The following is a 56,536-nucleotide window of genomic DNA, read 5'->3' on the forward strand; positions in this document are numbered from 1 at the left end:
ACTTCAGGTCCTCGGCCGTCGCCGGGCCGAACGCACGCAGCCACCGCCGCGCCAGCTCGGCCCTGGCCTCCTCCGGCGGCAGGGCGGGAATCCCGTCCGGGAGCCAGGATTCGGCGGTCGCCCACGAGTACTGCGTGGACAGCCAGGACCCGCGCGGCCGGCCGCGCACGATCCGGCCCTCGGCGGCGAGCAGGAACAACACGCGGTTCGTGATGTACCCGCGTGCTTCGTACGGTTTCCCTTGCGCCACCACGATTTCCGTGCGCAGCCGGGGCTCGGCGTCGGCGATCTGCTGGGCGTGGGCCGCGCCGAGTTCCCGCAGCGCGGCGTACGCGCCCTCCTCGACCTCCGCGAGCCACGCGTCGAGGTCGGTGCCCAGCTCCGCGGTCTCCAGGTGCTGCAGCAGCAGTTTCCGCTGTTTGCGCGCGATGTCGTCGGCGCACGCCGCCTGCACGACGGGCGCGAGCGCGGCCGGGACCACGAACATCGTGCGCCGCATGCCGAGCATGCGCAGCAGTGACCGCTCCTCGTACAGCGCGTGCTCCGCGGTGCCGGGCTCGCGGAGCCGCACGGCGGCCGACAGGTGGACCGTCGCGGGGTCGGTGGCGTGCAGCGCGACCAGGCTTTCGGCCACCTCGGTCACGTGGTCCGCGGGGGCGGCGAGGTGGTGCCGGGCCACGAGGCGTGCGCGGCGCTGGGCCGTTCCGATGCTGTGCACGTGCTCTTCGTACCAGCAGCCACCGACGATTCCGGCGAAAAATCCCTCGGCGGCCCACGGCGGCGTGGCTAGGGTCGGCGCATGGTGTCCCCTGGTTCCTTCGCGGCGTTCGCCGCGCTGGTGTTCCTGATGGTGGTCGTGCCGGGTCCGAGCGTGCTGTTCACCGTCAGCCGCGCGCTGACCGTGGGGCGGCGCGACGCGCTGCTCACGGTGGTGGGCAACGCCGTCGGCGTGTACGCGCAGGTGGTGGCGGTCGCGTTCGGGCTCGGGGTGCTCGTGCAGGCCTCGGCCACGGTGTTCACCGTGATCAAGCTGGCCGGCGCCGCGTACCTGGTCTACCTGGGTGTGCAGGCGTTCCGGCACCGGCGGCGGCTGAGCGACGCGCTCGCCGGGGCGGTGCGCACCACGCCGGGCCGGACGCTGCGCGTCCTGCGGGACGGGTTCGTGGTCGGCTTCGCCAACCCGAAGTCCATCGTGTTCCTGGCCGCGGTGCTGCCGCAGTTCGTCGTCACCGGGGCCGGGCACGTGCCGCTGCAGATGCTCGTGCTGGGCGTGTGCCTGCCGGTGATCGCGGTGCTGTCGGACAGCGCGTGGGCACTGGCCGCGGGCGCGGCGCGCACGTGGTTCGCGCGCTCGCCCCGGCGGCTCGAACTGATCGGCGGCACGGGCGGGCTCGTGATGATCGGCCTCGGCGTCGGCGTCGCGGTGACGGGCCGCAAGGACTGAGTTCGCGTTTCCTGAGCGGTGGAGCCACCGCGTTCACCAGACCAGGCTGCCGCCCGGAACGCGCCCGCTGAGGGTGGCGGCGGGCGAGGGGTGGGCCGCCAGCCACACCGCGAGGCATCCGGCCGCAAGGACTAGAACCGGAACAGGCCCTTGGGGCTGCCGAGGCCGGTCGGCCCGTCCCAGCCCGGTGCGGCGCCGCACAGGCGGCCGTCGAACGTCGCGCCGCCGCCGCTGCCCGGGGCGAGGCAGCGGCCGTTGCTGATGCCGCCGTTCGTGCCCGAGATGATGTCGTTGAACGCGGGCGGCCCGGCCTGGTACAGCAGGTTCGGCCCGTCCACGGCGCCGAGGTTGCCGCTCGCCGCGTACACGCCCGCGATGAACGGCGCCGACGCGCTCGTGCCGGCGACCACCGTCCAGCCGAGCGGGTGGTTGCTGGCCGGGCTGTACGTCGTGTAGATCGCGAGGTTGTCCGCCACCGCCGAAACGTCCACGGCCGTCCGCGCGCCGTTGCATGGGGCGGTGACCTCCCCCGGCTGCCCCGGCGGCGGGGTGGCGCCGGGCACGCAGCTGGACCCGGCCCCGCTCCAGGCGCCTTCGCTGTAGGTGCTGCCCTGCTTCACCAGCTCGGTGCCGCCGACGGCCGTCACCGTCGGCAGCGCCTGCGGCCACAGGAACCGGGTCGCCTGGAAACCGCTGTCCCCGCTGGACGCCACGATCGCGACGCCGCGGTGGGCGAACTGCTGGGCCACCGGCCCCCGGATCATGCCGTCGTTGCCCGGCAGCCCGTAGCTGATGCTGATCGCGGTGGCCCCGTTGGCGATCGAGGTCTGCACCGCCGTGCCGAACGCCGACGCGTAGCGGTCGTAGTTGACGTTGCCCGAGTCGTCCGTCGTCGGCACCTCCGACAGCGGGATCTGCACCTCCAGGATCTTGCAGTTCGGGCAGGCGGCCGAGGCCATGTCGACGTCGAGCGAGGTTTCGACGGCGATCTGCTCGTCGACGGTCGCCCCGTCGGCACCGGGGCTCGGCGGCAGCGGCGGGCCGCCGCGGAAGTCCATCTGCCGGAAGCAGCCGGTGGCGCTCGCGCACGGCGGCAGGCCGTACTGCTGCCGGTAGGTGGCCAGGTCGCTTTCCAGGTTCGGGTAGGCCCCGACGTCGATGATCGCGACCGTGCCCGAGCCCGGCGAGTTCGCCGGGATGCCGTGGGAGACCTGGAGATCGGTCGCGCCCCAGCCCATCGGCGCCTGGTACGAGCTGCCGACGAGCTTCTGGACCTGGCAGGCCAGTCGCGCGTATTTCCCCCCGCACACCGGTTCGAATCTCGAGGCACGGGCCTCGTCCGCCGCCGAGGGCGCCACCGCGAGCGCCAGGGTGAGGACGATTCCGGTGAACACCGCGAGACCGGACCGGAACATCGTGCTCCTTCTCAGTTCGATTTCGGACGGGAAAAGAAGCCCGGTCGCAGGCCCGTGCCGGCACGGGCCTGCGACCGGGGTGGGGGCGGTCAGCCCAGCAGGCCGGCCAGCAGCGCGGACAGGCTCAGCAGCACGCGCTGCAGGAGCGCGTCGAGCAGCGTCGCCACGGACGGCACGTCCTGGCGGGCCGCCTGGTCCGCCGGCAGCTGCGCGATCTTGTTCGCGGCGTCGACCGCCTCGTCGTGCGCCGTCGCGGCGGTCTGCCGCGTGTCGGCCTGGATGGAGTAGCGGTCGCTGGTGGCCAGGTCCGACAGGAGCGGCTCGAGCTGGGTCAGCTCGGACCGCGCGGCCGGGGCGTTGCCCGCCTTCGCGTCCTGGACGAGGTTGTCGTGCGCGGTCTGGACCTGTGCCGCGGCGCTCTCGGTGCTCGACGTGCCGCTGCCGGCGGGGGCCGACGTCGACGCCACCGCCATGCCGGCGCCGGTCAGGCTCAGCACGGTGCCGGCGACGAGGACCGAGATGAGTCGCGCGAATCGGTTCTTCATTGTGGGCTCCTCGAAAGAGTGGGCTGTCTGCCTGCAACTCCTTACCCAATAGAGCAGAAATTCACGCAGCCTCCATCCGGTCGGGTTAACGCGAAATACCCGAGGCGCATTCACGAATCGCACACACCCCCTTTCCGGCTGAATCCCCTTCGAGTGGATCTCCTCCGGAGCCGGCGGCGGCCGTGACGCGGGGTTCCGGGCCGCGAACCCGTACGGGCGACGGCAGTAACCCACCTCAGTGGGTATAGCGGATGTCGTATCCGTTACGGGGGTAGTCACTCCATAGAGGTGACATCAGGTCGAGCCCACCGCGGCGCGCCTCCGCCCCCACGGCGCCCGCCGGTGCTATTCGGCCGCGCCCTCATGAGCCGCGGCGGCCTCCTGGAACTCCACGATCTCGCCACCGTGCTTCCGCGCCCAGTCGGTCAGGGCCTCGATGGGCTCGACCAGGGTCCGGCCGAGGTCGGTGAGGTCGTACTCGACCCGCCGCGACGTCTCGGCACGGCGTTCGACCAGCCCGTACTGCTGGAGCCGGCGCAGCGTCTGGGTGAGGACCTTGCGGGAGACGCCGCCGATCAGGTCGACGAGCTCGCCGTGGCGGCGGGGCCCGCGGCTGAGCCCGAAGAGCACGAGCACCGCCCACTTGTCCGAGATGATCTCGACCGTGAGCCGGGTCGGGCAGTCGGCGAGGAAGACCGGATCGGCCGCGTTCCGCATGAAAACCAAAGGTACCAGTAGGTAACCCATCGACCCGTAACGTCCGGGATGAGGAACGAAACCACCGGATGCGGAGGAGTCACCATGTCGAGAGCCGTCGTGTTCGACGAGTTCGGCGGGCCGGAAGTGCTGCACGTCGTCGAGGAACCCGTCGTCGAGCCCGGGCCGGGCGAGGTGCGGGTCAGGATCGAGGCGTTCGCCGTCAACCCGCTCGACCTGATGATGCGCTCGGGCACGTCACCGGCGCCCGTCCCCCTGCCGCACGCGCGCCTGGGCATCGAGGGGACCGGGGTCGTCGAGGCGCTGGGCGAGGGGACCACCGGGCTGGAGACCGGGGATCCGGTCATCATCGCGGCCATCCCCGACGCGAACGCCAGGGGCAGCTACGCCGAGCACACGACGCTCCCCGCGAGCCAGCTCATCCCCCGGCCTGCCGGGCTCACGGTCCCGGAGGCCGCGGCCATCTGGGTCAGCTTCTCCACGGCCTACGGCGCGCTCGTCGAGAAGGCGGGGATGCGGCCCGGCGACCACGTCCTGATCACGGCCGCGTCCTCCGGCGTCGGCCGCGCGGCGATCCAGGTCGCGCGCCACCTCGGGGCCGTCCCGCTCGCGGTGACGCGGACCAGCGCGCGGACGGACGAGCTGCTCGCCGCCGGCGCCGAAGCGGTCGTCGCCACCGACCGGGAGGACGTCGCCGAAGCCGTCCGCGCCCACACCGGCGGGACCGGTGCCGACCTCGTCCTCGACCTCGTGCGGGGACCCGGCCAGCAGGAGCTCCTGCGAGCGACGCGGCCCGGCGGGACGCTCCTCGCGGCGGGCTTCCTGGACCCCCGGCCCACGCCCTCGCCGGAAGGGACCGACGTCACGGTCATCGGCTACCGCGGCTTCGAGCACACGCTCGACCCCGTGGTCGTCGGGCGCATGGCGGCGTTCCTGGACGCCGGGGTGCGCCTCGGCACGCTGCGCCCGGCCCTGGACGAGGTGTTCTCGTTCGACCACGTCGCCGAGGCGCACCGCCGTGTCGAAAAGGGCCTCCACGGCGGCAAGAAGGTCGTGGTGACCGTCTAGCCCCCCGGCTCGTCGGCGGCCCGGCTGAACAGGCGGGTCGCCGACAGGTGGGAGGTGCCGTCCGGCTCCGGCAGGTCGTCCAGGTGGCTGCGGATCGTCGCGTCCACCGACAGGTACTTCCGCCCCGCCCGCAGGTCCGCGTCGTTGCGCAGCCGGATGATCAGCGGGAACTCCGACAGCGCACCGGCGTCGAACAGGCCCGTGGTGTAGATCAGCTGCACGCCCAGCGCCTCGGCGACGACCCGTTGCAGCTCCAGCAGGTACCCCGCCGACGCGCGGCCGATCGGGTTGTCCAGGAACAGCACGCCCGAATGCCGGTTCCGCAGCTTGCCGCGGTTGTTGGCCCGCAGCGCGGCGAGCGTGCAGTACAGGATGATCGCCGCGGTGAGCTGCTGGCCGCCGGAGAACACGTCCCGGATCTCCGACACCCGCTGCCGCTCGGTGCGCAGGACCGAGTCCGGTTTGAGCATGTCCACCCGGAACCCCTTGGGCACCGCCGCCCGGACGCCGCGCAGCACGAGCGTCATACCGTCCCGTTTGACGTCGCGGCCGTCGCTCGTCTTGCCCGCCGCCGCTTCGTCGACGACCTGCCCGAGCGCCTCGACCAGTTCGGGCTCCTCGGGGTCGGCGAAGCGGATGCGCAGGAACTCCTGCCCCGACCAGTCGCCGAGGCCCTCCGGCAGCCGGGAAAGCCGTTGTGCGGAGCGGAGCATCCGCAGCGCACCCTCGACCATGCCCTGCAGCCGCGCGACGATGCCCGAGCGGTGCCGGTCGATCTGCGCGAGGTCGTCGGTGAGCGTCCGCAGCCGCGGCCGCAGCGCCTTGGCCCACTCGGCCGCGCTCGCGGGCAGGCTGTCCCGCCGGACCGAGATGATCTGCTGCCGCACCGGGCTCGACAGGCTCTCGAACCGCTTGTCCGTGGCGTACTGGGCGAGCGCGTCGGCGGCGGCCCGGACCCGCTTCTCTGCCTGGTCCACCGCGGTTTCGGCGTCCGTGAGCGCGGCCGTCAGCTTGCGGTGGCGGGCCTGCGCCGCCTCGACGTCACCGTCGAACACGGACTCCGGCTCACCCTCGGGAGCCAGGTGCGCGAGGGATTCGGCGAGCAGCCGGAAGCCCGCGGCGGAGGTGTTCGCCGTTTCGGCGGCGTGCTCGGCCTCGGCACGCCGCGCCTGCGCCTCCTCCCACGCGCGGGCGGCGGCACTGGCCTCCTCGGCGGCCTCGTCGATCAGCTCACGGCCGTGCTCGACGTCGCGCGGCCGGGTGTCCAGCGTGACGTTCTGGCGGGGCAGCTGGTCCAGCTCGGCCTTACACGTCGCGACCGCGCCGATCGCCTCGCTGTGCTCGGCCTCCAGCGCCGCCACCGCGCGCCCGGCCCTGGCCAGCGCCGCCGCCCGCGTCGCGGCGTCGGCGCCGTCCGCGGTCTCCAGCAGGCGGCCCGCCTGCTCGCGCACCGCCGGGTCGAGCGCCTCCAGCGCCGCGCGGGCGGCGGATTCGGCCGACTCGGCCTGGTCCAGTTCCGCGCGCAGGTCGCTGCCCACCTCCACCTTGGCGTAGGCGTCGCTCGCGGCCGCGAACGCGCGCCGCAGGGCGTCGACCGGTTCCTTCGGGGCGGGGTCCTCTTCGGACACCGAGCCGCCGCCGGGCACCTCGGCGAGTTCGGCGCGGGCGCTGCTGACGGTCCGGCGGTGACCGTCGGCCGTGCGTTGTTCCTCGGCCCCTTCCTCGCGCGCACGGGTGGCCCTCGCGGTCGCCTGCTCCGCTTCGGCCTCGGCCCGCGTCACGATCTCGCGGGCACGCTCCACTTCGTCCGTCCACTGTGGAATCCGCGCGACGCGCTCGGCCAGTTCGCCGAGACGGCGGGCCCGCTCCTCACCCGAGCGCGCTTCGGCGCGCAACGCCGGCACGGCTTCCCGCAGGCGGGCCCGGCGCGCGGCCAGCTCGGCCAGCTCACGTTCGGCCACCGCCACGGCTTCCTGGCACTCGGCGAATTCGCTCGCCGCGGCCTCCGCCTCCTCGGCGAGCGTGGCCAGCGCGCCGGGCGGGTAGTCCTCACGCCAGGTCGTGAGCTTCCATTCGAGCGCGGCGTCGTCACCGATGGCGGTGGCCAGCGCCTCCAGCTGCTTCTGCCGCCGCGAATGCCGGGCGAGGATCGCCTGGCGTTCGGTGTCGGCGGCCTCCTCGTCGTACATCGCGGGGTTGGGCGACACCAGGAACTCCACCCCGGGTGTACCGCCTTCGCGGCGGACCGCCTCGGTCGTCCCGACCGGCAGCACCGCATTGGGCAGCAGCTTGGCCTCCGCCAGCGCCGTGCGGGCCCTCGGCAGCTGAGCGGCGTCGTTGACCAGGATGCCGCCGACCAGGTGCGGCAGCTCCGCCAGCACCCGCTCGCGCTCCTTGGCGTCCATTGTGGACAGGTAACGCCAGCCCGACCGCGCGGGCACCCCGGCGGACTCCAGCACCTCCAGCGCCGCCTGCACCTCGGGCGGCTCGGGCAGGAGGCCGCCGTCGCCGAGCGCCGCGAGCGCCCGCTCGTCGACCGACTCCTCCATGCGCAACGCGGTCTGCTCGCGTTCCGCGCTCGCGCGGGCCTCCCGCAGGCGCTTGAGCAACGCGGGCGTGTCGGTCTCCAGCTGGACGTTGTCGCCGCCGAGCAGCTCCAGCAGACGCGGGTGCGCCGCGAGGCTGTCGGTGCGGCGGTTGGCCTTCGCCAGCTCGGAGGCCGCCCGGTCGGCACGGGTCTGCGCCGCGGCGGCACGCTGCTGGGCGGTGTGCAGGGCCTGCTGCGCGTCCGCGTGTTCCTCGGCCACGCGTTCCAGCTCGGCTTCACGGGACGCCAGCTCGTTCGCCGCGTTCTCGCCACGGGCACGGGCTTCCTGCGCCGCGCTCGCGACCTGCGTGCCGTCGGTGAGCAGCCCGTCCCGCACGGCCTGCTGCACCTGGGCGCGGACCTCCTCGATCCGCGCGCTCAGCTGGGCTTCCTCGGCGCGGTGCTGAGCCGCCCGGCCGGTCGCCTCGTCCCGCTCCCGCTGTGCCGCGGCGGCGGCGTCCTGGGCAGCGGCGGCGCGTTCCTCGGCCGCCTGCGCCTGTTCCCCCGCCTCGCGGGCGAGGGCGAGCAGGCCGCGGGCGAGCGCGTTCGCGGCGGCGTTTTTGGCTTCCAGCGCGGGTTTCGCGGTCTGCTCGCGCTCCCCCACCAGCTGCCGGATGCCGTCGGCCTTGCGCACGGCGTTGACGTGGGCGAGCACGGTTCCCGTCTCGCGCCAGGCTTCGGCCGCGCGGCGGGCGTCGGCCAGTTCGCTGTCGAGGCGCTGCTTGTCCTCGGTGGCGCGGGCGAGCCGCAACTCGGCGACGACGCGGCGCAGTTCCGTTACGACGGCCGACAACCGGCGGTGGTCACCTTCGGCGAGCTTCTCCGCGTCCCGCGTTTCGTCCACGTACGCGGCCAGCCCGGCGAGGCGGTCCGACTCCAGCTTGTGCCGCGCCAGCACCGATCCGGCGAACGCCTGGGCGTCGGAACGGGCGGCCACGGCGAGCTTGCGGGACGCGGCCGCGAGCGACTCCTCGTCGACCAGCGGCGTGAGCAGGTCGAGCGCACCGGCGACGAAGTCCCGTTCGGCGATGAGCTCGCCGCGCTGCCCCAGGTTGTGCGCATAGGTCTGGACCACGTCGGCGAGGTCGCGCGGGTCGTCCTCGGGGATCACGGCCTTGAGCAGGAACTCGACGAACGCCTCGTCGGAGGTGAAGGCGAACGCGTCGGCCGCCTCGCCCTCCCCCGCGTTCATCGCCCGCTGGTAGCGGAACAGCTCGGTGTCCAGGCCCAGCGCGTCGAGGCGCTCGGTCCACTCGTGGTGGCGGCGGGTCCACGACAGCTCCAGCTCGGGTTCGGCGCGGTGCGCCTCGTCGAGCCGCTCCTGGAAGGCCGACATCGTCAGCAGGCGCCCGTCGGCGGTGAACGGCAGCGTGTCCAGGCCCGTGGTGGCGCTGGGCCGGAAGCAGAACCAGGCGTCGACGAGGTTCGCCGGGTCGTTGGACACGACGTGCCCGCGCCACTCCGACACCTTGCCGGTGATGACGCGCTGCCCGGTCTCGGTGTGCTGCCACTCCAGCACGACGTGCGAAACGTCCTTGGCGGAGACGAACTTCTCCAGCACGCGGGTGTTCGTGGTGCCGACGACCTGGCGGCGGCCGGGCAGCATGACGGAGAAGATCAGCTTGATCAGCACGGACTTGCCGCCGCCGTTCTCGAGGAACAGCACGCTCGCCGGGGACGGGCGCCGGGGCAGCCCCTGCTCGGCGGAGTGGATCCCGGCGGTGAACAACGCGTCCTGCGCCGGCGCCTTGACCAGCGGCCCGACGCCGCTGAAGTCGAGCAGCACGTCCTGGTACCGCGCGCCCGCCGGACCCACCGAGTGCAGCCGCACCCGCGAAAGCTCGTACATGCTCCCCCTACAGAGTGTCCGAAATGGACGGACGGAGGGTGCCTGCGGAATCCCCCACCGCGACGACACCCAGTTCCAGCAACTCCTCGAAAGCGCTGTCCGCCGCGAGTTCCCTGACCTGCACCTGGTAACGCGGCGTCGTGCGGTAGGTGCCGCCCTGCTCGCCGCTCACCTGCACCAGGAACCCTTGGTCGGCGAGGAACCGCAGCGCCCGCGACACCATGCCGCGCGTCGTGTCCGACGCCAGGCGCCCGTCCTTCGTCGCCGCGGCCGCGGGGCGGCGGGCGTACGCGCGCCACGCCTGCTCCAGCTCCGGCGCGTCCGACAGCGGGTCGTTGTTGCGTTCCGCCTTCGCCGCGCGCTCGTCGAGGATCCGGCACGCCTCGCGGACCACGCTGTCCACCTGCTCGACGCTCACCCGGCCGATGTAGGTGTCGTTGGCCAGGTCGTCCGGCCTCGGGTAGCCCAGCGCGGCGGTCGCCAGGTGCACCAGCCCGTGCAGCACCTTCTCGGTGTCCCGGCGCTCGCGGATCTTGCTCTGCCGCGCGTAGGAGTCCATCTTGATCTCGAACACCGACTCGTCGGTGGCCGCGAGCACCGCACCGGCCTGCGTGCTGACGTCCAGCACCAGCAGCCCGAGCCCCGCCGCGACCGAGTTCGCCAGCTGCTTGAAAGCGCTGTCCTCCCGGTACCGGCGGACGAGGTCGGCGTACACCACGTCGCGGCCGGGCAGCTGCTTCGGCCGCATGCCGTACGACACCAGCCGCGCCGCGGCCTCCACGTCAGCCGTGTTCACGTTCTTCGTCCCCTCGCTCGATGCGCGCCGTCGCGAGCAGCAGGTCCGCGCCCCCGAACTCCTCGTCGTCGAGCGGCGTGCCGTCGTCGACCGCCAGCAGCGCGCGGTCGTCCCCCTGCCGGATCGCCGCGCCGACCTCCGGACTGTACGAGTGCAGCGCCCGCAGCGCGACCAGACGGGCCAGCCGCGGATCGAGCTCACGGGCCTCCGCCAGCAGCCCGGACAACCGCCGGGGCACCTCCGGCAGGTCGAGCAGCTCGTCGGCGCGCCGCCACTGCTCGTCACTGTAGTAGTCGGCCGCCTCGGCGGGGACCAGCTCCGGTTCCGGCACCTCGCCCACCAGCTCTTCGCGTTCGGGTGCGGGCCGCAGCAGCAGCGACACCAGCGACGGGAGCGACGGCACGGTCGGCACGTCGAACCCGGCCGCGGCGGAGAAGAACCGCTCGACCGGGGCCACGGCGTCCGCGATCGGCAGCTCCAGCGTCGGCACCAGCAGCTGCCCGAACAGGTCGATCGTGGCGCGCTGCGGCGGCCCGGAGAACTGCTGGCGGTCCTGCTCGGCGCGGAAGATCGCGCCCGCGGCCTGCAGCCGCGCCTGGAGCTGGGTGTGCCTGCTGATGCAGTCGCTGACGATGTCGACCAGCTCGGCGGCCCGGCGCTTGTGGTCGGGATCCTCCGCCTCGTCACGCGCACGGGTGATGTTGCGGAGGATGGCGTTCTCGGCGCGGAAGCGGGCCTCGATGTGGGACAGCGCGGAGTCCAGCAGCTCCGGCATCTCCTCCGCCCAGTCGACCGCCCGCACGTCACGCCGGGTCGCGTCGAGCTTCGCGCGCAGCGTCTCGCCGTACTGGACCGTGCGGTAGCGGGCCTGCTCGGCGGCCAGCTTCGCGTCCGCCAGGCGGCCGCGGCTGATCAGGTTCTCCAGCTTCACCTCGGCCGCGATCTGGGCGGACTCGACGTCGGTGTCCAGCGCCCCGACGAGCACGTTGATCGCCTCGTCGCTGGCGCGCAGGTACACCTCGCCGTCGGGCGCGGCCAGCTCGACCAGCAGCTTGAAGTCGAACGCCCGGCGCCGGTACACGCCGTGCTCGTCGACGCTGCCGTACACCCGGCGGAACCCGCGGTCGGCGGTGCCGACGTTGATCAGGTTGTCCAGCACCCAGCGCGCCACCCGCAGGTGCTCCTCGGCGCCGCGGCCGGGCGCCTGCGCGGCGATGAACGGCTGCAGGCGGCGCACGATGTCCTCGTGGTCGGCGCCGGTGTCGAAGTCCATCGCGATCGTGACCTGGTCGATCGTGTGCAGCGCGATCTCGGCCATCTGGTAGACCGTCGCGTCGGCCCAGTCCAGCTTCGCCTTGCGCGCGTCCAGGTCGTGCAGGGGCGCGGTGCACGCGAGCGCCTTGAGCCGGCGGGCCAGGCCCTCGTCCACCAGCCCACCGCTGATCAGCTCGCCTTGTTGCACGAGGAGTCAGTGTAGGTTCGGTAGCCATGTACGAGATGAGCAGGGACCAGTGGTGGAAGTTCGCGAGCGAGGGCACGCGCACGGGCAAGGCGGCGGTCGTCCGCGCCGACGGCTCCCCGCACGTCACGCCCATCTGGTTCGTCCTCAACGAGACCGGGGACGGCGACGAGCTGATCTTCAACACCGGCGCCGAGTCCGTGAAGGGCCGCGCACTGCGCCGGGAACCGCGCCTGTCGGTGACGGTGGACGACCAGGAGCCGCCCTACTCGTACGTGCAGTTCACGGCGGTCGCGACGCTGAGCGAGGACCTCGACGAGATGCTGCCGTGGTCGATCGCGATCGGCGCCCGCTACATGGGCCAGGACCGCGGGGAGGAGTTCGGCAGGCGCAACGCCGTGCCGGGGGAGCTGCTCGTGCGCGCGAAGATCACCAAGGTCATCGCGCACGCCGATCTGGCCGGCTGATTTCCGCCAGCGCACCCCGCCCCGGGGTGCGCACACTGGCGGTCGTGAAGCCCGACGAACTGGACTGGGCCGCGCTCGCGGCCGAACTCGACGAATACGGGTGCGCGCTGACGCCGCGCCTGCTCACCCCTGACCAATGCCGCGAGCTGGCCGCGCTGTACGACGAACCGCGGCACTTCCGCGCCACGATCGACATGGCGCGGTACCGGTTCGGGGCGGGGCAGTACCGGTACTTCCGCTACCCCCTGCCGGAACCGGTCGCCGCGCTGCGGGCGGCGTTCTACCCGCACCTGCTGCCGATCGCCCGCGACTGGGCGGCCCGGCTGGGTCACCCGGCGCCCTGGCCGGACGACCTGGAGGAGTGGCTCGCCCGCTGCCACGACGCCGGGCAGACCCGGCCCACGCCGATCCTGCTCCGCTACGGCCCCGGCGACTGGAACGCGTTGCACCGGGACCTCTACGGGGACCTTGTCTTCCCGTTGCAGGTGGTGTTCGGGTTGGACACCGACTACACGGGCGGCGAGTTCCTGCTCGTGGAGCAGCGGCCGCGCGCGCAGTCCCGCGGCACGGCCACGGCGCTGAAGCAGGGCCACGCGCTGATCTTCACGACGCGAGACCGGCCGGTGCGTTCAAGCCGGGGGTGGTCGGCGGCCCCGGTCCGGCACGGCGTGAGCACCGTCCGGACCGGCCGCCGCCACACCCTCGGCCTCGTCTTCCACGACGCGACTTAGGCGATCTCACGCACCTCGGCGAGCAGCTCGGCCAGCGGCGGGCGCTGCTGGCACGACACGTCCGTGAGCACCATTTCGCGCTCCACGCCGTGCCCCGACTCGCCCCGGCGGAACTGCGCGAGCAGCGTCGCCGGGGGCTGGGCCGACACGAGGCGGCCGTAGCGCGCCAGCCGGTCGAACATGGTCTGCATGATCTGCCCCGACATCCGGCCCAGCGCCTGCGTGGACTGGTGGCGGTGGGTGCGCTTGCCGAGGTCCACCTGGGCCAGCGCGTCCAGCCCGTGCGCCTCCAGGATGTCGATCAGGTGCCCGACCTCGACGCCGTAGTTCACGACGAACGGGATGCGCTCCAGCACCTCGCGGCGCCCGGCGTACTCCCCCGCCAGCGGCTGCACGAACCCCGCCAGCTCCGGCCAGTACATGTTGAGCAGCGGCCGCGCCACGAGCTCGGTCACGCGGCCGCCGCCGTCGGCGTCCGTGCCGCCCGCGCCGACGAGCGGCCGGTGGTAGAAGCCCTTGACGTAGGCCACCGACTCGTCGGTGAGCAGCGGGCCGAGGAGCCCCGTCACGTAGTCGCTGGTGAAGTCGTACAGGTCGCCGTCCACGAAGACGACCAGGTCGCCCTTCGTCGCGGCCAGGCCCTTCCACAGCGCCTCGCCCTTGCCCGCCATCCCGGGCAGCATCGGCAGCACCGAGTCCTGCGCCACGACCGTCGCGCCGGCCTCCGCCGCGACCCTGGCGGTGTCGTCCTGCGAGCGCGAGTCGACCACCAGCACCTCGTCCACCAGCGGGATCGCCTCGACCAGGTCCCGGCGGATGGTGCGCACGATGTCCCCGACGGTCTCCTCCTCGTCCCGCGCGGGGATGACGACGCTCACCGTCGTCGCCCCCTTGGCGGCCAGGAGGTCCTCGCGCCGCCAGTCGGCGGCGTGGCTGCTGCGCCGGGGGAGCCAGCTGCCCACGTCGGCGGAGACCTTCAGCTCCACCTTCTCGTTCGCCCTCTCGGAACGCACGACCATCCCCTTCCCCGAACCGGACATAGCAAGATCCGCGAGTTCAGAGTCCGTGCCGCGGGTTTCGCCCATCATGCACTGGCGCTACCGGCACGTTACGGCTCCCCGGCGCGGCCTTGCCGCCGGTAACACCAGGGGTACAAACGCCGGTCAGGCCTGTTCCTCCAGCATCTCGGCGGTCACGGCGGACTCGGTGTCGGGGATGTCCAGCTCCTTCGCCCGCTTGTCCGCCATCGCGAGCAGCCTGCGGATGCGGCCGGCCACGGCGTCCTTCGTCATCGGCGGGTCCGACAGCTGGCCCAGCTCCTCCAGCGACGCCTGCCGGTTGGACAGCCGGAGCCTGCCCGCGGCGAGCAGGTGGTCCGGCGCCGTGTCGCCGAGGATCTCCAGCGCGCGCTCGACCCGCGCGGCCGCCGCCACCGCCGCCCGCGCGGAGCGGCGCAGGTTCGCGTCGTCGAAGTTGGCCAGCCGGTTCGCCGTCGCACGCACCTCGCGGCGCATGCGCCGCTCCTCCCACTGCAGCACGCTCGCGTGCGCGCCCAGCCGGGTCAGCAGCGCGCCGATCGCGTCACCGTCCCGCACGACCACGCGGTCCGCGCCGCGGACCTCACGCGACTTGGCCTGGATGCCCAGCCGCCGGGCGGCACCCACGAGCGCGAGCGCGGCCTCCGGGCCGGGGCACGTGACCTCCAGCGAGGACGACCGGCCGGGCTCGGTGAGCGAACCGTGCGCCAGGAACGCGCCCCGCCACGCGGCTTCGGCGTCGGCGATGCCGCCCGAGACGACGGCGGCGGGCAGCCCGCGCACCGGGCGCCCCCGGTTGTCGATCAGCCCCGTCTGGCGCGCCAGCCCCTCGCCGTCCTTGACGACGCGCACCAGGTACCGCGTGGTCTTGCGCAGCCCGCCCGCGGACAGCACGTGCACGTCCGAGTGGTGCCCGTACAGCTCGTGGATCTCGCGGCGCAGCCGCCGCGCCACCGAGCCGGTGTCCAGCTCGGCCTCCACCACGACCTTGCCCCCCACGATGTGCAGCCCGCCCGCGAACCGCAGCATCGATGCGACCTCCGCGCGGCGCGGCCCGATCTTCGTGATCTGCAGCCGGCTCAGCTCGTCCTTCACCGCGGCGGTCATCGCCATGGCCCCTCCCTGCTATCTCTGCCGTCCCGGTCCTCCGCGCCCGCGTGGCGACCGAGAGCTTCCCGCACGCACGCCGCCAGCGCATCCGGATCGTGCAAACCCTGCTCGTTCGGGTCAGCCACGTCCGCGAGCAGCGCCCGCGCCCCCAGCTGTCCCGCCGCGTCCCGCAGCCGGGCCGGTGCCGGCACCGAGCCGCGGTCGGCGATCACCACGTCCACCCTCAGTTCGGGCGCGTGCTGGAAGAGTACGTGCAGGTGCCGTTCCGGCGAGAAGCCCGCCGTCTCCCCCGGCTGCGGGATCAGGTTGAGGATCACCACCTTCCGGGCCCGCGTGCGCAGCAGCGCGTCGTGCAGCCCGGGCACCAGCAGGTGCGGCAGCACGCTGGTGAACCACGACCCCGGCCCCAGGAACACCGCGTCCGCGCCCAGCACGGCGTCCACGGCCTCCGGGCACGCGGCGGGCTCACCCCCCGGCCGCCCCGGCGTGCGCAGTTCGATCCGGCGCACCTGACCGGGGGTGCTGGCGACGGCGACCTGTCCCCTGATCGTGGTGGGCTCGTCGTCGTTGCTCAGGCCCGTCACCTCGGCCTCGATGTCGAGCGGCTCGCACGACATGGGCAGCACGCGCCCGGACACGCCGAGCAGCCGCCGCGCCTCGTCCAGCGCCGCGACGGGATCGCCCAGCACCTCGAACAACCCGGCCAGCACGAGGTTGCCCACCGCGTGCCCGGTCAGCGCGCCGTTGCCGCCGAACCGGTGCTGGAACACCTCCGCCCACAGGCTTTCGCCGTGCTCGGCGTCCGCGAGCGTCGCGAGCGCCTGGCGCAGATCTCCCGGCGGCAGCAGGCCGAGCTCGCGGCGCAGGCGGCCGGACGAGCCGCCGTCGTCGGCGACGGTGACGACGGCGGTGACGTCCGTGGTGACGCGCCGCAGCGCGGTCAGCGTCGCCTGCAGCCCGTGGCCGCCCCCCAGTGCAACCGCTTTCAGGCTCACTCGCGTCCCAGGTCCCGGTGGATCACCTTCACCGCCATTCCGTCCTCATTGGACAACAGGCGCGCCAGCTCCTCCGAGATGGCCACGCTCCGGTGCTTGCCGCCCGTGCAGCCCACGGCGAGCGTGAGGTACCGCTTGCCCTCGCGCTTGTACCCGGCGCCGATCAGCCGCAGGAGCTGGTGGTAGCGGTCGAGGAACTCCTCCGCGCCCTCCTGCGAGAGCACGTAGTTGCGGACCTCGGTGTCCAGCCCGGTGTGGTCGCGCAGCTCCGGGATCCAGAACGGGTTCGGCAGGAACCGCACGTCCATCACCAGGTCCGCGTCCATCGGCAGGCCGTACTTGTAGCCGAAGGACAGCACGGTGACCCGCGTCTGCGTCGCCGACTCGGAACCGAACGCGTCCTCGATCTTGGCCCGCAGGTCGTGCACCGACAGGGCGGAGGTCTCCAGCACCAGGTCGGCCTCCTCGCGCAGCGGCGCCAGCAGCTTGCGCTCGGCGCTGATGCCGTCGACGAGCCTGCCCTCGCCCTGCAGGGGGTGGCTGCGCCGCACCTGCTCGAACCGGCGCACCAGCACCGCGTCCGTGGCCTCCAGGAACAGCACGCGCGGCTTGTAGCCCCGCGCGTCGAGGTCCTTGATCACCGAGGCGAGGTCGTCGGTGAACGCGCGCGAGCGCACGTCCATCACCACCGCGACCCGCGTCACCGCTCCCCTGGCCTGCACCCCCAGCTCGACCATGGTCGCGATCAGCTCGGGGGGCAGGTTGTCCACCACGAACCAGCCCAGGTCCTCCAGGCACTTCGCGGCGGTGCTGCGCCCCGCCCCCGACAACCCGGTGACGACGGCGACCTCGATCCCGGGTTTATGGCCGTCTTCGTTTCCCGTCATGACTCCCTCTCCCCTGCTTGCGCTGCCTGCAGTGCCGCGACCACGGCCTCGGCCGTGCGCCTGCCCACCCCCGGCACCTGCGCGATCTCGTCGACGCCCGCCTGCCGGAGCTTCTTCACCGACCCGAAGTGCTTGATGAGCGCGGCACGCCGAGTCTGCCCCAGCCCGGGCACACCGTCCAAAGCGGACACCTGCAGGCGCTTGGAGCGCTTCTCGCGGTGGTAGCGGATCGCGAAGCGGTGCGCCTCGTCGCGCACCCGCTGCAGCAGGTACAGCGCCTCGGAGGTGCGCGGCAGGATCACCGGGTCCGGGTCGGCGGGCAGCCACACCTCCTCCAGCCGCTTCGCCAGCCCGATCACGGCGACGTCGGTGATGCCGAGCTCGGCCAGCACGTCCGCGGCGGCCGTCGCCTGCGGGCCCGCGCCGTCCACGACGAGGAGGTTGGGCGGGTACGCGAACTTGCGCGGGCGCCCGGTCTCCGGGTCGATGCCCGGCTTCGCCTCCTCGACGGCGGCTTCCTCGTTCTCCTTCAGGTAGCGGTGGAACCGCCGCCGCACGACCTCCGCGATCGAGGCGACATCGCCCTCGGTCGCCGCCTCCCGCAACGCGAACCGCCGGTACTCCGACTTGCGCGGCACGCCGTCCTCGAACACGACGAGCGACGCGACGACGTCACTGCCCTGGATGTGGCTGATGTCCACGCACTCGATGCGCAGCGGCGCGCTGTCCAGCCCGAGCTGCTCCTGCAGTTCGGCGAGCGCCGCGGAGCGGGCCGTGAGGTCACCGGCGCGGCGCAGCTTGTGCTGCTGGAAAGCCTCTTCCGCGTTGCGCTGCACGGTTTCCGCGAGCGCGCGCTTGTCCCCGCGTTGCGGCACCCGCAGCTGCACGCGCGAGCCCCGCAGCCCGGACAGCCACTCGGCGACCGCGTCGGCGTCGGTCGGCAGCTCCGGCACCAGCACCTCGCGCGGCACCGGCGACCCGGTGTCGGCCGTCTGCTCGGCCAGCTCGACCTGCTCGCCGTAGAACTGGGTGAGGAACTGGTCGACGAGGTCGCGCACGTCCATCTCGTCGACCTTGTCGATCACCCAGCCGCGCTGCCCGCGCACCCGGCCGCCGCGGACGTGGAAGACCTGCACCGCGGCCTCCAGCTCGTCGTGCGCGAACGCGACCACGTCGGCGTCCGTGCCGTCGCCGAGCACCACGGCCTGCTTCTCCATCGCGCGGCGCAGCGCGCCGAGGTCGTCACGCAGCCGGGCCGCGCGCTCGAACTCCAGCTGCTCCGACGCCTCCGCCATCTCCTTCTCCAGGCGGCGCATCATGAGATCCGTGCGCCCGGCGAGGAAGTCGCAGAAGTCCTCGACGATCGACCGGTGCTGCTCCTCGGTCACGCGGCCGACGCACGGCGCCGAGCACTTGTCGATGTAGCCGAGCAGGCAGGGCCTGCCGATCTGCGTGTGCCGCCGGAACACGCCGTTGGAGCACGTGCGGGCGGGGAACACGCGCAGCAGCAGGTCGAGCGTCTCGCGGATCGCCCACGCGTGCGCGTACGGGCCGAAGTACCGCACGCCCCGCTTGCGCGGGCCGCGGTAGACGTGCAGGCGCGGGAACTCCTCGTTCATCGTCACCGCGAGCACCGGGTACGACTTGTCGTCCCGGTAGCGGACGTTGAACCGCGGGTCGAACTCCTTGATCCAGTTGTACTCGAGCTGGAGCGCCTCGACCTCGGTGGTGACGACCGTCCACTCCACGCTCGCCGCCGTGGTCACCATCTGGCGCGTGCGCGGGTGCAGGCCCGAGAGGTCGGCGAAGTAGGAGTTCAGCCTGCTGCGGAGGCTCTTGGCCTTCCCGACGTAGATGACCCGCTTCGTCGCGTCACGGAACTTGTACACCCCGGGCTGGTCGGGGATGCTCCCCGGAGCGGGTCGGTAGGTCGAAGGGTCAGCCACATCCCCAGCCTATGGCTCCCCTCCGACACTTCCGCGCACCCCCGGCACTCACGCGGGCGGACCGGCTGTGCGGCGCACCGGCGGGGCGCCCGCGGAACACACCCCGATCCCCCGTCCGGCCGGTGTGCCATTCTCGGGTCATGCGCATCGCCACCTGGAACGTCAACTCGATCGCGGCGCGGCTGCCGCGGCTGCTCGCCTGGCTGGAGTCCGCGAAGCCGGACGTGGTGTGCCTGCAGGAGCTGAAGTGCGCGACGGACGCCTTCCCGCCGGAGGTGCGCGAGCTGGGCTTCGAGGTCGCCGCCTACGGGCTCGGGCGGTGGAACGGCGTGGCGATCCTGTCCCGCGTGGGGCTGGAGGACGTGCGCCGCGGCCTCGTGGACGAGCCGACGTTCGACGACGCCGCCGAGCCCCGCGCGATCGGCGCGACGTGTGGCGGCGTCCGGCTGTGGTCGGTGTACGTGCCCAACGGCCGCGAGCCGGGCCACCCGCACTACGCGTACAAGCTGCGGTGGCTGGAAGCGTTGCGGAGGACGGCGGTGGCGGAATCGGCGGCGGACCGGCCGTTCGCGGTGCTCGGTGACTTCAACATCGCCCCCACCGACGAGGACGTGTGGGACATCAGCCTGTTCACCGAGTCCACCCACGTGACCGAGCCGGAGCGGGCCGCGCTGGCGGCCCTGCGCGAGGCGGGCCTGACCGACGTCGTGCCGCGTGCGCTGAAGTACGACAAGCCCTACACGTACTGGGACTACCGGCAGCTGGCGTTCCCGAAGAACAACGGCATGCGCATCGATCTGGTGTACGCCAACGCTTCCTTCGCCGGCGCGGTGTCCGATGCGTACGTGGACCGCGAGGAGCGCAAGGGCAAGGGCGCCTCCGACCACGCGCCCGTCGTGGTGGATCTGACGCTGTAGGCGCGGATCACGCGCCCGGGTAGTCGAGACCGGCGGACAACAGGTCGAAGGCCTGCCCGATCAGCTCGGAGTCCGGGGCGTCGCGGCCGGCGGCGCGCCACGCCGTGATCGTCGTCTGCACCGCACACAGCGCGACCGACGCCACCAGGTGCGGCCGCGGGTCCACGGCCGGGTCGACGCCCATCCTCGCGCCCACCAGCCGCGCGACCTCGTCCAGTCGGGCGACGCCCCGCTCGGTCCGGGCGGCCGCCAGCGCCGGGCTGGCCGAGACCAGCTGCCGCATCCGCTGGTGCCGCGCCCGAGCGGAGCCGGCCGCCGCTTCGGAGGCCCGCACCAGTTCGACCGCGGCCTGCCGCAGCCCCGTCAGCACCGGCGTGCCGGCAGGCTGCGCGGCGAACCTGTCCAGCATCGCGGTGATCTGCTCGTCCGCGAACGCGAGCGCCACGTCCTCCTTCGAGGTGAAGTACCGGAAGAAGGTGCGGGGCGAGACGTCGACCGCCGCCGCGATCTCGTCCACCGTCGTGGCCTCGAAACCGTTGGCGCAGAACAACTCCTGCGCCGCGTCGATCAGCATCTCGCGGGTGCGGTGCTTCTTCCGCTCACGCAGGCCGGGTTCGGGCATGCCCGCAGTCTAGGCCCGTCTGGCATGAGGTGAAATTTGTCAGTTGATGACAGTTGTCAGTCTGTGCCAGAATCGCGGTATGCCGAAAGCTCCCGCGCCGACGTCCCCGTACTGGAAGCTCCAGCGCCAGATGACGCGCTTCAACACCTGGCTGTTCCGCACGACCGGCGGCAAGGCCGGCAGCACGTTCCGCAAGGCGCCCGTGTTGCTGCTCAACCACGTCGGCCGCAAGTCCGGCCAGGCCCGCACCAGCCCGCTGATCTACCTCGACGACGCACCCAGGCTGGTCATCGTCGCTTCGAAGGGCGGTACGGACGCGCACCCGGCGTGGTTCCACAACCTGATGGCGATGGAGTCCGCGGAGGTCGAACTCCCGGGCGGGGAACGCCGCCGGGTCCGTCCGCGCGTCGCCGAGGGGGACGAGCGGGCGGCGCTGTGGGAACGGTTGGTCGCGATCTACCGGCCGTACGCGGCCTACGCCACCTACACCCAGCGTCAGATCCCGGTGGTCGTGCTCGAACCCGCCGGCTGAAGCGTCAGTGCATGTGCAGGCCGCCGTCGACGTTGTACGTCGCGCCGGTGATGAAACCCGCGTCCTCGCTCAGCAGGAACGCGATGGCGGCCGCCACGTCCTCCGGGGTGCCGACCCGGCCGGCGGGCAGGTCACGCACCAGCTCCCGCTTGCGTTCCTCGCTCAGCGTGCCGCCCATGATGTCGGTGTCGATCGGGCCCGGCGAGACGGCGTTGACCGTCACCCCGTGCTCGCCGATCTCCCGCGCCAGCGCCCTCGTGAAGCCCAGGACCGCCGCCTTCGCCGCCGAGTACGACACCCTGCTGTAGGTGCCGCCCCCGCGTTGCGCCGACACCGAAGACACGCTCACGATGCGGCCGATCCCGTGGGCCACCATCGTGCGGGCGACCCGCTGCGTCAGCACGAACACCCCGCGGATGTCGATCGCGAACACGCGGTCCCACTCCGCCAGGTCCAGCTCGAAGAACGGGACCGGCGACGCGACTCCCGCGATGTTCGCCAGCCCCACGACCTGCGGCAGCTCCGCTTCGACGCGGTCGACGGCCGCGAAGACCTCCTCCGGCTCCGCCACGTCCACGCCGACACCGATCGCCCGCACCCCGTGCCGCCGCACCAGCTCGGCCGCGACCTCCTCGGCGCCCTCGGCGTCGACGTCCAGCACGGCCACGTGCCAGCCCTGCGCGGCGAGCCGGTCCGCGGTGACCCGGCCGATCCCCCGCCGGGACGCGCCACCGGTGACGATGGCGGTCCGCTCGGCGGGGAACGCGGTCACGGCTGGTCGGCCCAGGCCTGCTTGTGCAGCCGCCGCAGCGCCCGCACGGCTTCGACGGCGTGCTCGCGGTCCACCGCCTGGATGGCGAGCACCCCCAGGTACTCGTCCTCCGGCAGCTCCAGCCGCGCGAACGACGCGCCGTCGGGGAAGCTGACTGCGAGGACGTCCAGCCAGTCGAAGCGCCGCTTCAGCAGGATGACGTTGCGCACCTCGATCCCGCGGGCGTCGGCGCGCACGCGCGGCGTCGCGAACAGCAGCGCCCCTCCGGCGAGCACGATGCCGACGCCGACCATCGCGATCTGGTCGGAGACCTCGAAGATCACGCCGGTGTTCGACGAGCGCAGCAGCAGCGCGACCACGACGAACGCGACGAGCAGGCACGCCGCCAGCACCACCGAAACCCACGTGGCCCGCCTCGGGCGGATGACGACGGCGCTGTCCTCGGTCACGACGCTCACTGGAACTTCCGATCGGTCCACGGCTGCCGCAGCGAGCGCAGCTGGTACGCCGCGTCCAGCGCGGCCTGCGTCGCCTCGCGGCCCTTGTCCTCCTTCGACCCCGGCAGCCCGGCGCGGTCCAGCGCCTGCTCCTCGGTGTCGCACGTGAGCACGCCGTTGCCCACCGGGGTGCCCTCGTCGAGCGCCACCCGCGTCAGGCCCGCCGTCACGGCGTCGCACACGTACTCGAAGTGCGGGGTGCCGCCCCGGATCACGACGCCGAGCGCGACCACCGCGTCGTGCTGGCGGGCCAGCGCCTGCGCCACGACCGGCAGCTCGACGGCCCCCGCCACGCGCACGACCGTCGGCTCCTCCTTGAGGTGCGCCTCGCGCGCCGCGGCGACCGCCCGCTCCAGCAGGCTGTCGGTGATCTTCGCGTGCCAGCGCGTCGCGACGATCGCCAGGCGCAGGTTCTCGCACTCGCTCAGGTCGAGTTCGACGTCCGGGCGTCCCTCACCGCTCATGAACCGTTCCCGTTCTTCGCCACGTCGGCACCCACCTGGTCGAACTGCTCGAGGTTCGCCAGGTCGTGCCCCATCCGGTCACGCTTGGTGCGCAGGTACCGCAGGTTCTCCGGGTTCGGCGAGATCGGCAGCGGCACGCGGCCGGTCACCTTCAGCCCGTAGCCCTCCAGGCCCACCCGCTTCGCCGGGTTGTTCGTCAGCAGCCGCATCGAGCGCACGCCCAGGTCGCACAGGATCTGCGCCCCGGTGCCGTAGTCACGGGCGTCGGCGGGCACGCCGAGCGCCAGGTTCGCGTCCACCGTGTCGGCACCCAGGTCCTGCAGCTGGTAGGCCTGCAGCTTGTGCAGCAGGCCGATGCCCCGGCCCTCGTGCCCGCGGATGTACAGCACCACACCACGGCCCTCGTCGGCGACGGCCTGCAGCGCCGCCTCCAGCTGCGGGCCGCAGTCGCAGCGCAGCGAGCCGAACACGTCGCCGGTCAGGCACTCGGAGTGCACGCGGACCAGGATGTCCTCGCCGTCGCCGATCTCGCCGTAGACGAACGCGACGTGCTCGATGCCGTCCAGCAGGCTGTCGTACCCGACCGCGCGGAACGTGCCGGCGGCCAGCGGGATGCGCGCCTCGGCGACCCGCTCGACCTGCTTCTCGTGGCGGCGCCGGTAGGCGATGAGGTCCGCGATCGTGATGACCTGGAGGTCGTGGTCGGAGGCGAACACCTGCAGCTCGTCGCGCCGCGCCATGTCCCCCTCGTCCTTCTGGGAGACGATCTCGCACAGCACGCCCGCCGGGTGCAGCCCCGCCATCCTGGCGAGGTCCACCGCCGCCTCGGTGTGCCCCGGCCGGCGCAGCACGCCGCCCTCCTTCGCCCGCAGCGGCACGACGTGGCCGGGGCGGCGGAAGTCGGCGGGCTTGGAGTCGGGGTCGGCGAGCAGGCGCACCGTGTGCGCCCGGTCGGCGGCCGAGATCCCCGTCGAGATGCCCGACGCGGCGTCCACCGTGACGGCGTACGCGGTGCCGCGGGCGTCCTGGTTCGTGTGGTACATCGGCGGCAGGTCGAGCCGGTCGCAGTCCGCCTCGGTGAGGGCGGCGCAGACGTAACCAGACGTGTAGCGCACCATGAAGGCCATCAGCTCCGGCGTCGCCTTCTCGGCGGCGAAGATCAGGTCGCCCTCGTTCTCCCGGTCCTCGTCGTCGACGACGACCACCGGGCGCCCGGCCGCGATGTCCGCGATCGCCCGCTCGATCCCGGCGGCGTCCACCGGCACCCCGGCGCCACACGGCGTTCCTGCTGTCACGCGTCCTCCTCGGCCCTGACTCCATTGTGCGCCGCGGGACCGGACAGGTGCGGCATGGCCAGCTTCTCGACGTACTTCGCGACTACGTCGACCTCGAGGTTGACCAGGTCGCCCGGTTCGGCGTGCCCGAGCGTCGTCAACTCCAGTGTGGTGGGGATCAGCGCCACCGTGAACTCGTCGTTCGTCACACCCGCCACCGTGAGCGAGATGCCGTCGACCGCGATCGAGCCCTTCTCCACCACGTAACGCGCCAGGTGCGAGGGCAGCGAGAAGCGGGTCAGCCCGTTGGCGTCACGGGACAGGAACACGCCGGTGCCGTCCACGTGGCCCTGCATGATGTGCCCGCCGAGCCGGTCGCCGACCGCCGTCGCGCGCTCCAGGTTGACCCGGTCGCCGGGAGCGATCTTCGCCAGGCGTGAACGCTCCAGCGTCTCCTGCACGACGTCGACGGTGAACTCCTGGGCGGACACCTCGACGACGGTCAGGCACACCCCGCTGACGGCGATCGAGTCGCCGTGCTTGGCGTCGGAGGTGACCACCGGCCCGCGCACGGTGAGCCGGGCGGCGTTGGGCAGCTGCTCCACCGCCGTGATCTCGCCGAGCTCCTCGACGATGCCGGTGAACACTGGGGTGCCTCCAAGGTCTCTAGTTCTGGGCGTGGGCGGCGAGGTCGCGCAGTGCGGCGACGGCCTTGCCCGGGTCTTCGGCGCCGTAGACGGCGGAGCCCGCGACGAAGCAGTCCACCCCGGCCTCGGCGGCCTGCCCGATGGTGTCGGCGTTGATCCCGCCGTCGATCTCGACCAGCACCTTCAGGTGCCCGGTGTCGACCAGCCGCCGCGCGGTGCGGACCTTGTCCAGCACCTCGGGGATGAACGACTGGCCGCCGAAGCCCGGCTCCACCGACATCACCAGCAGCGTGTCGTAGTGCTTGAGCGTGTCGAGGTGGTCCTCCAGCGGCGTGCCCGGCTTGACCGACAGCCCGGCCTTCGCCCCGGCGGCCCGCAGGTCCTTCGCGATCTTCACCGGGTCCTTCGCGGCCTCGACGTGCACGGTGACGTTGTACGCCCCGGCCTCGGCGTACCCGATCGCCCAGCGGTCCGGGTCCTCGATCATGAGGTGGCAGTCCAGCGGCAGGTCGGTGGCCTCGCGCAGGGACTGCACGACCGGCAGGCCCAGCGTCAGGTTCGGCACGAAGTGCGCGTCCATCACGTCGACGTGCACCCAGTCGGCCCGCGTCTCCCCCGGGCCCGCCACGGCACGGATCTCCTCGCCCAGCCGGGCGAAGTCGGCGGACAGGATGCTCGGTGCGATGAGAGGTCGGGCGGTCATGATTACGCAGTGTAGAAGGTCAATCGGGTAGCGCGGTCAGTGCCGTCGACCACGGTTCCGACAGCTGGGAAAGGCGTACCCCGGCGGAGGTCAGGGCCTCGGTGTGGGCCCGCCAGGCCGGGTGCCGCAGCCGCGCGGGGCTCACCTGGTGAGCCACCGCGACCGTCACCCGCGGGTCGCCCAGCACGTCGCCGAGCACGGTGAGCGCCTGGTTGTCCGCGATGCCCAGCGCCAGCTTGGCGACCGAGTTCGCGCTCGCGGGCGCGAACAGGAACACCTCGGGGTCGGGGTGCGGGCGCGGCTGCCCCGGCAGCCGGGACTCGCTGCGCACCTCCAGGTCGGTCAGCTCCTGCAGCCGCGCCAGCTCGCCGGTGTGCGTGAGCCAGCGCGCGGCGGTCGGCGTCAGGGTGATCGCCAGCCGCCAGCCGCGCGCCGCCGCCGGTTCCGCCAGCTCCGTGCGGAACCGCGTGTCCAGTCCGCCGCACGAGCTGGCGACGAGCCCGAGGACCCTCACGGGCGGCGCAGGACCGCGCAGAACATGGCGTCGGTGCCGTGCCGGTGCGGCCACAGCTGCACGTACGGCCCGTCGCCGAGCTGCGGGACTCCGGGGAAGAACTCGCGCGCGTCGAGCACCTCGGCCTTGGTGCGGCGCGCCGCGTCACCGACGACGCCCTCGGTTTCGGCCAGGTGCGGCGAGCACACGACGTACGCCACAACGCCGCCGGGCCGGACGAGTTCCAGTGCGGAGGCGAGCAGCTGGCCCTGCAGCTTCGTCAGGTCCGCCACGTCCGACGGCTTGCGGCGCCAGCGCGCCTCCGGGCGGCGGCGCAGCGAGCCCAGCCCGCTGCACGGGGCGTCGACGAGCACGCGGTCGAAGCCCGGTTCCAGGCCGGACTCCCGGCCGTCCGCGACGTGCACGGTGACCGGCAGGCCCTCGGTGGCCTTCTCGACCAGGCGCGCGCGGTGCGGCGCCTGCTCGACGGCGTCCACGCGGGCGCCGGACAGCCCGGCGAGCGCGCCGAGCAGCGCGGCCTTGCCGCCGGGTCCGGCACACAAGTCCAGCCAGCGCTCGTCGCTACCCGCCAGCGGCACCTTCGTGAGCGCGACCGCGCACAGCTGGCTGCCCTCGTCCTGCACGGCGGCGAGCCGCTCGCGGACGGGTTCGGCGTCGCCCGGGTCGCCCGCGCCGGGCGGCAGGTGCACGCCGTAGGGCGAGTACGGCGCGACGTCGCCACCCGTGATGGCGGCCAGCTCGTCGGCGCTGATCTCCCCGGGCCGCGCGACGAGGTGCACGGCGGGCCTGGCGTCGTCGGCTTCGAGGGCGGCCTTCAGCTCGGGGCCCTTGTCCCCCAGCGCTTCGGCGAACGCGCGGGCGACCCAGCGCGGGTGCGCGGTGCGCAGCGCCAGGTTGCCGATCGCGTCGGTCTCGGGGTCGGGCGCCAGCTCGTCGAGCCACGCCGCTTCGTCCTTTTCGGACACCTTGCGCAGCACGGCGTTGACGAACCCGGCGACGTGCGAACCGCCTTCCAGCCGGGCCATGTTCACCATCGAGTCCACCGCGGCGTGCTCGGGCACGCGGGTGCGCAGCAGCTGGTAGGCGCCCAGCCGCAGGCAGTCCAGCACCACACCGTCTACTTTGGACAGCGGCCGGTCGAGGTTCGCGGCGATGATCTCGTCGAGCAGGCCCACCGCGCGGCTGGTGCCGTACGCGAGTTCCGTGGCCAGCGCGGCGTCACGCCCGTCCAGGCGGCGCTCGCGCAGCAGCTCGGGCAGGACGAGGTTGGCGTAGGCGTCGCGCTCGCGCACGGCACGCAGCACCTCGAACGCGACGCGGCGGGCGGGGTCCTCGTAGGGCGGCGGGCGGCGCGGACCCTGTTTGCGGGGCGCCGGGCGCCCCCGTGACGGCCGCGACGGCCTGCGCTCACGATCCGGGCTCATGACAGGCGCTCTCCTTGCTCGATCCTCGTTCCGCGCGCCCAGTCGGTGGCCGCCATCCGTTTCTTGCCCTGCGCCTGCACCTCGCCGAGGCGGACGGCCTGGGTGGCCGTGCCCGCGAGGACGCGCTTGCGCTCCACCCGCAGTTCGCCGGGCGCCAGCCCGGTTTCGTCGGTGAGCTCCACCGGGCCGAGCTTGAACCGTTCGCCGCGGAACAGCGTCCAGGCGCCGGGGTCCGGCGTGACCGCGCGGATGAGCCGGTCGACGGCGACGGCGGGGTCGGCGAACGACACGCGTGCGTCGTCCACGGTGACCTTCGGCGCGTACGTCACGCCGTCCTCGGGCTGCGGGACCGCGCGGAGGCTGCCGTCCTCGATACCGTCCATAGTGGACAGCAGGAGCCGTGCGCCGGAGTCGGCCAGCCTCGCCAGGAGCGCGCCCGCCGTGTCGGTGGGGGCGATCGGCTCGGTGACCACGCCGTAGACGGGCCCGGCGTCGAGCTCCTTCACGATGCGGAACGTCGACGCGCCGGTGATCTCGTCACCCGCGCGGATCGCCGCCTGGACGGGAGCCGCGCCCCGCCACGCGGGCAGCAGGGAGAAGTGCAGGTTCACCCAGCCGTGCGGCGGGATGTCCAGGGTCCGCTGCGGCAGGAGCGCCCCGTAGGCGACGACGGGGCAGGCGTCGGGTGCGAGCTCACGCAGGCGGTCGAGGAACTCGGGCGCCCCGGCCTTCTCGGGCGTGAGCACCTCGATGCCGTGCTCGTCGGCGAGCGCCCCAACGGGCGAACGCAGGAGCTTGCGCCCCCGGCCGGCGGGCGCGTCGGGCCTCGTCACGACGGCGACGACCTCGTGGCGCGGGGAGTCGATGAGGGCACGCAGGGAGGGCACCGCGGCCTCCGGCGTGCCGGCGAACACCAGGCGCATCAACAGGCCCGGCGGGAATGCAGGTGGATGAACATCGGGGACCAGTCTATGCGGCGGCCCGGGGCCTGCCGGCGACGGAGGGGTGCACGACCAGTCCTCTAGTTACGGGACCGGGGGTCCATCCGGCTTCCGCATGCTGAGGATCCGCAGGAGCATCTCCCTCACAGCGTGGATCACCGGCACCAGAACGAAGGGGAGGAACACAAGGCCACTGCTCAGCAGAGAAGGTGGCACCCTACCGAACAATGTGAGCAGGATCGTCGAACTCCCGAAGAAGGCCGCAGTCCACGCGCCAACTTGTTCGTAGGGCGACACAAGCGCCCTGGCAATCATCAGAACCGCGAAGGCCACCCGCACGTTTCGATCAGGCGCGGCCACAAGTTGCCTACCCGAGTAGCGACGCAGTGCGAGGTGTTTGAGCGAGCGCGAACGCACGGTCTCCCGAACCTTTTTCTCACGTATCTTCTCCGCACGCTTGGGGCACTGTGGCTCAATACACGCAATGAGGTGCACCATCGCCTCCCGCTGGTAGCGCATAGCCTTCAGATTGAACGGCTGCGCTGAACTCGTTCTTATGGTGAGGTAGTCACGGCGGAACTCCCGCATCCGGGTCGGCGCGCGCACAAGAACAACACCCACTGTCACCGCCGCGAGCACGACCATGACAGAAACGGCTACCACACGGGTCACCCCGCTGATCTCGCTCTCGAAGTACTGAGCCCAGCCTTTGCTGAATGAGAATGCGAAGACGAGGATGCCGAGCCAAGCCGGAGCGTCCAGATCTCGCCACCTCGACTGATGATCAAGCCGGATTCCCATGACTCCAGCAACGAACCCCACGAAACCCAAGACCAGCGTCGACGACGTGACAAGGGCAGAAAAATTGACGTCGACAAGATTTCCGCCCTTCGCGAATCGAACCGCGGCTAGTATGGCAAGAACGACCAAACCACCGATGAGTACCGGCTTGAGGCGTTGCAGCAGCTCAGTCCGCCGTCGACGACGATAACCACAAGTGCATTTCACAAAATTCCGGAAGACCGCCATCGCTCCTCCTCGCCCCTAGATCAGCTCCAGCGGGTCCAGTTGTACGCGGACCGGTGACGGTTCCTTCCGCGCCACCCGCCGCGCCTGCGCCGCCGCCAGTGCGGACGCCAGGGTGCGGCCGTCCGAGCGCGGGACGCGGACCAGTGCCCGCTCGCGCTCCGTGCGGCCTTCCTCGTCCGGTTCGCCCAGGGGCACCGGGCCCAGCACCTCCCCCGACTCCGGCAGCGCCAGCTCCTCCAGCAGCGCCGCCACCGCCTCCGGCGTCCCCTCCAGGCTCGCCATGCGCACGGCCGGCGGGAAGCCCAGTTCGCGCCGCTCGGCCAGTTCGCGCTCCGCGTGCCACGCCGGGTCCCAGCGCATCAGCGCCTGCACCGGCGTCAACGACGCCTCGGCGCCGACCACGATCCGCCCGCCCTCCGACGACGGGCGCACCAGCGCCCCCGCCGCCATCCACCGCCGCAACGTCTCCTCCGCCGCCCGCAGGTCCTGGCGCCCCAGCAACGCCCAGCCGTCCAGCAGCAGCGCCGCCCCGTACCCGCCCTCGGCGACCGGCTCCGCGCCCGGCGTGCACACCACCAGCGCGGGCCGCCCCGGCACCGTCGCGAGCACCTCCTGCGCCCCCGACGTCCGGACCGGCACCCCGGGGAACGCCCGCCCCAGCTCCTCCGCCGTCCGCTTCGAGCCGACGACCATCGCCCGCAACCGCGGCGAACCGCAGGCCACACACCGGAAGTTGCCCTCCGGCGCCCCGCACCACCGGCAGCTCGGCGGATGCCCCGGCCCGCCGCTCAGCGCCAGCGGCCCCGCGCAGTGGCGGCAGTGCGCCGGCGTCCGGCACTGCGCACACGCCAGCGCGGGCACGTACCCGCGGCGCGGCACCTGCACCAGCACGGGCGCCCCGGCGGCCAGCGCCTGACGGGCAGCCTCGAACGCCACAGCGGGCAACCGGGCCGCGCGCGCCGCTTCGTCCCGCGCCACGTCGAAGTCCTCGCCCACCGGGGTCACCCGCGGCGCCGCCTTGCGCAGCTCCTCCCGCGACGCGACCACCGGGTGCGCCCAGCCGGTCTCCACCAGCAGCTGCGCCTCCGCCGTACGCGCGAACCCCGCGACCACGAGCGACGCCCCGTCCGCGTGCGCGCGCAGCGTCAGCACGTCACGGACCTGCGGGTACGGCATGTGCGGGTCCACGTGCAGGTCGTCGCCGTCGTCCCACACCACGTACAGCGCCGGGTCCGCGACGGGCGCGAACATCGTCGCCCGCGTGCCGACGACGATCGGCACGGTGCCGCGTGACACCGCGAGCCACCGCCGGTACCGCTCGGCCGGCCCCAGTTCCGCCGACAGCGCCACGACCGCGTCTTCCCCGGCCAGCGCCGCGCAGGCGGCGTGCACCCGCGTCAGGTCGCGCTGGTCCGGCACGACGAGCACGGCACCACGGCCGTTCGCCGCCACGACCGCCGCCGCTTCGGCGAGCCGGGCGGGCCAGTCCTCCCCCGGCAGTGCCTGCCACACGGCGTGCGCCTGCCTGTTGCTCCGCAGCGCGTCGAGGAACGCCTCACCACGCTGGTAACGCGCCCAGCCGGCGCCGTCGACGGGAGCGGTCACCTGTGCCCGGTCGCTGGGCGGCTCTCCCTCGGCCTTGGCGTGCCGGGGCGGGATGGCCAGGCGCAGCACGTCGATCATCGTGCCGCCGTAGCGCTGCGCCACCGTCCTGGCCAGTGCCGCCAGGCGCGGGCTCAGCACGGGCTCGCTCGACGTGACGCGTTCGAGGAACGCCAGCCGCCCGGTGTGCTCGGTGGTGGCGGCGCGCTCGATCAGGAAACCGTCGACCAGCTGCCCGGCGAAGCGGACCCGCACCCGGCAGCCGGGCACGGCGTCCGCGTCGAGCTTGTCGGGCACCTGGTAGTCGAACGTGCGGTCCAGGTGCGCGAGCGGCACGTCGACGACGATCCGCGCGATGGGGTCGTGCGCGGCGGGCTGCTGCTGCCCCTTGCGGGCGGCTTTCGGCCGCCCCGCCGGACGTTTCGGCTTGGGCAGGTCCCAGAGGGGGGTGGTTTCGGTCCCCTCAGGCACCGGCGGCGCTGCGGAGTGCTTCGGCCCGGTCGGTGTTCTCCCACGGCAGGGTCAGCTCCGGACGCCCGAAGTGGCCGTAGGACGCGGTCTGCGCGTAGATCGGGCGCAGCAGGTCCAGGTCCCGGATGATCGCCGCCGGCCGCAGGTCGAACACCTGCGTGATCGCACCCTGGATCTTCGACGGATCCACCGTCTCCGTCCCGAACGTCTCCACGAAAAGACCCACCGGCGCGGCCTTCCCGATCGCGTACGCGACCTGCACCTCGACCCGCGTGGCCAGCCCCGCCGCCACGACGTTCTTCGCCACCCAGCGCATGGCGTAGGCGGCGGAACGGTCCACCTTCGACGGGTCCTTGCCCGAGAACGCGCCACCACCGTGCCGCGCCATACCGCCGTAGGTGTCCACGATGATCTTCCGGCCCGTCAGCCCGGCATCCCCCATGGGACCACCGATCACGAACCGGCCCGTCGGGTTCACCAGCAGGCGCACATCACTGGTGTCCAGCTCCAGCCCCGCCAGCTCCGGCGCCACGACCTGCTCGCGAATGTCCACGCCCAGCATCGACTCCAGGTCGATGCCCTCCGCGTGCTGGGTGGAGAGCACCACCGTGTCCAGGCGCACCGGCTGATCCCCGGCGTACTCGATCGTCACCTGCGTCTTGCCGTCCGGCCGCAGGTACGGCAGCACGCCGTCCTTGCGCACCCGCGTCAGCCGCTGCGAAAGCCGGTGCGCGAGCGCGATGGGAAGCGGCATGAGTTCCGGGGTGTCCGAGCAGGCGTAACCGAACATCAGGCCCTGGTCACCGGCGCCTTGGCGGTCCAGGTCGTCCATGGCCTGTTCCAGCCGCGCCTCATACGCGGCGTTGACGCCCTGCGCGATGTCCGGGGACTGCGAGCCGATCGCGACGTTCACGCCGCACGAGTTGCCGTCGAACCCCTTGGCCGACGAGTCGTAACCGATCTCGAGGATCTTCTCCCGCACGATCGTCGGGATGTCCGCGTACGCCTCGGTCGTGACCTCACCCGCGACGTGCACCTGACCCGTCGTGATCAGGGTTTCCACGGCCACCCGCGACCGCGGGTCCTTCTCCAGCAGCGCGTCCAGCACCGAATCACTGATCGCGTCGCAGATCTTGTCCGGATGCCCCTCCGTCACGGACTCCGACGTGAACAACCTGCGGGTCGAATCGGTCACGGTGCTCGCCACTTCCCATCTCCGGTCGGACAACGGGGTCCAGCCTACTGAGGGGACCCGCTTCGCTGGATGAAGTGTGCCACCGCGTCCCACACTGTGGCGGCCAGCTGCGATTTCGATCCCAGCGGAATCGGACTTTCCGCACCATCCGCCGCCAGCAGCCAGCCCGCGTTGTCCTCGACCTCGAACGCGCGGCCCTCGCCGACGGCGTTCACGACGAGCAGGTCGCAGCCCTTGCGCTTGAGCTTCGCGCGGGCGTGGTCGAGCACCGATCCGTGGTGGTCACCGGTCTCGGCGGCGAACCCGACGACCGTCTGGCCAGGCCGGCGGTTCGCGACGAGCTCGGCGAGGATGTCGGCGTTGCGCTCCAGCACGACCGTCGGGTCAGGCTGGTCGTCGGACTTCTTGATCTTGTAGTCGGCGCGGTTCGCGGGGCGGAAATCGGCCACCGCGGCAGCCATGACCACCACGTCGGCGTTTTCGGCACTTTCGTGCACCGCGCCACGCAGCTCCTCCGCCGTCGAGACGCGGCGCAGCGTCACGCCGGGCGGATCGGGCAGTGCGACGGTGTGCGCGGCGACGAGCGTGACCTCGGCCCCGCGCTGGGCGGCGACGCGCGCGAGTGCGTAGCCCTGCTTGCCCGACGACCGGTTGCCCAGGTACCGCACCGGGTCCAGCGGCTCCCGCGTGCCGCCCGCGGACACGACGACCCGCAGGCCTGCCAGGTCGCGGGGCAGCGCGTCGGCGCGGGCCAGCAGCAGCTTCGCCAGGTCGACGATGTCGGCGGGGTCGGGCAGCCTGCCCTTGCCGGTGTCGGCGCCGGTCAGCCGCCCCGAGGACGGCTCCGCCACGAACGTGCCGCGCGAACGCAGCAGCGCGACGTTGTCGCGGGTGGCGGGGTGCTCCCACATCTCCGTGTGCATGGCCGGGAAGAACGCGACCGGGCACCGGGCGGTGAGGAGGGTACTGGTGAGCAGGTCGTCCGCCATCCCGTGCGCGGCACGGGCCAGCAGGTCGGCGGTGGCCGGGACGACCAGCACGAGGTCGGCCTCCTTGCCGACCCGGACGTGCTGCACCTGCGGCACCTCGGTGAACACACCCGTGTGCACCGGGTGCCCGGACAGCGCTTCGAAGGTGGCCGCGCCGACGAAGTTCAGCGCGGCCTCGGTGGGCACCACGCGGACGTCGTGACCGGACTCGGTCAGCCCGCGCAGCACCTCACAGGCCTTGTAGGCGGCGATCCCGCCACCCACGCCCAGGACCACGCGGGGCTTGTCACTCACCTTCGGTGTGCTCGAGCAGGCCACCGTGGATCTCGCGCAGGGCGATCGACAGCGGCTTCTCGCGCGGGCCCGGCTCGACGAGCGGGCCGACGTACTCCAGCAGGCCTTCGCCGAGCTGGGCGTAGTAGTCGTTGATCTGGCGGGCGCGCTTGGCGGCGTAGATCACCAGCGCGTACTTGGAGCTGACCTTCGCCAGCAGGTCGTCGATCGGCGGGTTGGTGATGCCCTCGAGCTCTTCACCGTGGATACCCAGCGCTGCGGTCACTCGTGTCGCTCCCGAATCATTCGAAGTCCGTGTTCATCAAGTCTAACAACTCCCGGGCGGCCGTCCTGACGTCGGCGTTGACGACGCGGGCGTCGAACTCGCCCGCGGCCGCCAGTTCGCGCTCCGCCTCGGCCAGCCGGGCCTCGACCGCGGCCTTCTCCTCGGTGCCGCGCCCGGTCAGCCTGCCCACCAGCTCCTCCCAGGAGGGTGGCATCAGCATGACCAGGCGCGCGTCCGGCATGGCCCTGCGGACCTGCCGGGCGCCCTGCAGCTCGATCTCCAGCACCGCCGGGCGGCCCTCCGCGAGCGCCCGCTCCACGGGTTCCCGCGGGGTGCCGTAGCAGTTGCCGGTGAACTCGGCGTGCTCCAGCAGCTCGCCGGCCCGGACCATCTTGTCGAACACGGCCCGGTCGATGAAGTGGTAGTGCTCGCCGTCGACCTCGCCCGGCCTGGGGGGCCGGGTCGTGACCGAGACGCTGAAGTAGATGTCCGGGTCCAGCCGCCGCAGCTCACCGACCACGCTGGACTTGCCGACCCCGGACGGACCCGAGACGACGGTGAGCCGGCGCCGGGGACGACGCCCCTGCTCCGGCTCACCGTGCGTCGTCCGGCCGGTCGGGAGACCGGCCGCTACCACGTGGTCGTCGCCTGTCTTGCTCACTCGCCGCTGAACTCGGCCAGCAGCGCCTTGCGCTGCCGGTCACCAAGGCCGCGAAGCCGCCGGCTCGGGGCGATCTCCAGGCGCTCCATCGTCTGCTGGGCGCGCACCTTGCCGACGCCGGGGAGCGACTCGAGCAGGGAGGAGACCTTCATCTTCCCGAGGACCTCGTCCTCGTCGGCCTGCTTGAGCACCTCGGTCAGGGTGGTGCCGCCCCGCTTGAGGCGTTCCTTGAGCTCGGCACGGGCACGACGAGCGGCAGCGGCCTTCTCCAGCGCCGCCTTGCGCTGTTCCTCGGTCAGCTGGGGAAGTGCCACGTTTTCCTCCGTAGTACTCAAAAATTCCGGGTGGGTGACGCGACGGTACCCACCCCCGGGCACCCGCCACAATGCGGGGGTGGCCGCTGCGTACGCGGTCAGGGGCCTGATATTAACCCTCCCGTCGCCCACCCCCACCCGCTCAAGGAAACGCTTCGCGCTGCTGTGTCACACCTGGTTCATCCAACGATTGCCCGATCAATGCCCGAACTTCCCGGACCCCGGCCCGCAGCGCCGCGGGGTCCGGTCCGCGCCTCAGGAGGTCCCTCGACGATGCCGGGAGCACGCCCCGCAGGTCTGCCCCGAACAGCGCCCGAAGATCGCTCACAGTGGCGCCCTGGGCCCCGAAACCGGGTGCCAGGACGGGCCCGTTGAGCGCGCTCAGGTCCAGCTCGCCGGGGGCCACGGTGGCGCCGACGACCACGCCGACGTCCCCGAGCGGCTCGGCACCGGCGTTGAGCGCGGCCACCTCGTCCACAATGGACTGGGCGACCGTCTTCCCGTTGGGCAGCAAGGCGTTCTGCAGCCCGGCAGCCTCCGGATTGGACGTTCGGGCCAGCACGAACACCCCCCGGCCCTGCTCGCGCGCCGCCGTGACGGCGGGCGCGAGCGAGCCGAACCCGAGGTACGGCGACACGGTCACGGCGTCCGCCGCGAGCGCGCTGTGACCGTCCAGGTACGCAGCGGTGTAGGCGCCCATCGTGGAGCCGATGTCACCCCGCTTGACGTCCAGCAGGACGAGCGCGCCGGCCAGCCTGGCCTCGGTCACCACGCGCTCCAGCACGGCGATCCCCGCGGCCCCGTGGGCCTCGAAGAACGCCGACTGCGGCTTGACCACGGCCACCTCCGCGGCCAGCACCTCGACCGCGGAAAGGGCGAACTTCTCCAGGCCGGCGGGGGTGCGCTCCAGGCCCCAGGCGTCCAGGAGGCCCGGATGCGGGTCGATCCCGGCGCACAGCGGGCCGCGCTCGCGGATTTTCTCCGCCAACCTTCGCCCGAACGGAGCAGCGGGAACTGCCCGTCCGGGCACCGGCGCGGTCACGAGCGGGCCCGCAACGCCGCCTGCAGGTCCTGCAGCGAGCGCACCCCGATGTCGCCGCGGATGAGCGCCTCGATGCCGTGCACCGCCGCCGCGGCGCCCTGCACCGTGGTGATGCACGGGATGTCGCGCGACACCGCGGCGGTGCGGATCTCGTAGCCGTCGATCCGCGGGCCGCTGTTGCCGTAGGGCGTGTTGATGACCATGTCCACGCCGCCGTCGAGGATCACGTCCACGATGTTGGGCTGCTCAGGCGTGGAACCCTCGGAATGCTTGCGCACCTCCGTGCAGGTCACGCCGTTCCGCCGCAGCACCTCGGCGGTGCCGGAGGTGGCGAGGATCTCGAACCCGAGGTCGGCCAGCCGCTTGACCGGGAACACCATCGCCCGCTTGTCGCGGTTGGCGACCGACACGAACACCTTGCCCGACGTCGGCAGCGAGCCGTAGGCCCCGGCCTGGGACTTGGCGAACGCCTCGCCGAACGAGGTGTCCACCCCCATGACCTCGCCCGTGGACTTCATCTCCGGCCCGAGCAGGGAGTCCACGCCCTTGCCCTCCGGCGTGCGGAAGCGGTGGAAGGGCAGCACGGCCTCCTTGACCGCCACCGGCGCGTCGGCGGGCAGGTGCCCCCCGTCGCCCTCGGCGGGCAGGATGCCGCGCGTCCGCAGCTCCTTGATGCTCGTGCCGGTCATGATCAGCGACGCGGCCTTGGCGAGCTGCACTCCGGTCGCCTTGGACACGAACGGCACGGTGCGGGAGGCACGCGGGTTGGCCTCCAGCACGTACAGCACGTCGTCCTTGAGCGCGTACTGGACGTTGAGCAGGCCCCGCACCCCGACACCGCGCGCGATGGCCTCGGTGGAGGCACGCACGGTCTCGACGTCGTGGCGGCCGAGCGTGATGGGCGGCAGGGCGCACGAGGAGTCACCGGAGTGGATGCCGGCCTCCTCGATGTGCTCCATGACCCCGCCCAGGTACAGCTCCTCGCCGTCGAACAGGGCGTCCACGTCGATCTCGATCGCGTCGTCGAGGAAGCGGTCCACGAGCACCGGGTGCTCGGGGGTGACCTCCGTGGCGCGGCGGATGTAGTTCGCCAGCGACGACTCGTCGTAGACGATCTCCATGCCGCGCCCGCCCAGCACGTAGGACGGGCGGACCAGCACGGGGTAGCCGATCTCGTCGGCGACCCGCTTGGCGCCCTCGAACGACGTCGCCGTGCCGTAGCGCGGCGCGGGCAGCCCGGCGTCGCCGAGCACCTCGCCGAACGCGCCCCGGTCCTCGGCCAGGTGGATGGCCTCCGGCGGGGTGCCCACGATCGGCACCCCCGCGTCGCCCAGCCGCTTGGCCAGCCCCAGCGGGGTCTGCCCGCCCAGCTGCACGATCACCCCGGCGACCGTGCCCGACTCGCGCTCGGCGTTGACGACCTCCAGCACGTCCTCGAACGTCAGCGGCTCGAAGTACAGGCGGTCGGAGGTGTCGTAGTCCGTCGAGACGGTCTCCGGGTTGCAGTTGACCATGACGGCCTCGAACCCGGCCTCGCGCAGCGCGACCGCGGCGTGCACGCACGAGTAGTCGAACTCGATGCCCTGGCCGATCCGGTTCGGGCCCGAGCCGAGGATCAGCACCTTCGGCTTGTCGCCCTGCGCCGTCACCTCGGACTCCGCCGCGGGGTCGGACTCGTAGGCCGAGTAGTGGTACGGCGTCTTCGCGGCGAACTCGGCCGCGCAGGTGTCCACGGTCTTGAACACCGGGCGCACGCCGAGGCGGTGCCGCAGCGCCCGCACGCCGTCCTCCCCCGCCAGCTCCGGCCGCAGCGCGGCGATCTGCTGGTCGGACAGCCCGGTGCGCTTGGCCTCGCGCAGCAGGTCCGCGTCGAGCACGGGCGCGTCGCGCACCTGGGCGCCGACCTCGCCGATGAGCGCGATCTGGTCGATGAACCACGGGTCGAGCCCGCTGGCCTCGTGCACCTGCTCGACGGTGGCGCCCAGCCGCAGCGCCCGCTCGACCGCGTAGAGCCGCCCGTCGTGCGGGGTGCGCAGCGCTTCGAGGGTGTTCTCCAGCGTCGCGCCCTCCGGGTCGGGGCGGGTCCAGAAGCCGGCGGCCTTGGTGTCGATCGACCGCATCGCCTTGCCCAGCGCCTCGGGGAAGCTGCGGCCGATCGCCATCGCCTCGCCGACGCTCTTCATCGTCGTGGTGAGCTCCGGGTCGGCGCCCGGGAACTTCTCGAACGCGAAGCGCGGCACCTTCACCACGACGTAGTCCAGCGTCGGCTCGAACGACGCCGGGGTCTCGCCCGTGATGTCGTTGCGGATCTCGTCCAGCGAGTAGCCGATGGCGAGCTTCGCGGCGATCTTGGCGATCGGGAAGCCGGTGGCCTTCGACGCCAGCGCCGAGGAGCGGGACACGCGCGGGTTCATCTCGATGACGACCATGCGGCCGTCGTCGGGGTTGATCGCGAACTGGATGTTGCAGCCGCCGGTGTCCACACCGACCTCGCGCAGCACCGCGATGCCGACGTCCCGCATGCGCTGGTACTCGCGGTCGGTCAGCGTCATCGCGGGCGCGACGGTGATCGAGTCACCGGTGTGCACGCCCATCGCGTCGACGTTCTCGATCGAGCAGATCACCACGACGTTGTCGTGGCGGTCGCGCATCAGCTCGAGCTCGTACTCCTTCCAGCCGAGCACGCTCTCCTCGATGAGCACCTCGGTCACGGGCGACTCGGCCAGCCCGACCGACGCCAGCCGCTCCAGGTCCTCCGGCGTGTGCGCCATGCCCGAGCCCAGCCCGCCCATCGTGAACGACGGGCGGATGACGACCGGCAGGCCCAGCTCGGCGACGGTCTCGCGGACCTCGTCCATGGAGTGGCACACGCGGCTGCGCGGGACGTCGCCGCCGATCGCGCGCACGATGTCCTTGAACTTCTGCCGGTCCTCACCGCGCTGGATCGCGTCGATGTCGGCGCCGATCAGCTCCACGCCGTACTTCTCCAGCACGCCGCGCTCGTGCAGCGCGACCGCGGTGTTGAGCGCCGTCTGCCCGCCGAGGGTGGCGAGCAGGCAGTCGATCGGCCGGCCCAGCGCCTGCTCGTGGGCGATGACCTTCTCCACGAAGTCCGGCGTCACCGGCTCGATGTAGGTGGCGTCGGCGAACTCCGGGTCGGTCATGATCGTCGCCGGGTTGGAGTTGACGAGGCTGACCCGCAGGCCCTCCTGCCGCAGCACGCGGCAGGCCTGCGTGCCCGAGTAGTCGAACTCGGCGGCCTGCCCGATCACGATCGGGCCGGACCCGATGACGAGCACGTGTTCGATGTCTGTGCGTTTGGGCATTGTTAGGACTTCTTCTCCTGTGTCATGCGGGACACCCGCACCCGGTCGGCCCCCGCGGGCTGGGCTGCGCGATTGTGCCTCGCGCGGGCCTCCATCAAGGTCACGAACTCGTCGAACAGCGGGCTGGCGTCGTGCGGGCCCGCCGCCGCCTCGGGGTGGTACTGCACCGAGAACGCGGGCACGTCCGAGCAGCGGACGCCCTCCACCGTGTCGTCGTTGGGGCAGTAGTGGCTGATCTTCGCGGTGCCGAACGGCGAGTCGAAGGTCTGGCCCGGCTCGCCCTCCAGCGCGAACCCGTGGTTCTGCGCGGTGATGGCGACCTTGCCGGTCTCCACGTCGATCACCGGGATGTTGATGCCGCGGTGGCCGTAGCGCATCTTGTACGTGCCCAGCCCCAGCGCGCGGCCGAGGATCTGGTTGCCGAAGCAGATGCCGAACAGCGGGATCTCCCGGCGCAGCGTCTCCTCGGTCAGCGCGATGGCGTGCGCCTGCGTCTCCGGGTCGCCGGGACCGTTGGACAGGAACACCCCGTCCGGCTCGACGGCCAGCAGGTCGTCGATCGTGCTCGCCGCGGGCAGCACGTGCACCTCGATGCCGCGGGCGCTCATCTGCCGCGGGGTGTTGGACTTGATGCCCAGGTCCAGCGCGGCGACGCGGAACCGCCGCTCACCCTGCGCCTGCACGACGTACGGCTGCGGCGTGGTGACCTCGCCCGCGAGGTCCGCGCCCTTCATCGGCGGGCTCGCCAGCACCTGGTCGACCATCGCGGCCTCGTCGGTGAGCGCGTCACCGGAGAACACCCCGGCCCGCATGGCACCGTGCTCCCGCAGGTGGCGGGTCAGGGTGCGGGTGTCGACCCCGGCGATGCCCACCACGCCCTGCCGCGTCAGCTCCTCGTCGAGCGTGCGGCGCGAGCGCCAGTTCGACGGGGTGCGGGCGGGGTCGCGGACTACGTACCCGGAGACCCAGATGCGGGCCGACTCGTCGTCCTCGTCGTTCCAGCCGGTGTTGCCGATCTGCGGCGCGGTCTGCACCACGATCTGCCGGTGGTAGGAGGGGTCGGTCAGGGTCTCCTGGTAGCCGGTCATGCCGGTGCAGAACACCGCTTCGCCGAGCGTCCGTCCCTGCGCCCCGTACGCCGAGCCGCGGAACACCCGGCCGTCCTCCAGTACCAGCGCGGCCGGTGTCTTCCCCGTCACTGCGCCCCTCCTTCGATCTTGTTGCTCAAGCTGTCGATCCACTGGTCGTAGGTGCCGTGGTCGTCGCCGCGGAACCCGGTGTCCAGCTCCACCTCCCCCAGCCGCCAGGTGACGATCAGCAGGCTGTCGCTGCCCATCACCTTCCCGGCGATCGCGCTGCCGCGCCGCACACCGGTGACCGCCTCGTCCGGGATCCAGAAGCCGGGCGCACCGGCCCGGTCCACCTCGATCCCGCCGGCGTAGCGGCGCAGCACCGCCCGGCCGCGCAGGCCCATGCCGCGCGTCACGATGCGGTCCTGCCAGTTGCCCGCCGTCGTCGTGCTGACGTAGAGGCCGGGTGCCTCCAGCAGCGGCTCCCCCGGGTCAGCAGGGACCTGCGGGAACGGCGGGACCAGAACGCTCTGCGAGCGGGCTCGTCGTCGCCAGCCCACCCGCATGCCCCACAGGGCGAGCGCGAAGACGGCCAGCAGGACGAGCACCAGGACGAAACGTTCCATCAGACAATTTTCCCTTCGCGCGCGGTGATCTGCCCGCGCAGCAGCGTGAGGGTCACCACGCCCGGCAGCCGCATGCCCTCGTACGGGGTGTTCGTGGCGAGGCTCGCCAGCTCGGCGCCCCGCACCGTCCACTCCGCGTCGGGGTCGACGAGCGTCAGGTTCGCCGGTTCCCCGGCGACGATCGGGCGGCCGTGGTCGGCCAGCCCCGCGATCTCGGCGGGCCGCTCGCTCATCACGCGGGCGACACCGCGCCAGTCGAGCAGCCCGGTGCGGACCATCGTCTCGGTGACCACCGACAGCGCCGTCTGCAGGCCGAGCATCCCGGGCCGGGCGGCGGCCCACTCGCAGTCCTTGTCCTGCACGGCGTGCGGCGCGTGGTCGGTCGCGACGCAGTCGATGACGCCCTCGGCGAGCGCGGCCCGCAGGTGCGCGGCGTCGCTCGCGGTGCGCAGCGGCGGGTTGACCTTGTTCACCGGGTCGTACGTGCTCAGCCGTTCGTCGGTGAGCAGCAGGTGGTGCGGCGTGACCTCGGCCGAGATGACCCCGGTGCTCTGCCGGTTTTTTGCCCAGCGCAGCACGTCGGCCGTGCCCTTGGTCGAGACGTGGCAGACGTGCAGCCGCGCCCTGGCGTGCTCGGCGAGCAGGCAGTCACGCGCGACGATCGACTCCTCGGCGGAGGCGGGCCAGCCCGCGTAGCCCAGCCGCGAGGCGGTCTCGCCCTCGTGCGCCTGCGCGCCGACGGTCAGCCTCGGCTCCTCGGCGTGCTGCGCGATCACCACGTCCAGCGCCGTCGAGTACTCCAGCGCGCGGCGCATCAGCAGCGGGTCGGCCACGCAGTGCCCGTCGTCGGAGAACATCCGCACCCCGGCCGCGGACTTGGCCATCGTGCCCAGCTCGGCGAGCTTCTCGCCCTTGAGCCCGACGGTCACCGCGCCCACCGGGTGCACGTCGACGAGCCCGGTCTCGCGGCCGCGGCGCCACACGTGCTCGACGACGACGGCGTTGTCCGCGACCGGATCGGTGTTGGCCATGGCGAAGACGGCGGTGTAGCCGCCCAGCGCGGCGGCCGCCGAACCGGTCTCGATCGTCTCGGCGTCCTCGCGGCCCGGCTCCCGCAGGTGGGTGTGCAGGTCCACGAAACCCGGCAGCAGCACCTGGCCTCGTGCCTCGACCACCTCGGCATCTTCCGGCGCCCGGACGGAGCCGATCTCGGCGATGACGCCGTCGGCGACCAGGACGTCCACCGGCTCGCCCTCGCCGTAGAGCCGGGCGCCCCTGATCAGCAAGCTCACTTCTCTTCCTCCCCCGCCAGCAGGTGGTACAGCACGGCCATCCGCACGTGCACCCCGTTGCGGACCTGTTCGGTGATCGCGGACGAGGGCGCGTCGGCCACCGCCGACGCGATCTCCATGCCGCGCAGCATGGGCCCCGGGTGCAGCACGACGGCGTGCTCGGGCAGCAGCTTCAGCCGCTTCTCGCTGAGCCCGTAGGTGATCGAGTACTCCCGCGCCGACGGGAAGAAGCCGCCGTGCATGCGCTCGGCCTGGACGCGCAGCATCATCACCGCGTCCACGCCCGGCAGTTCGGCGTCCAGCTCGTGCGACACGGTGACCGGCAGGCTCTCCACCCCCGCCGGCAGCAGGGTCGGCGGCGCGACCAGCACGACCTCGGCGCCGAGCGCCGTGAGCAGGTGGATGTTGGAGCGGGCGACGCGGCTGTGCAGCACGTCCCCGACGATCGCGATCCGCCGGTCCCGCAGGGTGCCGAGCCGTTCCCGCAGCGTCGCCGCGTCGAGCAGCGCCTGCGTGGGGTGCTCGTGCATCCCGTCGCCCGCGTTGACCACGGCCGTGCCCGCCTCGGCCAGCCAGCCGGACAGCCGCTGCGCGGCGCCGGAGGCGGGGTGGCGGATGATCACGCAGTCGGCACCGGCGGCGGCCAGCGTCAGCGCGGTGTCACGCAGGGACTCGCCCTTGCCCACCGAGGAGCCGCCCGACGAGACGTTGATCACGTCGGCGCTCATCCACTTCCCGGCGATCTCGAACGACACCCTGGTCCGGGTCGAGTTCTCGTAGAAGAGGGTGATCACGGTGCGGCCGCGCAGCGTGGGCAGCTTGCGCACCTCGCGGCCGAGCAGGGTCTTCTTCAGCTCGTCGGCCGTGTCGAGCACGGCGGTCGCCACGGCGGGGTCGAGCCCCTCGGTGGCCAGCAGGTGTTTCATTCGGTCTCCCCCTTGCCGCGCAGGACCACCGCGTCGCGCCCGTCCACCTCGGACAGCAGCACCAGCACCTCTTCCGCCCGCGACGTGGGCACGTTCTTGCCCACGTAGTCGGCGCGGATCGGGAACTCGCGGTGGCCGCGGTCCACGAGCACGGCGAGCTGCACCGCGCGCGGGCGGCCGTGGTCGCGCAGGGCGTCGAGCGCCGCGCGGACCGTGCGCCCGGAGAACAGCACGTCGTCGACCAGGATCACGACGCGGTCGTCGATCCCGGTGTCCGGCAGCTGCGTCGAGGCCAGCGGCCGCGTGGGGCGGCGGCGGAGGTCGTCGCGGTACAGGGTGATGTCGAGCGCGCCGGTCGGCGGTTCCACACCGGCGAACTCGGCGATGCGGCCGGCCAGCCGGCCGGCCAGTGAGGTGCCCCGGGTGGGAATCCCGAGCAGCACCGGGAGCGGGCCCGGTCCGGCACCCAGCGCGGTCTTCTCGATGACCTGATGGGCCATTCGGGCGATGGTGCGCGCGACATCGCCGGAGGAGAGCAGTTCACGCTCGCCACCCGGCTCCGCCGCGCCACGAGGGCGTGACGCCACGGCTGACTCCTTCCCCGCCTCACGGGACGGGTCCTTAAAGGACGTCGATCTGCTGTTTGGCCAGGAGATCTCCGGCAACCATAACAAGTCGGCCCAGGCGGGTGACCCGGTGGTACGCCCCCTCCCGCGGCAGCAATTGCTTGACCTGGTGACGACAATGCGTAACCATTACTCTGAGTATTCAGCGCAGCAGTCCCACGGCGGTCCTCCCGACCGGCTGGGCGAGGAAACGGAGAACCACCAGATGGGCGATTACGCCAAGGCGCTTGGGGCCAAGCTCCGCGGGATCCGCCAGCAGCAGGGGTTGTCCCTGCACGGGGTCGAGCAGAAGTCCGGCGGCCGCTGGAAGGCGGTCGTGGTCGGGTCCTACGAGCGCGGGGACCGGGCGGTGACCGTCCAGAAGCTGGCCGAGCTGGCCGACTTCTACGGCGTACCCGTGGTCGAGCTGCTGCCCGAGGGCCGCGTCCCGTCGGGCGCCGAGCCGGCCACCAAGATCGTCATCAACCTCGAGCGCCTGCAGCAGCTGCCCGCCGAGAAGGTCGGCCCGCTCGCCCGCTACGCCGCGACGATCCAGAGCCAGCGCGGCGACTACAACGGCAAGGTGCTCTCGATCCGCACCGAGGACCTGCGGTCGCTGGCGATCATCTACGACATGACCCCCGGCGAGCTGACCGAGCAGCTCATCGAGTGGGGCGTGCTCCCGCCGGAGGCCCGGCCCGCCAAGGAGGACTGACCCTCCCCCGGCGCCCGCCGGGCCCCCGCGGGTGCCTCAGAGCACCGCGCGGAGCCGGTCCGCGATGTTGCCGATGCGCCCCAGCACGCCGTTGACGAAGCGGGGCGAGTCGTCGGTCGACAGCTCCTTCGCCAGGCCGACGGCCTCGTCGATCGCGACCGGGTCGGGCACGTCCGCCGACCACAGCAGCTCGTAGACGCCCACGCGCAGCACGGCGAGGTCGACCGGGGGCATGCGGTCGAGCGTCCAGCCCTGCGCGTGTTCCGCGAGCAGCTCGTCGATGCGCTCGCGGTGCTTCGTCACGCCCTCGACGAGGGAAATCGTGTAGTCCCCGACCGGATCCACCTCGGGCGAGCCGACCCGGTCCGCCAGCAGCGTCACCGGGTCGAGGGAACGCTGAGCGGCCTCGTAGAGCATTTCGACGGCACGCCTGCGCAAAGCGCGGCGGCTCGGAGAGCCGCCGCGCCGCGATACCGGGGAACTCAAGACGAGACCCTGCCCAGGTACCGGCCGTCGCGGGTGTCCACCTTGACCTTCTCGCCGGTGGTGACGAACAGCGGCACCTGGATCTCGGCGCCGGTCTCCAGCGTCGCCGGCTTGGTGCCGCCGGTGGAGCGGTCGCCCTGCAGGCCCGGGTCGGTGTGCTGGATGACCAGCTCGACCGACGTGGGCAGCTCGACGTACAGCGGCGCGCCCTCGTGCACGGCGACCTGGACCTCGGTGTTCTCCAGCAGGTAGTTCGCCGCGTCACCGACGACCTCGCGCGGGACCGTGATCTGGTCGTACGTCTCGCCGTCCATGAACACGAAGTCGGCGCCGTCGTTGTACAGGTACGTCATGTTCCGGCGGTCGACCGTCGCGGTCTCCACCTTGGTGCCGGCGTTGAACGTCTTGTCCACCACCTTGCCGGACAGCACGTGCTTGAGGGTGGTGCGCACGAACGCGCCGCCCTTGCCCGGCTTGACGTGCTGGAAGTTCACGACGGACCAGAGCTGGCCGTCGAGGTTGAGCACCAGGCCGTTCTTCAGGTCGTTGGTGGTGGCCACGGGTAGTCCAGTTCTCCTGTTGTGTTCTGTGGCGCGGCCGCGCTAGACGACCACGAGTTCCTTGCTGCTCAGGGTGAGGAGTTCGGGAGCCTCGTCCCGCACGACCAGCGTGTCCTCGATGCGGACGCCACCACGGCCGGCGAGGTAGACACCGGGCTCGACGGTGACCGTCATACCGACGGACAGTGTACCGTCGCCCTTCTTCGCCAGACTGGGTGCCTCGTGAATCTCCAGTCCCACCCCGTGCCCGAGGCCGTGGGAGAACTCCTCGCCGTGCCCGGCGTCCTCGATCACGGCACGGGCGGCGCGGTCGACGTCGACCGTGCGGGCACCCGGCAGGACCGCTTTCCGGCCCGCTTCCTGCGCCTGCCGCACCAGCTCGTACAGCTCGCGCTGCCAGTCCGCGGCCTTGCCGAGCACCAGTGTCCTGGTCATGTCGGAGTGGTAGCCGTCGACGGTCGCGCCGAAGTCGAGCTTGAGGAAGTCGCCCTGCCTCAGCACCGCGTCGGTCGGCCGGTGGTGCGGGATCGCGGAGTTGACTCCCGTGGCGACGATCGAGTCGAACGACGGCGCCGACGAACCGTGGTCCAGCATCAGGTTCTCGAGGTCCCGCGCGACCTCCCGCTCGGTGCGGCCGGGCCGGATCCCGCCGCGCTCCAGCAGCTCGGCGAGGGCGGCGTCGGCGGCGGCGCAGGCGCGGCGCACGGCTTCGATCTCGTGCTCGTCCTTGACCAGCCGCAGCCGCTCGACCAGGCCCGGGGCGCGCACGAGGTCCACCTCCGCTGACACCGACGTGAGGGCCTCGTACTGCTCGACGCTGACGTGCTGGCTCTCGAAGCCCGTCCGCCCCGAGCCGCGTTTGACGAGCGCGGCGGCGCTGTCCCGGTCGATCACGTGCTCGAGGTCCGGCACCTCCGCGGCGGCCTGCGTGACGTAGCGGCCGTCGGTGCAGAACAGGGTCTTCGGCTCGCCGTCGGCGTGCAGCAGCAGCGCGGCGTTCGACCCGGTGAACCCGGTGAGGTAGCGGATGTTCAGCAGGTCGGTGACGAGCAGGGCGTCGGCCCCGGCCTGGCGGACCAGCGCACGCAGCGCGTCCCGGCGGGCGGCATGGAGATCGGGCACGCCCTCACCTTACTGACGGGTTGCCTTACAGTGACACGATGCGGCCCTGGTTGACGCGAGGACTCGGGATGGCGGTGCTGCACGGCATCGCGGACACGGCGCTGGCGAAGGCGGCGGTGTACCACCCCACGGGCCTGCTCACGGTCCGGATCGTCGTGATCGCGCTGCTCGTCGGCGCGGCGGCGCTGTGGGGTGCGCTCGACGCGTGGCTGCGGCGGGAGGACGCCGGGCGCACGTGGCTCCTCGCCTCGCTCGTCGCGGGCTGGGGCTCCGGCGTGCTGTACGTGATCGGCCGCGGGATCCTCGTCGACCAGGCGGGCACGGCCGAACTGCGGCCCGCGCTCACCGGCGGCGCCGCGTTCACCGCCTTGCTCGTGCTGATCCCCGCCGGGCTCGGCCTGCTCGTGGGCGCCCGGCTGAACAAGCCACAGCCTGAGGAAGCAGAGCCGGAGGAGGAACGCCCCTCCCCCACACCGCGGCGACGGCGCGCGCCGTCCCCCACACCGCGCGGCACGTCGTCGGTCAGCGGCCGAGCGGCCCGGCCTGCGGGTGGGCGCGCCACTCGGCGGCGCTGACCGTTTCGACCGGCGAGCCGTTGAGCTGCGCGACCGTGCCGGGCTGCACCGGCCACAGGTTGCCGTCGTCGAGCAGGAAACCCAGTCCCAGCCCGGCGGCCTGGATCGCGCGGGCGCCGGTCGCGAGGTGCGCGGCGGGCCGGACCTGGTCGAGCGCGGGCAGGCGCTCGTCGAGCACGTGCGTAGCCAGTTGCACGGCGACGGACCGCCGGTCGACGCGGACGAGCTTCCCGTCCGAGACGAGGTCCATGGTCCGCACCGGTGAGGGCATCGCGAACCCGTCGAGCACGCCGAGGGCACGCTGCGGGGTCGCGCACGCGTTGACCCCGGTGACGTCGAGCCCGTAGTGCCGCAGGTCGGTGGGCGCGTTCGCCTCGCCGAGGCTGGTCGCGCGCACGACGTCGAACGGGACGCGGCCACACGGGTCCGAAGTGGACGCCGGCGCGTGCCCGTCGGGCCTGCGGACCAGGCCCGGCCCCTCGCGCCACGGCCCGGGGAGCAGCACGTCCCGGTAGGGGTGGGCGGTGAAGTCGCGGTTCCAGAAGGTCACGCTCGTGCCGCCATCGGTTTCGTGGGCGATGGCGAACGCGTCGAGGCCGTCGACCCATTCGAGGTCGGCGCTGAAGGCGTCGACCACGGAGGCGGTGCGGGGCGCGCCGGTTCCGGGCACCGCGGCGAAACCCTTGTCTGTCAAGGCTTCCACCCCGCTGCTGAAGGCGGGGTCCTTGGCGCGCAGCACGAACTGCCCGGCCCCGTTCCAGCCCGCGGCGCGGCCCGTGGTGTCGGTGAACATGAGGTAGAACCAGCCGTCGAGGTAGACGGCCGAGGGCTGCCCCGCGCCGTAGAGGTTGTCGCGGTGGACGTCGTGGGACGGGCCGACGACCGGGCCGGGCCGACGGGTCCAGGTGAGGCCGTCGGTGCTGGTGGCGAGACCGATGGCGTTGCCGAGCGCGTGATCGCCCGCGGCGCCCGTGTAGTAGAGGTAGTACGTCGCATCGACGCGGATAACCGAGGGATCGCACGTGTGCGCCCCGTCGAACTGCCCGGGGTTGCCGGACAACACGGCGGGCGGAACGGCGCCACCCGGCCCGGTGAAGGGGCCGTCGAGGGAGGGTGACTCCGCGTAGAGGATGTCGTCGCCCGGCGGCGGGGCGGTCGGATACTGGCTGCACCACCACATGCGGGTCGTGCCGCCGTCGAGCATGACGGTGGGGCCGTAGTTGTAGGGCGCGCCGGGGCCGCCCGCCGCGACGACACCGGCGCTTTCGCGATTGCCGGTGGTGGTGAGCGAGACCTGGGCCGGTTTGGCGTGGCCGTTCGCCGGGGAGCCGCCGAGGCCGCCGTCGCCCTCGGCCTGGGTCTGCGCGTTGCCGGGTGTGCAGGCGGCGGTCGCCGTGCCCAGCACGATCGCCAGGAGGGCAGCGGTGAGCCGCTGTCGGAACCCGCGCATGTTCGGTGGTGACCTTCCGTCGGTAGCTGCGTCAGTGTAGGAGGTCGTTAACCCTCCTGGGTGACGCCAGGCCGCTCCGCGACGAGTTCCACCTCGAAACCGTCCGCGTTTTCCAGATAGGCCGCATAGTGGTCCGGCCCGCCCGCGTGCGGGTACCGGTCGGGGAACAGCGGGCGCCAGCCGTGCCGCCCGGCCTCGCGGGCGAGTTCGTCCACGCGGTGTGGTGAGCCGGCGTGCAGGGCGAGGTGGTTCAGCCCGGGCCGGCAGCGGTCGTGCTCGGAAGCGGTGAGCGCGGGCGACACCTCGACGACGACGTACGTGGGGCCTTGTTTCCAGCTGATGCCGGCGGGCCAGCGCTGGAACTCGTGCCAGCCCAGTTCGGTGAGGAGCCACCCCAGGCTGGCTTCGGCGCGGGCGAGGTCGGGCACCCACAGCTCGACGTGGTGCAGGTGGCCGTGGTGGCCGGGAAGCGCGATGTAGACGCGGTGGGGGCCGCCGTAGTGTTCCTCGCCGCCGACGTCCTGGAACCCGAGCCGCTCGACGAGCCTGCGGCTGGCGGTGTTGGCTTCGTGGACGAGCGCCCAGACGGCGCTGACGCCGATAGTGCGGAGCCCGTGGTCGAGCAACGCGGTGGCGGCCTCGGTCGCGAAGCCTTGTCCGCCGTGCGCGGGGTCGAGGAAGTAGCCGATCTCGGCCGTGCCCGGAGGCAGGTCGCTGGAGGGCCGCAGGTGCGCGAGCCCGATGACGCGGCCGTCGTGCTCGATCACCCAGTGCCCCAGCCCATCCGGCCCGTCATACGCGAGCCGGCGCCCGACCATCTCGCGGCAGCGCTCAGGATCGCTGTAGTCGACGGCAAGGTGGCGGCTCTGCCCAGGATCGGCGAAGATCCGCAGGATCGCCTCGGTGTCGGTCGGCCGGAGGCTCCGCAGGGTGAGCCGCGGGGTCCGCAGCACGGGGACTTTCATGCTCACCTCGCTGCTCGGGTGGGTGTGGGTGGTTGTTCTCGGGCGGGTGTGGGTGGTTGTTCTCGGGCGGTGTTGTGGTGGGCGTGCCGGTCCCGCGCCGCCGGTTGGTCCCGCCGCCGCGCCACAGGCTGCTCCCGCCTTTGCCGCGCTGCGGGTGTCGGCCCCACCGTTGCCACGCAACGGACCCCCGCGCATAGCCGCATCGCGGGCCGATGCCGTCGTTGCCGCGCCACGGGGCGCGGCCGAGTGCTCGCGGGACGCCTCCCGCGGCTCCGGTCTGCCCCGCGACTTCCGGGCAGTGGCGTCAGCGGGCGTTTTCGGCGAGCCAGCGCAGCGCCAGGGGGTAACCGGGCACGCCGAGACCGGCGATGACCGCCGTGGCGATGTCGGAAAGCACGCTGTGGTGCCGGAACTCCTCGCGCTTGTGCACGTTGGAGATGTGCAGCTCGATGAGCGGCGCGGTCAGCTGGGCGGCGGCGTCGCGGACGGCGATCGAGTAGTGCGTCCAGGCCCCGGCGTTGAGCACCACGGGGAAACCACTGTCTGCCGCCTCGTGCAACCAGCCGACCATCTCACCCTCGTGGTCCGTCTGCCGCACTTCGACGTCCAGGCCGAGTTCTCCGCCGGTCTTCACGCACAGTTCGGCCAGGTCCGCGTGCGTGGTCGAGCCATAGACCGACGGCTCCCGCTTGCCGAGCCGCCCCAGGTTTGGTCCATTAAGGACGAAGACCTTCACCGCGTTGCGCTCCCCTCGTCACATCCACCGGCTCCGGGGGCCGGGTTCACAGCAGCACGCTCCCGCCCTCAGCGGGCTTGTCCCTGGCGATCGCCGAGTACGCGGCGGCCAGCAAGGCGGGGTCCGGGCCTTCGAGGCGTCCGGGTTTGGCGAGCCCGTCGAGCACGACGAACCGCAGCACGCCGGACCGCGTCTTCTTGTCGCCACGCATGGTTTCCAGCAGTTGCGGTAGCGCGTCCGGGTCGTAGGTGGTGGGCAGGCCCAGCAGCTTCAGCACGGCGGCGTGCCGCTCGGCGGTGGCGTCGTCAAGGCGGCCGGCGAGCCTGGCCAGCTCAGCCGCGAAAACCAGGCCGACGCTGACAGCGGCGCCGTGCCGCCAGCGGTACCGTTCGCGACGCTCGATGGCGTGCCCGAGGGTGTGGCCGTAGTTGAGGATCTCGCGCAGGTCGGACTCACGCAGGTCGGCGGCGACGACGTCGGCCTTGACCTGGATCGAGCGGCGGACCAGTTCGCCGAGCACCTCGCCCTGCGGGTCCACGGCCGCGGCCGGATCGGCCTCGATCAGGTCGAGGATCACCGGGTCGGCGATGAACCCGGCCTTCACGACCTCCGCCATGCCGGCGACGAGTTCGTTGGGCGGCAGGCTTTCCAGGGTCGCCAGGTCGGCGAGCACCGCGGCCGGCTCGTGGAACACGCCGACGAGGTTCTTGCCGGCCTCGGTGTTGATGCCGGTCTTGCCGCCGACCGCGGCGTCCACCATGCCGAGCAGCGTGGTCGGCACGTTGACGAGCCGCACGCCCCGCAGCCACGTCCCCGCCACGAACCCGGCGAGGTCGGTGACCGCCCCGCCGCCGAGGCCCACGACCACGCCACGCCGGTCGAGCCCGATCCGCCCGAGCACCTCCCAGCAGAAGCTCGCGACGCTCAGCGCCTTGCCGTCCTCCGCGTCGGGGATTTCGACGCGGTGCGCGTCCAGGCCCGCCTCCACGAGTTCCTCGCGGATGGCCTCGGCCGTGGCGGTCAGCGTGGGCGGGTGGACCAGCGCGACCTTCGACGCGTCGCGCAGGACGTCGGTCAGTTCGCCCAGCAGCCCCTTGCCGATCACGACGTCGTAGGGCTGGCTGGTCTCGACCCGGATGCGCACCGGCTCGGTCACTGCGTCTTCTCCAGTTCGTCGGTCAGCCGTGTCGCGATGGCGGACACGATCTCCTCGGGCGTGCGGTCGTCGGTGTCGACCTCGATCGTGGCGACCGCGCGGTACACCGGCAGCCTCGCTTCGAGGAGGCTGCGGTAGGTCGCGCGCGGGTTCACCCCGGCGAGGAGCGGCCGGGCCGTCGACAGCCCGACACGCTGCACGCCGGTGGCGAAGCCGACCTTCAGGAACACCACGGGATGGCCTTTCAGCCGCTCCTGCGTGGCGGCGGCCAGCACGGCCCCGCCGCCGACGGACAGCACGCCGTCGTGCTCGGCGAGCGCCTCGGCGACCACCGCCTCCTCCAGTTCGCGGAACGCCGGCTCGCCGTCGGTCGCGAAGATGTCGGCGATCGAACGCCCCGTGCGGGCGACGATGTCGTCGTCGGTGTCCCGGAACGGGACACCGAGTTCCGCGGCCAGCAGCGGGCCGACCGTGCTCTTACCGGACCCGGGCGGCCCGGCGACCACGACGCACGGCTTCACCACCGTTCCTCCAGCGCCTTGAGGTAGCCCTCGGCGTTGCGCTTGGTTTCGGCGAGCGAGTCACCACCGAACTTCTCCAACGCCGCGTCAGCCAGGACGAGCGCGGCCACCGACTCCAGCACGACCCCGGCCCGCGGCACCGCACAAACGTCGGACCGCTGGTGGATGGCCACCGCGGGCTCGCCGGTCGTGACGTCCACAGTGGACAGCGCCTTCGGCACGGTCGAAATCGGCTTCATCGCGACGCGCACCCGCAGCGGTTCCCCGTTGGTGATGCCGCCTTCCAGTCCGCCCGCACGGTTCGACCGGCGCGTGACGCCGACCGGCCCGGAGCCCGGGTCGATCTCGTCGTGCGCCTGGCTGCCCCAGCGGCGGGCCGTGGTGAAGCCGTCACCCACCTCGACGCCCTTCATCGCCTGCACGCCCATCAGCGCACCCGCGAGCCGCGCGTCCAGGCGGCGGTCCCAGTGCACGTGGGAACCGAGCCCCGGCGGCAGCCCGTAGGCGATCACCTCGATCACGCCGCCGACGGTGTCCCCCGCCTTCCGCACGGCGTCGACTTCGGCGACCATCCGGTCCGTGGCCTCCTGACCGAAGGCACGCACCGGGCTCTCGTCGATGGCGGCGAGGTCTCCGGGGCCCGGCAGCGGGCCTTCCGGTGCCTCGGCACCGCCGATCGAGATCACGTGGCTGATGATCTCCACACCGAGCAGCTGACGCAGGAACGCGCGCGCCACCGTGCCGAGTGCTGTGCGGGACGCGGTTTCCCGCGCGCTGGCCCGCTCGAGCACGGGCCGGGCCTCGTCGAAGCCGTACTTCTGCATGCCAGGCAGGTCCGCGTGCCCGGGCCGGGGCCGCGTCAGCGGCTCGTTGCGGGCGAGACCGGCGAGCTCGGCCGGATCGACCGGGTCGGCGGCCATGACCTTTTCCCACTTGGGCCATTCCGCGTTTTCGATGTGCACCGCGATGGGGCCGCCCTGGGTCACGCCATGCCGGACACCGCCGAGGAACTCGATGTGGTCGGTTTCGAAGCCCATGCGCGGGCTGCGGCCGAACCCGAGCCGCCGGCGGGCGAGCTGCTCACTCACTTCGGCGGTGGTGACCTCGACTCCGGCCACCATCCCTTCCAGCACGGCGGCCAGCGCGGGCCCGTGCGATTCACCTGCGGTTATCCAGCGCAACACCTCACGATCCTGTCACGTCCCACCCTGCGGGACTCAAGTGCCCATACCTGTTCCCGGGAACACCGCGACCAGCCAGGTCGCGGCGAGCATGCCGGGCCCGTGCGGTACTCCGCGCCTCCAATGCCGGACCAGCGCGAGCACCACCGTGACCACCGACGCGAGTGCGGCCGCCAGGACGAGCGCCATCCAGTGCACGGCGCCCACCACCGCGCCGAGGACACCTGCGAGCTTCACGTCGCCCGCGCCTAACGAGCGGCAAGACAACGCGTGCACCAGCATGTGTGCGCCGCCGAAGAGGACAGCGGCAGCGGCCGCTCGAATCGCCAGCGGCGGGCCGGGACCGGCTGCCGCCGCTGTCACGAGCGCAGTCGCGAGGGCTGGGTACGCGGGCAACGTGAGCGCGTCAGGCAGGCGGCGGTGGCGCAGATCAGCGGCCGCCAGCGGGACCGCGAAGGTCGCAAGAGCGAGTGGCACCGGCAGCCACCAGCCCGGCCAGGCGCCCGCAAGCCAGCGCCAGCCCGCGAACGACCACAGGACGGCCGTGCCGACGGCGACGGGAAGCGTCGGGACCGGGGCGGGCGCACGGGCCCGGGCGAGGACGACTGAGGCGAGCATCGCGAGCGTGGCGCCCGCTCCGGCGAACGCGGCGGTGAGGAGGATGGCGAGAACGGGGTGGAGTGCGTTGGTCATGCCTCTACTTTTCCCGGGGTGGGCGGTATTCGGCAAGGAAGAGTTTTTACGAGTGGACCACTCGTGCGGAAATTCGGAGGAATTCCTTCGGTCGGGTGAATTGGGGTCGAGTTGCGCTGCGAATTGTGGTGCCGGTGGGCGGTTTGCGGCTGGGGCGAAGGCGGAGCGGATGGGGCAGCGGGTTTGGGGCGGAGCGGGTGGAAGCGCGGGGTGGGGTGGGTGGAAGCGCGGGTGGGGGTCAGGTAGGGCGATGGGGTGCACGACCGGTGGTGTGATCAGGACGGGGTGGGCGGTTGAGCGAACGGCCACCGTGAGCGCGGATCGAACGAGACGGGTGTGCAGGGGGATTGAGCGGCCAGGGTTGGCGGGAGGACTGGGCGGCCGGGGGGGTCGGGGGTCGCGCAAGCCGGAAAGCGGGGCTATCAAACGGTAGGGGTGGGCGTGGCGATCGAACGGCCAAGGTGACTGGGGAGCCGAGTCCAAGCAATGGCGATGGGCCAGAAGGAAGCCGCGTGCGGGAAGGATTCCGCCGAAGTGTCCGAGACCCGGTTTGGTTTCGGCGGAAGAAGGGGCGGCGTGGTCGGTGGTAGCTCGCTCGGTGATCAAGTGAGCCGGAATGAGGCGGTCACATGCGATTGGTGGCATGGCCGGGGTAGTGGTTCGCGCGATGATCGGAATGGGACTGGGCGGTGCTTGCGCCGGATGGGGAAAGTAGGCACGTCGACGTGGTCCCACAGCGGTAACGGGCGGAAAATAGTGTCACCGCGAACTGGCGCGCGGAATTCATCTCATGAACGGCCGCGCCGGGGAGATAAAAATGAGTAGCGAGGCTCAGGGAAAACCGAAATATGGAGCGGGATATCCGGTACGGACAGCCGACCTCGCCCCGAGCAGGAAATGGAGCAGGGACCGTAGCGGGACCACCGCACCGACTGCCTCAGAACTGAGCCCGAGTGGAACGGCCATGATGCCCCGTGAAGCCGTCCCAGCGAAGACGCCGCTCAGACAAAGCCGTCCCACCGAAACCGCCGCCCAGGCAAAAGCCGCCGGGGGCGCAGCCTCAGGGCTGCCAGCGCAGCACCGGCGTCCCCGATGCTGTGCGGATCTCCAGGGCCTGGATGTCGTCCGGGGACATCGCCGTGTCCAGGGTGATCTTCGCCGTGTGGTCCGGGTCCGCCCACCAGCTCGCCAGATCCGTCTCGGTCCCGTCCGCCCTGAGGGCGACCAGGCGGTAGTCCGCCCCGTACTCCGCCCCCTTGTACTGGCACGACATGTCCACCCGCGAACCGCCCGACACGGCGGCCACCGCGGCCGTCGCCTGAACGGGGGCCGACACCAGTGGCGTCATGGCGGTCCCGGCAGGCCCGGCGGCCTGCGGGACGAACACCGCCGCCACCACCGCGGCAGCCGCGGCCACCCCGACCACCGTGGTCGTCAGCGTGCGCCGCCTCCGGGCCTTGCGCACGGCACCCAGCATCGACGGCAACACGCCGGGCGGCGGCTCGGGCGGCTCCACCATCTCCGGGCCGACCTGGGCCAGCAGCCCCGGCAACCCCGCCAGTTCCTGCACCGACCGCGCGCACTCCGCGCAGTCCTTCAGGTGCGCCTCGAAGGCAGCCCGGTCCTCGGGGGACAGCGCGCCGAGGACATACGCCGCGTCATAGGTCTCGAACTCGTCCGCAGGCCGGCTCACCGGGTCACCCCCCTCTCCTCCAACGCGAGCCTCAACGCCCGCAACGCGTAGTGCGTCCGCGACTTCACCGTCCCGGGCGCGACCCCCAGCCGCTCCGCCGCCTCAGCCACCGAAAACCCCTGGAAGTAGCACAATCCCAGCACCTCGCGGTGCGCGTCGGACAGCTCGCGCACCGCCTCCGCCACCAGCCAGCCCTGCAGCGCGCGCTCGGTCCCGTCCGGCAGCGCCAGCTCCGGCGGCGCGTCCGTGCTCACCTCGGACCGCGACGCCGCCGAACGCCACCCGTCGATCGCAATCCGGCGGGCCACCGTGAACAACCACGCCCGTGCCGAGCCCTGCGTCTGGTCCAGCACCTTCGGGTGCTTCCACGCCCGCAGCAGCGTCTCCTGCACCACGTCCTCGGCGAGGGCGCGGTCACCGTTCGTCAGCCTGAGCGCGTAGGACCACAGCGCCGCCGCGTGCTCGTCGTGCAGCGCGCGCATCAACTGGTCTTCCGCACCCTCCTTCATACGCGGAGGGCCTGCCGCGTCCGCGTCTGCGCGAACAGCAGCGCGGCCCCGAACACCACGCAGCCCGCCTCGGTCACCACGCCCCAGATCTCCGACTGCATCACGAA

Annotated in this window: 56 protein-coding genes and 1 pseudogene (2 of these 57 cut by a window edge); 8 read left to right on the forward strand and 49 right to left on the reverse strand. The window is 72.4% G+C overall.

The genetic code is table 11. The features are described 5' to 3' along the window. A protein-coding gene (locus BMZ92_RS14850; protein WP_091507514.1) for a winged helix DNA-binding domain-containing protein crosses the window boundary here: on the reverse strand, positions 1-718 show its 5' portion. It extends 446 nt beyond the left edge of the window; only the first 718 of its 1,164 coding nucleotides appear in the window; its start codon is at positions 716-718; its stop codon lies off the left edge, out of view. An 81-nt stretch (positions 719-799) separates the two neighbouring features. Here BMZ92_RS14850 and BMZ92_RS14855 point away from each other — a divergent pair, with 81 nt between their 5' ends. Further along, complete coding sequence (locus BMZ92_RS14855; RefSeq protein ID WP_091507517.1) at positions 800-1,444, forward strand: LysE family translocator; 645 nt, start codon at positions 800-802, stop codon at positions 1,442-1,444. Positions 1,445-1,575: 131 nt separating this feature from the next. Here the strand turns inward: BMZ92_RS14855 and BMZ92_RS14860 are convergent, their stop codons facing one another. The 3 genes from BMZ92_RS14860 to BMZ92_RS14870 all read right to left on the reverse strand — a co-directional run bounded on the left by BMZ92_RS14860 (position 1,576) and on the right by BMZ92_RS14870 (position 4,121). Next, entirely contained in the window at positions 1,576-2,859 is a 1,284-nt protein-coding gene (locus BMZ92_RS14860) for a S8 family serine peptidase (protein ID WP_091507519.1), read from the reverse strand. 89 nt (positions 2,860-2,948) lie between these two features. After that, a complete protein-coding gene (locus BMZ92_RS14865) occupies positions 2,949-3,404 on the reverse strand; it encodes a hypothetical protein (RefSeq protein ID WP_091507521.1) in 456 nt (151 codons plus the stop codon). Positions 3,405-3,749: 345 nt separating this feature from the next. After that, the gene (locus tag BMZ92_RS14870) at positions 3,750-4,121 is read right to left on the reverse strand and encodes a winged helix-turn-helix transcriptional regulator (RefSeq protein WP_091507524.1); all 372 of its coding nucleotides are present in this window, start codon (positions 4,119-4,121) and stop codon (positions 3,750-3,752) included. Between the two features lie 84 nt (positions 4,122-4,205). Between BMZ92_RS14870 and BMZ92_RS14875 the strand changes: the two genes are divergently transcribed. Beyond that, positions 4,206-5,189 (forward strand): zinc-dependent alcohol dehydrogenase family protein, encoded by a 984-nt coding sequence (locus BMZ92_RS14875; RefSeq protein WP_091507526.1) that lies wholly within the window; start codon positions 4,206-4,208, stop codon positions 5,187-5,189. Here the strand turns inward: BMZ92_RS14875 and BMZ92_RS14880 are convergent. Genes BMZ92_RS14880 through BMZ92_RS14890 form a run of 3 tightly spaced genes read right to left on the reverse strand, consistent with a single transcriptional unit; the run spans position 5,186 to position 11,883 of the window. Then, entirely contained in the window at positions 5,186-9,625 is a 4,440-nt protein-coding gene (locus tag BMZ92_RS14880) for a hypothetical protein (protein ID WP_091507528.1), read from the reverse strand. The genes BMZ92_RS14875 and BMZ92_RS14880 overlap by 4 nt on opposite strands. Before the next feature lie 7 nt (positions 9,626-9,632). Further along, entirely contained in the window at positions 9,633-10,373 is a 741-nt protein-coding gene (locus BMZ92_RS14885; protein WP_091507808.1) for a hypothetical protein, read from the reverse strand. A 34-nt stretch (positions 10,374-10,407) separates the two neighbouring features. Continuing rightward, positions 10,408-11,883: a hypothetical protein gene (locus tag BMZ92_RS14890; protein WP_091507530.1), complete on the reverse strand. Its 1,476-nt coding sequence runs from the start codon at positions 11,881-11,883 to the stop codon at positions 10,408-10,410. Between the two features lie 26 nt (positions 11,884-11,909). On the opposite strand from BMZ92_RS14890, the gene BMZ92_RS14895 reads away from it, so the two are divergent. Both BMZ92_RS14895 and BMZ92_RS14900 read left to right on the forward strand, forming a co-directional pair. Continuing rightward, positions 11,910-12,347: a PPOX class F420-dependent oxidoreductase gene (locus tag BMZ92_RS14895; protein ID WP_091507533.1), complete on the forward strand. Its 438-nt coding sequence runs from the start codon at positions 11,910-11,912 to the stop codon at positions 12,345-12,347. A 44-nt stretch (positions 12,348-12,391) separates the two neighbouring features. Then, entirely contained in the window at positions 12,392-13,078 is a 687-nt protein-coding gene (locus BMZ92_RS14900) for a 2OG-Fe(II) oxygenase (protein WP_091507811.1), read from the forward strand. Here BMZ92_RS14900 and BMZ92_RS14905 read toward each other — a convergent pair. From BMZ92_RS14905 to uvrC, 5 genes are all read right to left on the reverse strand, one after another. Continuing rightward, positions 13,075-14,097: a glucosyl-3-phosphoglycerate synthase gene (locus BMZ92_RS14905; RefSeq protein ID WP_091507535.1), complete on the reverse strand. Its 1,023-nt coding sequence runs from the start codon at positions 14,095-14,097 to the stop codon at positions 13,075-13,077. The genes BMZ92_RS14900 and BMZ92_RS14905 overlap by 4 nt on opposite strands. A gap of 144 nt (positions 14,098-14,241) precedes the next feature. Then, on the reverse strand, positions 14,242-15,228 hold the full coding sequence (gene whiA, locus BMZ92_RS14910) for a DNA-binding protein WhiA (RefSeq protein WP_091507537.1): 987 nt from the start codon (positions 15,226-15,228) through the stop codon (positions 14,242-14,244). Further along, positions 15,219-16,214 (reverse strand): gluconeogenesis factor YvcK family protein, encoded by a 996-nt coding sequence (locus BMZ92_RS14915; RefSeq protein WP_091507812.1) that lies wholly within the window; start codon positions 16,212-16,214, stop codon positions 15,219-15,221. The genes whiA and BMZ92_RS14915 overlap by 10 nt, the downstream gene beginning before the upstream one ends. 2 nt (positions 16,215-16,216) lie before the next feature. Continuing rightward, complete coding sequence (gene rapZ, locus BMZ92_RS14920; RefSeq protein WP_091507540.1) at positions 16,217-17,107, reverse strand: RNase adapter RapZ; 891 nt, start codon at positions 17,105-17,107, stop codon at positions 16,217-16,219. Next, positions 17,104-19,053, reverse strand: a complete 1,950-nt coding sequence (uvrC, locus tag BMZ92_RS14925) for an excinuclease ABC subunit UvrC (protein ID WP_091507542.1) — start codon at positions 19,051-19,053, stop codon at positions 17,104-17,106. Before uvrC ends, rapZ begins: the two co-directional genes overlap by 4 nt. A gap of 140 nt (positions 19,054-19,193) precedes the next feature. Here uvrC and BMZ92_RS14930 point away from each other — a divergent pair, with 140 nt between their 5' ends. Then, entirely contained in the window at positions 19,194-19,970 is a 777-nt protein-coding gene (locus BMZ92_RS14930; protein ID WP_091507544.1) for an exodeoxyribonuclease III, read from the forward strand. 7 nt (positions 19,971-19,977) lie between these two features. Here BMZ92_RS14930 and BMZ92_RS14935 read toward each other — a convergent pair whose 3' ends face one another. Next, the gene (locus BMZ92_RS14935; RefSeq protein ID WP_091507546.1) at positions 19,978-20,592 is read right to left on the reverse strand and encodes a TetR family transcriptional regulator; all 615 of its coding nucleotides are present in this window, start codon (positions 20,590-20,592) and stop codon (positions 19,978-19,980) included. Positions 20,593-20,671: 79 nt separating this feature from the next. Between BMZ92_RS14935 and BMZ92_RS14940 the strand changes: the two genes are divergently transcribed. Further along, positions 20,672-21,124, forward strand: a complete 453-nt coding sequence (locus BMZ92_RS14940; RefSeq protein WP_091507548.1) for a nitroreductase family deazaflavin-dependent oxidoreductase — start codon at positions 20,672-20,674, stop codon at positions 21,122-21,124. A gap of 4 nt (positions 21,125-21,128) precedes the next feature. On the opposite strand, the gene BMZ92_RS14945 is transcribed toward BMZ92_RS14940, so the two are convergent. From BMZ92_RS14945 to pyrR, 23 genes and pseudogenes are all read right to left on the reverse strand, one after another. Continuing rightward, positions 21,129-21,896, reverse strand: coding sequence for an SDR family NAD(P)-dependent oxidoreductase (locus BMZ92_RS14945; protein WP_091507551.1), 768 nt, complete (start codon positions 21,894-21,896; stop codon positions 21,129-21,131). Next, positions 21,893-22,354, reverse strand: coding sequence for a PH domain-containing protein (locus tag BMZ92_RS14950; RefSeq protein WP_091507553.1), 462 nt, complete (start codon positions 22,352-22,354; stop codon positions 21,893-21,895). Before BMZ92_RS14950 ends, BMZ92_RS14945 begins: the two co-directional genes overlap by 4 nt. Continuing rightward, entirely contained in the window at positions 22,351-22,857 is a 507-nt protein-coding gene (gene ribH, locus BMZ92_RS14955) for a 6,7-dimethyl-8-ribityllumazine synthase (protein WP_091507556.1), read from the reverse strand. The genes BMZ92_RS14950 and ribH overlap by 4 nt, the downstream gene beginning before the upstream one ends. Next, positions 22,854-24,152 carry a bifunctional 3,4-dihydroxy-2-butanone-4-phosphate synthase/GTP cyclohydrolase II gene (locus BMZ92_RS14960; RefSeq protein WP_091507558.1) on the reverse strand — a complete coding sequence of 433 codons (1,299 nt, stop codon included), beginning with the start codon at positions 24,150-24,152 and terminating at the stop codon, positions 22,854-22,856. The genes ribH and BMZ92_RS14960 overlap by 4 nt, the downstream gene beginning before the upstream one ends. After that, positions 24,149-24,778, reverse strand: coding sequence for a riboflavin synthase (locus BMZ92_RS14965; protein ID WP_091507561.1), 630 nt, complete (start codon positions 24,776-24,778; stop codon positions 24,149-24,151). The genes BMZ92_RS14960 and BMZ92_RS14965 overlap by 4 nt, the downstream gene beginning before the upstream one ends. Positions 24,779-24,797: 19 nt before the next feature. Then, the gene (gene rpe, locus BMZ92_RS14970) at positions 24,798-25,481 is read right to left on the reverse strand and encodes a ribulose-phosphate 3-epimerase (protein ID WP_091507563.1); all 684 of its coding nucleotides are present in this window, start codon (positions 25,479-25,481) and stop codon (positions 24,798-24,800) included. 19 nt (positions 25,482-25,500) lie between these two features. Beyond that, positions 25,501-25,995 carry a flavoprotein gene (locus BMZ92_RS14975; RefSeq protein ID WP_091507565.1) on the reverse strand — a complete coding sequence of 165 codons (495 nt, stop codon included), beginning with the start codon at positions 25,993-25,995 and terminating at the stop codon, positions 25,501-25,503. Beyond that, positions 25,992-27,419 carry an RsmB/NOP family class I SAM-dependent RNA methyltransferase gene (locus BMZ92_RS14980; RefSeq protein ID WP_091507567.1) on the reverse strand — a complete coding sequence of 476 codons (1,428 nt, stop codon included), beginning with the start codon at positions 27,417-27,419 and terminating at the stop codon, positions 25,992-25,994. Before BMZ92_RS14980 ends, BMZ92_RS14975 begins: the two co-directional genes overlap by 4 nt. Then, complete coding sequence (gene fmt / locus BMZ92_RS14985; protein WP_091507569.1) at positions 27,416-28,342, reverse strand: methionyl-tRNA formyltransferase; 927 nt, start codon at positions 28,340-28,342, stop codon at positions 27,416-27,418. Before fmt ends, BMZ92_RS14980 begins: the two co-directional genes overlap by 4 nt. A gap of 102 nt (positions 28,343-28,444) precedes the next feature. Next, positions 28,445-29,389 carry a hypothetical protein gene (locus BMZ92_RS14990; RefSeq protein ID WP_143249862.1) on the reverse strand — a complete coding sequence of 315 codons (945 nt, stop codon included), beginning with the start codon at positions 29,387-29,389 and terminating at the stop codon, positions 28,445-28,447. Positions 29,390-29,404: 15 nt separating this feature from the next. Continuing rightward, entirely contained in the window at positions 29,405-31,462 is a 2,058-nt protein-coding gene (locus tag BMZ92_RS14995; protein WP_091507574.1) for a primosomal protein N', read from the reverse strand. Continuing rightward, positions 31,455-32,657, reverse strand: a complete 1,203-nt coding sequence (gene metK / locus BMZ92_RS15000; protein ID WP_177228705.1) for a methionine adenosyltransferase — start codon at positions 32,655-32,657, stop codon at positions 31,455-31,457. Before metK ends, BMZ92_RS14995 begins: the two co-directional genes overlap by 8 nt. A 44-nt stretch (positions 32,658-32,701) precedes the next feature. Then, a complete protein-coding gene (coaBC, locus tag BMZ92_RS15005; protein ID WP_091507575.1) occupies positions 32,702-33,940 on the reverse strand; it encodes a bifunctional phosphopantothenoylcysteine decarboxylase/phosphopantothenate--cysteine ligase CoaBC in 1,239 nt (412 codons plus the stop codon). Continuing rightward, positions 33,933-34,205, reverse strand: a complete 273-nt coding sequence (rpoZ, locus tag BMZ92_RS15010; RefSeq protein WP_091507578.1) for a DNA-directed RNA polymerase subunit omega — start codon at positions 34,203-34,205, stop codon at positions 33,933-33,935. The genes coaBC and rpoZ overlap by 8 nt, the downstream gene beginning before the upstream one ends. 16 nt (positions 34,206-34,221) lie before the next feature. Then, positions 34,222-34,866 carry a guanylate kinase gene (gene gmk / locus BMZ92_RS15015; RefSeq protein ID WP_245783065.1) on the reverse strand — a complete coding sequence of 215 codons (645 nt, stop codon included), beginning with the start codon at positions 34,864-34,866 and terminating at the stop codon, positions 34,222-34,224. Further along, positions 34,863-35,180, reverse strand: a complete 318-nt coding sequence (gene mihF / locus BMZ92_RS15020) for an integration host factor, actinobacterial type (protein WP_091507579.1) — start codon at positions 35,178-35,180, stop codon at positions 34,863-34,865. Before mihF ends, gmk begins: the two co-directional genes overlap by 4 nt. A 142-nt stretch (positions 35,181-35,322) precedes the next feature. Further along, on the reverse strand, positions 35,323-36,168 hold the full coding sequence (gene pyrF, locus BMZ92_RS15025) for an orotidine-5'-phosphate decarboxylase (protein WP_245783066.1): 846 nt from the start codon (positions 36,166-36,168) through the stop codon (positions 35,323-35,325). 50 nt (positions 36,169-36,218) lie between these two features. Next, positions 36,219-39,548, reverse strand: coding sequence for a carbamoyl-phosphate synthase large subunit (carB, locus tag BMZ92_RS15030; protein ID WP_091507582.1), 3,330 nt, complete (start codon positions 39,546-39,548; stop codon positions 36,219-36,221). 80 nt (positions 39,549-39,628) lie between these two features. Then, positions 39,629-40,747: pseudogene (carA, locus tag BMZ92_RS15035) on the reverse strand (glutamine-hydrolyzing carbamoyl-phosphate synthase small subunit); the annotation flags it as partial. Then, entirely contained in the window at positions 40,744-41,244 is a 501-nt protein-coding gene (locus BMZ92_RS15040; protein ID WP_091507584.1) for a PH-like domain-containing protein, read from the reverse strand. The pseudogene carA and the gene BMZ92_RS15040, both read right to left, overlap by 4 nt. After that, a complete protein-coding gene (locus BMZ92_RS15045; RefSeq protein WP_091507586.1) occupies positions 41,244-42,536 on the reverse strand; it encodes a dihydroorotase in 1,293 nt (430 codons plus the stop codon). Before BMZ92_RS15045 ends, BMZ92_RS15040 begins: the two co-directional genes overlap by 1 nt. After that, on the reverse strand, positions 42,533-43,462 hold the full coding sequence (locus BMZ92_RS15050) for an aspartate carbamoyltransferase catalytic subunit (protein ID WP_091507589.1): 930 nt from the start codon (positions 43,460-43,462) through the stop codon (positions 42,533-42,535). The genes BMZ92_RS15045 and BMZ92_RS15050 overlap by 4 nt, the downstream gene beginning before the upstream one ends. Further along, on the reverse strand, positions 43,459-44,049 hold the full coding sequence (gene pyrR / locus BMZ92_RS15055; RefSeq protein WP_091507591.1) for a bifunctional pyr operon transcriptional regulator/uracil phosphoribosyltransferase PyrR: 591 nt from the start codon (positions 44,047-44,049) through the stop codon (positions 43,459-43,461). The genes BMZ92_RS15050 and pyrR overlap by 4 nt, the downstream gene beginning before the upstream one ends. A 244-nt stretch (positions 44,050-44,293) precedes the next feature. On the opposite strand from pyrR, the gene bldD reads away from it, so the two are divergent. Further along, entirely contained in the window at positions 44,294-44,782 is a 489-nt protein-coding gene (gene bldD / locus BMZ92_RS15060) for a transcriptional regulator BldD (protein WP_091507593.1), read from the forward strand. 36 nt (positions 44,783-44,818) lie between these two features. On the opposite strand, the gene nusB is transcribed toward bldD, so the two are convergent. From nusB to BMZ92_RS15075, 3 genes are read right to left on the reverse strand one after another with little or no spacing between them, the layout of a single operon-like run. Beyond that, a complete protein-coding gene (nusB, locus tag BMZ92_RS15065) occupies positions 44,819-45,268 on the reverse strand; it encodes a transcription antitermination factor NusB (protein WP_091507595.1) in 450 nt (149 codons plus the stop codon). Continuing rightward, the gene (efp, locus tag BMZ92_RS15070) at positions 45,265-45,828 is read right to left on the reverse strand and encodes an elongation factor P (protein WP_091507597.1); all 564 of its coding nucleotides are present in this window, start codon (positions 45,826-45,828) and stop codon (positions 45,265-45,267) included. Before efp ends, nusB begins: the two co-directional genes overlap by 4 nt. 42 nt (positions 45,829-45,870) lie before the next feature. Beyond that, positions 45,871-46,950 carry a M24 family metallopeptidase gene (locus BMZ92_RS15075; protein WP_091507599.1) on the reverse strand — a complete coding sequence of 360 codons (1,080 nt, stop codon included), beginning with the start codon at positions 46,948-46,950 and terminating at the stop codon, positions 45,871-45,873. A 38-nt stretch (positions 46,951-46,988) separates the two neighbouring features. Between BMZ92_RS15075 and BMZ92_RS15080 the strand changes: the two genes are divergently transcribed. After that, a complete protein-coding gene (locus tag BMZ92_RS15080; RefSeq protein WP_177228706.1) occupies positions 46,989-47,525 on the forward strand; it encodes a B-4DMT family transporter in 537 nt (178 codons plus the stop codon). On the opposite strand, the gene BMZ92_RS15085 is transcribed toward BMZ92_RS15080, so the two are convergent. The 10 genes from BMZ92_RS15085 to BMZ92_RS15130 form a co-directional block, all read right to left on the reverse strand. Next, complete coding sequence (locus BMZ92_RS15085) at positions 47,473-48,975, reverse strand: glycoside hydrolase family protein (protein WP_091507601.1); 1,503 nt, start codon at positions 48,973-48,975, stop codon at positions 47,473-47,475. The two genes, BMZ92_RS15080 and BMZ92_RS15085, sit on opposite strands and share 53 nt — an antisense overlap. Positions 48,976-49,022: 47 nt before the next feature. Next, positions 49,023-49,940: a GNAT family N-acetyltransferase gene (locus BMZ92_RS15090; RefSeq protein WP_091507603.1), complete on the reverse strand. Its 918-nt coding sequence runs from the start codon at positions 49,938-49,940 to the stop codon at positions 49,023-49,025. A gap of 304 nt (positions 49,941-50,244) precedes the next feature. Next, a complete protein-coding gene (aroQ, locus tag BMZ92_RS15095; RefSeq protein WP_091507606.1) occupies positions 50,245-50,676 on the reverse strand; it encodes a type II 3-dehydroquinate dehydratase in 432 nt (143 codons plus the stop codon). Between the two features lie 46 nt (positions 50,677-50,722). Beyond that, complete coding sequence (gene aroB / locus BMZ92_RS15100) at positions 50,723-51,832, reverse strand: 3-dehydroquinate synthase (RefSeq protein ID WP_091507608.1); 1,110 nt, start codon at positions 51,830-51,832, stop codon at positions 50,723-50,725. After that, on the reverse strand, positions 51,829-52,353 hold the full coding sequence (locus BMZ92_RS15105) for a shikimate kinase (RefSeq protein ID WP_177228713.1): 525 nt from the start codon (positions 52,351-52,353) through the stop codon (positions 51,829-51,831). The genes aroB and BMZ92_RS15105 overlap by 4 nt, the downstream gene beginning before the upstream one ends. Continuing rightward, positions 52,350-53,537, reverse strand: coding sequence for a chorismate synthase (gene aroC / locus BMZ92_RS15110; RefSeq protein WP_091507610.1), 1,188 nt, complete (start codon positions 53,535-53,537; stop codon positions 52,350-52,352). The genes BMZ92_RS15105 and aroC overlap by 4 nt, the downstream gene beginning before the upstream one ends. Positions 53,538-53,570: 33 nt before the next feature. Next, on the reverse strand, positions 53,571-54,227 hold the full coding sequence (locus BMZ92_RS15115) for a prepilin peptidase (protein WP_245783068.1): 657 nt from the start codon (positions 54,225-54,227) through the stop codon (positions 53,571-53,573). A 1,060-nt stretch (positions 54,228-55,287) separates the two neighbouring features. Further along, positions 55,288-55,920 (reverse strand): anti-sigma factor family protein, encoded by a 633-nt coding sequence (locus tag BMZ92_RS15120; RefSeq protein ID WP_091507612.1) that lies wholly within the window; start codon positions 55,918-55,920, stop codon positions 55,288-55,290. Then, on the reverse strand, positions 55,917-56,429 hold the full coding sequence (locus BMZ92_RS15125; protein ID WP_091507614.1) for a sigma-70 family RNA polymerase sigma factor: 513 nt from the start codon (positions 56,427-56,429) through the stop codon (positions 55,917-55,919). Before BMZ92_RS15125 ends, BMZ92_RS15120 begins: the two co-directional genes overlap by 4 nt. Further along, positions 56,426-56,536 carry the end of a hypothetical protein gene (locus BMZ92_RS15130; protein ID WP_091507616.1) on the reverse strand. 276 nt of this gene lie beyond the right edge of the window, so only the last 111 of its 387 coding nucleotides appear in the window; the start codon falls outside the window, past its right edge; its stop codon occupies positions 56,426-56,428. The genes BMZ92_RS15125 and BMZ92_RS15130 overlap by 4 nt, the downstream gene beginning before the upstream one ends.

This window comes from Amycolatopsis sacchari, from assembly GCF_900114035.1.
Lineage (GTDB): Bacteria > Actinomycetota > Actinomycetes > Mycobacteriales > Pseudonocardiaceae > Amycolatopsis_E > Amycolatopsis_E sacchari.

Coding starts and splice junctions, on each gene's coding strand:
- BMZ92_RS14980 (WP_091507567.1), bottom strand. CDS start 27,419: ATGAGCCCGGATCGTGAGCGCAGGCCGTCGCGGCCGTCACGGGGGCGC.
- BMZ92_RS14885 (WP_091507808.1), bottom strand. CDS start 10,373: ATGCGGCCGAAGCAGCTGCCCGGCCGCGACGTGGTGTACGCCGACCTC.
- BMZ92_RS14860 (WP_091507519.1), bottom strand. CDS start 2,859: ATGTTCCGGTCCGGTCTCGCGGTGTTCACCGGAATCGTCCTCACCCTG.
- BMZ92_RS14905 (WP_091507535.1), bottom strand. CDS start 14,097: ATGGTCGTGCGTTCCGAGAGGGCGAACGAGAAGGTGGAGCTGAAGGTC.
- BMZ92_RS14875 (WP_091507526.1), top strand. CDS start 4,206: ATGTCGAGAGCCGTCGTGTTCGACGAGTTCGGCGGGCCGGAAGTGCTG.
- BMZ92_RS15080 (WP_177228706.1), top strand. CDS start 46,989: ATGCGGCCCTGGTTGACGCGAGGACTCGGGATGGCGGTGCTGCACGGC.
- BMZ92_RS14990 (WP_143249862.1), bottom strand. CDS start 29,389: ATGGCGGTCTTCCGGAATTTTGTGAAATGCACTTGTGGTTATCGTCGT.
- BMZ92_RS14935 (WP_091507546.1), bottom strand. CDS start 20,592: ATGCCCGAACCCGGCCTGCGTGAGCGGAAGAAGCACCGCACCCGCGAG.
- rpe (WP_091507563.1), bottom strand. CDS start 25,481: ATGACCGCCCGACCTCTCATCGCACCGAGCATCCTGTCCGCCGACTTC.
- whiA (WP_091507537.1), bottom strand. CDS start 15,228: ATGGCGATGACCGCCGCGGTGAAGGACGAGCTGAGCCGGCTGCAGATC.
- ribH (WP_091507556.1), bottom strand. CDS start 22,857: ATGAGCGGTGAGGGACGCCCGGACGTCGAACTCGACCTGAGCGAGTGC.
- BMZ92_RS14865 (WP_091507521.1), bottom strand. CDS start 3,404: ATGAAGAACCGATTCGCGCGACTCATCTCGGTCCTCGTCGCCGGCACC.
- BMZ92_RS15050 (WP_091507589.1), bottom strand. CDS start 43,462: ATGAAACACCTGCTGGCCACCGAGGGGCTCGACCCCGCCGTGGCGACC.
- BMZ92_RS15125 (WP_091507614.1), bottom strand. CDS start 56,429: ATGAAGGAGGGTGCGGAAGACCAGTTGATGCGCGCGCTGCACGACGAG.
- BMZ92_RS14940 (WP_091507548.1), top strand. CDS start 20,672: ATGCCGAAAGCTCCCGCGCCGACGTCCCCGTACTGGAAGCTCCAGCGC.
- bldD (WP_091507593.1), top strand. CDS start 44,294: ATGGGCGATTACGCCAAGGCGCTTGGGGCCAAGCTCCGCGGGATCCGC.
- BMZ92_RS14855 (WP_091507517.1), top strand. CDS start 800: ATGGTGTCCCCTGGTTCCTTCGCGGCGTTCGCCGCGCTGGTGTTCCTG.
- BMZ92_RS15040 (WP_091507584.1), bottom strand. CDS start 41,244: ATGGAACGTTTCGTCCTGGTGCTCGTCCTGCTGGCCGTCTTCGCGCTC.
- BMZ92_RS14870 (WP_091507524.1), bottom strand. CDS start 4,121: ATGCGGAACGCGGCCGATCCGGTCTTCCTCGCCGACTGCCCGACCCGG.
- fmt (WP_091507569.1), bottom strand. CDS start 28,342: ATGCGCCTGGTGTTCGCCGGCACGCCGGAGGCCGCGGTGCCCTCCCTG.
- BMZ92_RS14895 (WP_091507533.1), top strand. CDS start 11,910: ATGTACGAGATGAGCAGGGACCAGTGGTGGAAGTTCGCGAGCGAGGGC.
- rapZ (WP_091507540.1), bottom strand. CDS start 17,107: ATGACGGGAAACGAAGACGGCCATAAACCCGGGATCGAGGTCGCCGTC.
- BMZ92_RS15085 (WP_091507601.1), bottom strand. CDS start 48,975: ATGCGCGGGTTCCGACAGCGGCTCACCGCTGCCCTCCTGGCGATCGTG.
- carB (WP_091507582.1), bottom strand. CDS start 39,548: ATGCCCAAACGCACAGACATCGAACACGTGCTCGTCATCGGGTCCGGC.
- BMZ92_RS15090 (WP_091507603.1), bottom strand. CDS start 49,940: ATGAAAGTCCCCGTGCTGCGGACCCCGCGGCTCACCCTGCGGAGCCTC.
- BMZ92_RS14880 (WP_091507528.1), bottom strand. CDS start 9,625: ATGTACGAGCTTTCGCGGGTGCGGCTGCACTCGGTGGGTCCGGCGGGC.
- BMZ92_RS14930 (WP_091507544.1), top strand. CDS start 19,194: ATGCGCATCGCCACCTGGAACGTCAACTCGATCGCGGCGCGGCTGCCG.
- BMZ92_RS15115 (WP_245783068.1), bottom strand. CDS start 54,227: ATGACCAACGCACTCCACCCCGTTCTCGCCATCCTCCTCACCGCCGCG.